Source organism: Kitasatospora sp. NPDC048722 (assembly GCF_040650235.1).
Lineage (GTDB): Bacteria > Actinomycetota > Actinomycetes > Streptomycetales > Streptomycetaceae > Kitasatospora.
The window spans coordinates 1-55,690 of the sequence record NZ_JBEZGX010000050.1; the positions used below are offsets into that span (position 1 = coordinate 1).

Here is a 55,690-nt window from a genome sequence, read left to right on the forward strand (position 1 = left end):
CGACAAGCTCAAGTACCTGGCCGGCGTCGAATCCGGCATGGACGCCTTCGTCAACGACGTCAGCCCCGAACACGCGGCCCACCGGCTGCGGGAGGCGGCCCTGTGACGGATGTCATCGACAGTCCGTGATCGAACGCTCTGCCGCCCCCGTCCGCCCCGGCACGATGCTGGTGCTCATGACGGAACGTGAGGAGCGCAGCATGAAGGTGATCGTGGCCGGGGCCGGAATCGGCGGGCTGTGCCTGGCGCAGGGGCTGGTCCGCGCCGGGATCGACGTGCGGGTGTACGAGCGCGAGCCCGCCGCGGACAGCCGCTACCAGGGCTTCCGGATCGCCCTGAACGAACACGGGCTCGGCGCGCTGCGCGCCTGCCTGCCTCCCCGGCTGTACCGGCTGCTCGACGCCGTGACCGGGCCGCTCGCCGGCCGGCCGCGCGTGGTCGACCAGCACCTCACCGAGCTCCGCCGGCTCGACCCGACCGACGGCGGCGCCGCGGCCGACCGGCGCGTCCTGCGGGAGATCCTCCTCGCCGGGCTGGGCGACCGCGTCGAGTTCGCCAGGGCCGTGACCGGTTACGCCGAGCTGCCGGACGGCACCGTCGAGGTCCACCTCTCCGACGGCGCCGGCACGGTGGCCGACCTGCTCGTCGGCGCCGACGGCGTCGGATCGGCCGTGCGCCGCCGACTGCTCCCCGACGCCCGGGTGGTCGACGTCCCGGGCAACTCGCTCCTCGGGCGCACCCCGCTCACCGAGCGCTTCGCCGCCCTCGTCCCGGACTTCGGCACCCTCGTGCAGGGCCCCGGGCTGACGATGCTGCTCGGCCGGATGGAGTTCCGCCGCCCGCCGAGGCTCGCGGCGGCCGAGCTCGCCCCCGAGGTCGAACTCCCCGACACCGACAGCTACCTGCGCTGGGTGGTCACCCTCCCCGGGCAACCGACCGGCCCCGGCGCCGACTGGGCGACCGTCCGCGACCGGCTGCTGCCTCTCCTCGACGGCTGGCACCCCGACCTCGTCGAGCTCGTCCGCCGGTCCGACGTCGTCAACAGCGCGCCGCTGACGCTCCGGTACACCGAGCCCGTCCCGCACTGGGGCACCGGCCCGGTCACCCTCCTCGGCGACGCGATCCACACCATGCCCCCGAGCGCGGGCCAGGGCGCCAACACCGCCCTCCGTGACGCCGCCCTCCTCTGCCGCACCCTCACGGCCGCCCACCGGAGCGGGACCGGGCTGCGCGAGGCCGTCGAGGCGTACGAGCGCGAGATGCTCGCGTACGGCTTCGCCGCCGTCGCCGAGAGCCTCGAACGCCTCCCGGACTTCACCCCGTCCCGCTGAGACCTGCGGCGATCAGCGGCCGGCATCCCTTAGGGTCGCCCAATGGCCAAGTACTTCGACGTCCACCCAGAGTCCCCCCAGCCGCGCACCATCAGCAGCGTGGCCGACAGCCTCCGCTCCGGAGCCCTCATCGCGTACCCGACCGACTCCTGCTTCGCCCTGGGCTGCCGGCTGGACAACCGCGACGGCCTCGAACGCATCCGGACGATCCGGCGCCTCGACGAGCGGCACCACTTCACCCTGATGTGCGAGGACTTCGCGCAGCTGGGGCAGTTCGTGCAGCTCGACAACAACGTCTTCCGCGCCGTCAAGGCCGCGACGCCGGGCGGCTACACCTTCATCCTCCCGGCCACCAAGGAGGTGCCCCGACGCCTCCTGCACCCGAAGAAGAAGACGGTGGGCGTCCGGATCCCCGACCACGCCGTCACCCGGGCGCTGCTCGCCGAACTCGGCGAGCCCCTGGTCTCCAGCACGCTGGTCCTGCCCGGCGAGGACGAGCCGATGACGCAGGGGTGGGAGATCAAGGAGCGCCTCGACCACGTGCTGGACGCCGTGGTCGACTCGGGCGACTGCGGCACGGAGCCGACGACGGTCGTCGACTTCTCGGGCGGCGAGCCGGAGATCGTCCGCCGGGGGGCCGGGGACCCGAGCCGCTTCGAGTGACGGCCGCCCGCGGCGTCAGGAGGCGAACTCCACGTACTCGATGACGACGCCGCCGGGGTGCCGGACGGTGGCGTTGCGGCCGGTCGGGACCTCGTTCGGGCCGGAGAGCACCTCGCCGCCGTGGGCGGCGAGGAACTCGGCCAGGTCGTCCAGGGTGTCGACGAGCACGGTGGTCTGGGTGTCCCGGAAGGGCGCGAGCGCCTCGTCGGTGCCCGCGACGAGCAGGAAGCCCGCGATTCGGGCCACCTCCACCCCGGCGTACGGGAAGCGGAGGCCCACCTCCTCACCGGTCAGAGCGTGCAGGGCCGGCAGGGCCCGGTCCACGTCGTCGACGTACAGGCGGGCGAGCGTGGTCAGTGCCTTCACGGCGGTCCCCCAGTGGGTCATTTCGACATTCTCGAACTATCGAATCGAGCCGTCATACTAGACCGCCACCGCCGCCGAGAGGAACCCCCATGCGGACCCTGCCCCAGCCCCACCCCGAGGACCTCGACCTCGCCGCCGTGCTGCACGCCCTCGGCGACCCGGTCCGGCTGGAGCTGATCGGGCGACTGGCCGCCGAGGGCGAGACCACGTGCGGTCCCGAGGGACTCGACGTCCCGCGCTCGACGCTGTCGAACCACTGGCGCATCCTCCGCGAGGCCGGGGTCATCAGCGTCCGCACCAGCGGCAAGACCCGGCTCGTGACGCTCCGGAAGGACGAGGTCGACGCGCGCTTCCCGCGCCTCCTGGACGCGGTGCTCGACGGCCGCGGCTGACGCGGCGCGGCGCGGGCGACGGCCGCAGCCGCCGCCCGCGTGACGCCCCGGCCGTCAGGCCGTGACGTGGTACCAGAAGCCGCCGGTGCGCAGGCCGACGTAGTGGACGTCCGTACCCGTCTCCTTGGCCTCGTACATCATGTCCGCGCCGGTGGCGGGGTCGGTGCCCGCGTAGAGCACGACGTGCGTGGTGGTGTGCGCGTCCGTGCCGAAGTACTCCAGGTCGCCCGGCCGGCGCTGGGACTCGGTGATCGGCGTGAGGTGGCGGTCCAGCGTCTGCTGGTCCGTGTCGCCGCCGTTGGCCAGGTCGAAGCCCGCGCCGAACCAGTAGGTCGCGCGGACCAGGCCAGAACAGTCCAGGCCCGCCGTCGTGTCGGCCGGGCAGGGCTGGATCGAGCCGGTGTAGCCGTCGCACGTGCCCAGCGACGGGCCGGGGCCCTCGCCGCGCAGCGAGTGGCCGCCGCCCCACACGTACGGGACGCCCAGGAACGCCTTGGCCGCGGCGAGGACCCTGGCCGGGTCTACGGGGGTGCCGGGCGGCGGCGGGGTGCCGGTGGAGCCGGCGTCGCCGCTGTAGAGGGCGGCCTTCGTGCCCTGGCCGACGACTCCGTCGATGGCCAGGCCGTGGAAGGCCTGGAAGTCGCGCACCGCCGTGTCGGTGGCCGGCCCGAACTGCCCGTCCACGGTGAGCCGGGCGCCGAGCTTGTTCAGCATCGTCTGCAGGGTGCTGACGCACGGCCCGCTCGCGCCGGTCCGCAGGTCGCCGCACTGGGTGCGCAGGTCGACGGTGCCGGAGGCCGCCGCGGCCGCGGCGTCGAGCGCCGCCTTGGTGGCGGGGCCGACGATGCCGTCGGCCGCCAGCGCGTGCGCGGCCTGGAAGGCGCGGACGGCGTTCAGGGTGGCCGCCCCGAACCGGCCGTCCGCGGCGATCGTGGCGCCGGTGAGGTCGAGCTCCAGTTGGAGCTGGGTGACGCAGCCGTCGGACTCGCCCTGCTGGATGTCCGCCGGGCAGGCGGAGGAGGTCAGGGCTATCGGGCTCGGCGCGGCGGCCGCGGGCGCGGCGGAGGCGGTGGACGCACCGAGACCGGTCAGCGCGGCGGCCAGGGCGAGGCCCAGCGATAACCGGCGGCGGGTGGGGAGGAGGGTACGCACAGGTGGGTGCTCCTGGTGTCTGAGGATCTCGTGGATCTCCGGTGCGAGTCTCTGATGATTCGTCAACCGGGAACCGGTGGCGGGGATCGACCCGCTGCCGCCGGTCCCGTCAGTCTGCCGGGCGACCGCGGCGGCGCAAGGCCCGGTCGTGTCCGTCCCACCCGTCCCACACCTTTGACCGGGACTTTGGTGCTCCGGCCGGCCGCCGATTGGAGACACCGCGGCCCGTCCGGACCATCCGGACCCCCGGGGGCCCCGGCCGGCGCCCGGCTGGGATGATCGTGGCCCGGGCCGGTCCGACGGCCCGCCGCCGCAGCGCGGGTCCGGCACCATCGCCGGTCCCGGACCCTGCGGCGGACCGCGTGCACGGGAACGGGGAGACGGTGTCGGAGAGCGGGAACGGCGTCGGCGGTGGCGACCGGACGACGCGGGAGGGGCGGCTGGTCGGCGGGCGCTACCGGCTCGTGCGGCGCCTCGGGGCGGGCGGGTTCGGCAGCGTGTGGCAGGCCCACGACGAGGTGCTGGGCGTGGACGTCGCCGTCAAGGAGGTCCAGCTGCCGCCCGCCGCCTCGGCCGGGGAGCACGACGAGCGCCTGGTCCGCGCCCAGCGGGAGGCGCGGCACGCGGCCCGGCTGCGCGACCACCCGAACGTCGTCGGGGTCCACGACGTCGTGGTGGACGGCGGTCTCCCGTGGACGGTCATGCAGCTGATCGTCGGCCGGTCCCTGGAGGACCGGATCGTCCGGGACGGACCGCTCCCGGCGACGGAGGCGGCCCGGGTCGCGCAGGCCGTCCTCGCCGCGCTCGCCGCCGCGCACGAGGCGGGCATCGTCCACCGCGACGTGAAGCCCGCGAACATCATGCTGGCCGACGACGGCGGCGTCCTGCTGGCCGACTTCGGGATCGCCGTACAGCAGGACCAGACCGCGCTCACCGCCTCGGGCATGTTCATCGGCTCGGTCGACTACCTCGCGCCCGAACGCGCCCACGGCAGCCCGGCCGCCGCGGCCGGCGACCTGTTCTCCCTCGGCGCGACGCTCTACCAGGCCGTCGAGGGGCGGATGCCGTTCCGCCGCGACACCCCGGCCGCCACACTCGCGGCGCTCCTGTTCGAGACGGCGCCGCCGATGGCACTGGCCGGTCCGCTGGCCCCGCTGATCAACGGCCTGCTCGCGAAGGCCCCGGACGACCGCCTCACCGGCGCGCAGGCCGCCGCCATGGTCACGGCGTTCCTGCAGCAGCCGCCCGCTCCGCCCACGGCGCCGCCGACCGCTCCCTTCACCACACCGGCCACGACGTCCGTGCCGCCCGTACCGCCGCTGTCTCCGGCCCCGGCACGGCGAAGGAGCCCGACGTTCCTGCTCGCGCCCCTCGGCGTCCTGGCCCTGTACGTCGGCGCGCTGCCCTTGATCGGCGCCACCATCGTCGGCAGGACCGCCGCCGGCCATGACCTGACGGTCGACGAATCACTCGGCAAGGCGCTCGGGTTCCTGTTCCTCCCCGGATTCCCCGACACCCGCTACGGCATCCTCATGGCCTGGCCCTGGCTGCTGCTCGGCGTCATCGCCCTCGTCTGCACCGCCCTCGTGCCCCGCCGTCGGCACCTCGCCGTCCGGATCATCGGCTACGGCAGCCTCGCGGCGTTCGTCATACGCCTCCTCACCACCGATCTGACGCTGCGGGCCACCGACTTCGTCCCCGTGGCGCCCTCGCTGGTGCCGTACATCACGCTCTCCTTCGGCCCCGGCTGGTGGCTGCTCCACGCGGCGGCGGTGCTCAACCTCGCCTACTTCGCCTGGCAGGACGTCCGCGGGGCTCGCCGGACCACCCTCGCGGCCGTCTGACGCCTGCTCCTCCCCACCCGTCAAGTGGCCTGGAAGCCCTGGAAGTCCGCCACTATCATCGGCGTCCGGGCAGTCCCGTCGGGTGGGGAGAGCGGGCAGGGGGACGATGTCCACGGCGGCAAGCGGCACGGGCTTCGACACCGTCTTCGGTCTCGCACCACCTCCCCATCCCGACGATCCCGACCGGACGGCACCGTGAGCAGCACCGTCGACTACCTGGTCTGCGCCCTGGCCCTGCTGGCGGCCGTCGCACGGCTGGTCCTGACCCGCGGCCTGTGCCGTCGCCCCGGCGAGCGCCGGCTGCTGGCGTTCGTCCTCGGCATCGGCACGGCCATCGCCGTACTCGCCCCGGCCACCCGGGCCGCCGTGCCGTGGGAGGCCGTCGCGCGGTACGTGCCGCTGCTCGGCAACGAGCTGAAGCTCGGCGCGGAGTGCGCGATCGCCCTGCTCGGGTACGCGGTGCGGCCGGCCGCGTCGGGTCCGGCCGCCGTACGGCGCCAGGCGGTGGGCTCGGCGGTCGTCATGGCGGTGAGCGCGGTCGCGTACGTGGCGGGCGGGGCCCGGCCGGAGGGCGCCCTGCTGGTCGCCGGTCCGGGCGGGCGGCTGCCGCTGACGCTGGTCAACACGCTGTTCACGGTGCACGGCTGCTGGTGCGTCGCGGTGTTCGGGCTGGCGGTCCTGCGGTCCGCCGGGGAGGTCTCCCCCGGGCTGCCGAGGACCGGGCTTCGGCTGATCGTCGCCGGGACCGCGTGCGGGTTCGTCTGGTCGGCGCTGAGCGCGGTGCCGCTGTGGCAGACGCTGACGACCGGCCGCCAGGACATCGAGGAGGACGCCTTCTCGGCCCCGGTCGCGCTGGGCACGCTGCTCTTCGGCATCGGTGGCATGACGCTCGCGGTGTGGGCGGCCTTCCTGACCCGCTCGGCGCGGCGGGTGCGGGCCTGGCGGGACCACCGGCGGCTCGAACCGCTGTGGTCGGCGCTGCACTCGGCGGTGCCGGAGATCTCGCTCACCGCCGAGGCCGGGGTGCTGGGCCTCGGCGGGCCGCTGCGGAACCCGGAGTTCGCGCTCTACCGGCGCGTCATCGAGATCCGCGACGGCCAGCTCACGCTGCGGTCGCACGCCGATCCGCGGGTGCCCGGGTGGGCGGCCGCGGCGAGCGCGGGGGACGCGGCCGTCGTGGAGGCGGCCGTCCTCGCGTCCGCGCTGCAGTCGGCGGCCGCCGGACACCGTCCGTCCGTGGACGGGACGGGCTACGCGCCGCGCGAGGTCGCGGCCGACCTCGCCGCCGAGACGGCCTGGCTGGTCACGGTGTCGCGGGCGTTCGCGCGCTCGGCGGTGGTGGCACAGGTGCGCCGGGGGCTCCCCGGCGGCGAACCGGCGCATCATCAACTGCCCTAAATTTGCGCGCCCTTGGCATTCATCTCAGTTGACACCCTTCCGGTGCCCCGCCATCCTGGACGGGCCCCCGCCGGGCCGGGGGTCGCCCCTCGGTGCGGGCGCCGGTCCCCTGATCCTCTCCACGGAGCTCGTGGTCATCCGCAAGGGCTCCACCGCGGTGGAACCGCGGCACGACGTCGCGTCGCTCTCCACGAGCGCCGACATCCCGAACCCCGTACTCGCCGGGAAGGCCCTCGCCCACCTCGGCTGATCGTCGACATCCCATCGGCCTGGAGGAGTTCGTCTTGCTCGACATCATCTTCATCGCACTGTGGGTCACCAATCGCAACCGCGCCAGGACCGCCGTCGACCCGTACCAGCGCGAGAAGTACGCCAGGCGCGCCAAGATCTTCGGCTGGCTGGAGATCGCGAACCTCGCCTTCGGGATCCTGCTCGGGATAGTGATCATCAACAGCAGCCCGCGGTAGGGCTCGCGCGAAGAACGACCGTCGGCCCGGTGTCCTCACAGGGGAGGACACCGGGCCGACGGCTCACGGATTACGGCTGGGCCGTCAGGCCTTCACCAGCACCCAGGCACCGAGACCGTTGCAACCGGAGGCCTGGTAGCTCGCCGACCGGAAACCGGCCGGGACCGGCGACCCCGGGCAGGTCCACAGCCCGACGCGCGCGGTGTTGTGCCGCCAGGCGCCGATGCCGCCGCAGCCGGCCTGCTGGTGGTCGGTGATGACGTAACCCTGGACCACCGGGGAACCGGAACACGTCCAGATCCCGTCGCGCGCCACGTTGTGCCGCCACGCACCGATCCCGCCGCAACCGCTCTGCTGGTGGTCCGTGATGACGTACCCCTGGACCACCGGGGAACCGGAACACGTCCAGATCCCGTCGTGGACGAGGCCGTGCCGCCAGGAGCCGATCCCGTTGCAGCCGCGCTGGTCGTGCGCGATGATCACGTAGCCGGGGACGACCGGGGAGCCGGAACACGTCCAGATCCCGTCCGAGACCGGCTGCTGGTACCAGGAGCCCGCGAAGTTGCAGCCCTTGCTGTCGTAGCCCGTGATGACCCAGCCGGCCGGCACCGGTGCACCGGAACAGGCCCAGCGGCCGTTGCCCCAGCCCCACGCAGGCTTGGCCTCGGCACTCGTCGCGCCGCTCATCGTGCTGCCCACGATGACCGCCGCGACGAGCGCGAACGCCGACAGCACGCGCGTCCATAACCGACGGTTCTTCATATCCACACCACTCCGTTCGGGTTCTGCTTCCGGTCGTCCGCACCGATCGCGCGGAACGGAGGCTCACCCTACGGGCAGGAACCGACAGCCGACAGACGGGAACGCGTCAGCCGGCCGCCGGGGCCCGCGGCGGCAACAACCCGCGGGCCCCGAGGCCTTGAGGACCGCTCAGAGCCAGGGAATCTCCTCCGGGGCGTACCGGTAGGCACGGAACACCGCGTTCTGGGCCCCGCGCGAGGACTCCAGGCCGACGCCCGCCCCGAAGGAGCCGAATTCGGGGCCCTGACCGGCTCCCTCGACACCCTGGGCGGTTCGGCGACCCCGGCCCCGGCGACTCCTCCGTCCTGCTCGGCCTCGCCTCCTCCGACACGCCGTTCATCCGCACCGCCACTCCCCCGGGCGCCGACGACGACCGCCCGTTCTCCGTGACGATCTCCTGCTGATCGGCCTCGCGCGCACGGTGGTCGGAGCGTGGCGGCGTTCCGACCACCCTGCGCCTCACCGGATCAGGGGCACGTCTTCCAGGCGAGGTGGTAGACGGTGTTGATGCTGCCGTCGGTCGAGTCCATCGTCATGAAGCTCGTGGTGGTGCTCGGGTCCGACGTGCCCGCCGCCACCCGGAGTTCGGTGTTGATGTTGAAGTTGCGCTCCTCCCCGCAGGGGGCCCAGACCAGGGCGGCGACGTCGACGGTGTCGGTCGCCTGCCAGTTGTCGTCACGCGGGCCGTTGAAGCGGTGGGTCCCGTAGGCGGTCTGCGGGTCGCCCTGGAAGTAGTAGCCGGCCCGCTGGATGCCGGTCGCCCCGTTCTCCAGGTGGGCGTAGCCGCGGTAGTCGGTGGAGGCGATCGCGTAGGTGAAGCCCTGCGGGACGTGCACGCGGAGGTCGAGCTGACAGTTCTTCCGGAAGTCGGTGGGCTTCGATCCGACGCCGACCTGGGCAAGGTACTGGCTGTAGGTGACGGTGAAGGCGGTGTTGTCCGGCGAGACCGCGACGGCGGCCGTCCCGACCGGACAGCCGGAGCCGTTGACCGTCGCGACGTCGATGACGATCCGGTCGGGCGGTGTCGGGAGCGAGTCGCCACCGGACGCCGGTGAGCCGAAGAGCGTTGCCACGACACCCGTCGCGGCCAGCACGCGGAGCAGCATGGGCTTTCCCCTTTCGTTCGTCCACGGGTCCGGGGCGGGTGCGGTCGACCCGGGCCCCACCCCGGCTTTGACGCGAACATGTCACCACAGGGTGCCCGCCCGCGTACAGGGGGTGAACATGACGGAGTGGCGCCGCAGGCCGGCTCCGGACGAGTGGATCACGCCAGCGGAGGCGACCGATTCGAGCCAAGTCGAAGAACCGGACGGGCGCCGGCCGGACACCCCCACGGGGAGCACCGGGTGCGTCCTGACCGGCGGCGCCGCCGACCGGGCGGCCGTCGGGCGGCGCACAGCTCCCCCCAGCCGCGCGGCCGGGACGTCGACGTGCCGCCCTACGATGCGCCCCAAGCGAAGACGATCACCTGACCGCTCGCTCCGGGGGAAGTCATGCCGTTCACCAGCGGATTGACGAGGCGTCAGCGGGCTGGCCGGTCGCCGCGGCCGCCGCCGCGCTCGCCGCGACCACGATGTTCGGCGCCGCCGGTGGCGCCGCCGAGGCCGCCGCCACCCCGTCCGGCGGCCTGCCGGGCTTCAAGGACGGCTACGCGGTCAGCGACGGCCTGCGGATCCACGACGCGATCGCCGGGCACGGCCCCGCGCTCGTGCTGCTGCACGGGTGGCCGGAAACCCTCCAGGCCTGGGACCGCACGTGACCACCGCCGTGGCGCCGAACGCCGACCACCGGGTGCTGGAGGAGGAGCCGCAGTTCGTCGTCGACCAACTGCGGCAGCTGCTGGCGCGCTGAGCACTGGCCGCTGGGCTCCTCACCCGCTGAGCGCGGGGCTCAGGGAGGCGCCGGCGGCACGGCATCGAGTCCATGCCCGTCGGCATGCCGATTGGCCCACTACTTCGCCGCTGGATTGGTCTGGGGATCCGGTCCATTCAGCTCTTAGCTTGATCGTACGAGCGATCGGTGATCGAGGGTCCGCACGGAACGGCCCGGCACCGAACGGGAGGGAAAGGGTGGACCCCATGCACGTCTTCCTCGCCGGTGCGACCGGTACCGTCGGGCGGCAGCTCCTGCCGCTCCTGCACCGGGCGGGGCATCGCGTCACGGCCGCCTCCCGGTCCGAGGGCGGCGTCACGTGGCTGCGCGAACAAGGGGCCGAGGCGGTCCGGCTGGACGTCCTCGACCACGGGGCCACGGCGGAGGCCGTCGCCGCGGCGGCGCCGGACGCGATCGTCCACCAGCTCACGGCCCTCGCGGGCGGCAGCCCGGCCGAGAACGCCCGGATCCGCCGCGAGGGCACCCGCAGCCTGGTGGACGCCGCCCGCCGGGCCCGGGTGCCGCGGATCGTCGCCCAGTCGATCTGCTGGGCGTACGGCCCGGGCGATGAGCCGGCCGACGAGACGGAGGCCCTGGACACCGGCGCGCCCGAACCGCGCGCCACGACCGTCGACGGCGTCCTCGCGCTGGAGCTCGCGGCGGCCGAGCTGTCGGAGGCCGTCATCCTGCGGTACGGCATGCTGCACGGGCCCGGCACCTGGTACGAGCCGGGCGGCCTGATGGAGCAGCGGCTGCGCCGCGGCGAGCTCGCCGCCGACGGCGCCGTCACGTCGTTCCTGCACGTCACGGACGCCGCCCGGGCGGCGGTCGCGGCGCTGTACTGGCCGAGCGGCACGGTCAACGTCGTGGACGACGAGCCGGCCCCGGCGCACACGTGGGTCCCTGTCCTCGCCCACGCGCTCGGCGTGACCGCACCCGAGCCGACCGCCGAGCGTCCCCGCTGGGCGCGCGGCGCGGACGGCGGGCTCGCGCGGACCGGGTACGGCTGGCGGCCGGCGGAGGGGTCGTGGCGGACGTCCTTCGAGCGGCTGGGCGGCCCGCGGGCGGGCTCCTAGCGGCCCGGGACGCCGACCTCGCTCGTTTTCCGGCCCGCCCGGAATCGCGGCGGCACGCGTTTCACGCGGCGCCGGGCGGTCGGCCACGGTGTGGAGGCACTCACCCACCGACCGCCCGGATCCGAGAGGCCTCCCATGATCTTCATCACCGTGAAGTTCCCCGTCCGCCCCGAGCACAGCGCGCAGTGGCTGGACATCGTCCACGACTTCACCGAGGCCACCCGCGCCGAGCCGGGCAACCTCTTCTACGAGTGGTCCCGCAGCGTGGCGGACCCCGACGAGTACGTCCTCGTGGAGGGCTTCCGCGACGGCGAGGCGAGCCGGGCCCACGTCGAGTCCGCGCACTTCCGGGCGGCCATGGAGAAGCTGTCCCACGCGATCGCCGCCCGGCCGAAGATCATCAGCGTCGACCTCCCCGACCGCGAGGGCTGGGACCTCATGGGCGAACTCTCGCCCAGCGAGGCCTGAGGTCCGGGGTCCGAGGCCCGAGGCCTGGAGACCGGGGAGCCGGAAGGCTCCGACCGAGGGGGCCGGTGATCGGACCGATCCGATCACCGGCACACTGGAGTGATCACGGAGGACGAGCACGAGGAGCAGCACCCCATGGCCGGTCAGACCGGACCGCGCGCCGCGGACCGCACCCTGGAGGTACTGGAACTCGTCGCCGGGGCGACCGCGCCGGTCTCCGCCAAGGCCCTCGCCCGCAGCCTCGGCTGCGCCCTCTCGACGGTCTACACCCTCCTCGCCCCGCTCACCGACCGCGGCTACCTGGTACGCACCGGCGGCGGCTACACCCTCGGCTACCAGGTCTCCGCGCTGCACCGCGCGTTCCAGCGGCAGATGGGCCTGACCGACGGGATCGACGGGATCGACGGCGTCCTCGCCCGGATGCGGCACGCCACCCGCGCCTGCGCCAACTACGTGGCCTACCAGGGCGACGGCCTGGTCATCGCGGACGTCCGCACCGTCGCGGCCGTCGGCGACGAGCAGGCCGACCTCGCCGTCGGCGTCGACCCGCGCTCGCACGCCTACGCGCACGGCAAGATCGCGCTGGCCGCCGCCGGCGCCGCCGCGCGCCGCCGCTACGTCGAACAGCCCGGCCTGCGCCGGTTCACCCCCAACACCATCGCCTCCGCCGAGCGCCTCGGCGAGGAGCTCCGGCGGATCCGCCGCACCGGCGTCGCCCTGGACGTCGAGGAGGCCCGTTCGGGCCTCGCCTGCCTGGCGGCCCCCGTCCTCGGCACGGACGGCGCCGTGATCGGGAGCGTCTCCCTCGCCGTCCGTCCCGCGGACCTGCGCACCCGCCGCCACCAGCTGATCGCCGCCGTCAAGCAGGCCGCCCGCGAGGCGTCGCCGGCCCGGCCGATCTGACGGGTCCCGTCGGCCGGGCGAACCGACCCAAAGAGCCGCGCGCCCGGGCGCGCGACTCAGGGCCCCGGGCACGCGGGCGCTCCGAAGCGCCCCCGACACGCACGAGTTGCGACGTCGACGCACCGCTCCTTCCGCATAATGCAGGGGCCGCACACGCCCCAACGGCCCTTGACGCCAGGTCCCGCACCAGGACAGGAAAGGCGCTCGACCTTGGAAGGATCCTCCCCGTCCGCGACCGTGCTGGCCGACATCGCGGCCGTCCTGTTGATCGGGCTCCTCCTCACTCCGCTGCGCACCCGGCTGCGCCAGCCCGTCGTCGTCGGCGAGATCGCGGTCGGCGTCATCCTCGGGCCCAGCGTGCTCGGGCTCCTCCCCGGCCACCTGACCGACGCGCTCGTCCCGCCGGACGTGCGCACGCACCTGTCGGTCGTCGCCCAACTCGGCATCGTCCTCTTCATGTTCGCCGCCGGCTGGGAGCTCGACCTGCAGCTGCTGAGCGGTCGGGTCAGGGCGGTGCTCACCATCACCGCCGCGTCCGTCCTCCTCCCGTTCGCGCTCGCCCTCGCGCTGGCGGCCGTTGTCGCCGCCCACTTCCCGTGGCTGCTCGGCGCCGCCGCCTCACCGTGGCTGTTCGCCGCGTTCCTCGGCATCGCCCTCTCCGCGAGCGCCCTGTCGGTCATGGCCCGCATCGTGGGCGAGAACCGGCTCCAGGCCACCGGCACGGGCGCCATGGCCACCGCGTGCGGGGCGCTCACCGAGATCACGGCGTGGTGCGCCGTCGTCTGCCTGACAGCAGCCGCCCGTGGTCCCGGATCGTCCGGCTCCGGGAACGTCCTGCTCACGCTCGGCCAAGTCGCCTGCTACGCCCTCGCGATGGCGTTCGTCGTCCGCCCGCTGCTTCGCCGGCTGCTCCGCCTGCCCGTCGGCGCCGGCGGTCACCCGTTCCTCGCGCCGCTGATCGCCGGCAGCGGGCTCCTGCTCTCCGCCTGGGTCACGTCCCGCCTCGGCGTCCACGCCGTCATCGGCGCCTTCGCCTTCGGCCTCGCCATGCCGCGCGACGCCGCCGAGGAGCTGCGCCACGCCGTCGAGCTCCCGATGCGGCACGCGGGCGCACTCCTCGTGCCGGTCTTCTTCGCACTGACCGGTCTGTCCGTCGACCTCACCGGCCTCGGCCCGCGCGGCCTGCTCGCCGTCGCCGTCCTCCTCGCCGTCTCGTGGGGCGGCAAGTACGCCGGCGCGCGGCTCGGCGCACGGCTCACCGGGGTCCCGCGCGGCGAGGCCACGACGCTGGCCGTCCTCGTGAACACCAAGGGACTCAGCGAGGTCCTCATCCTGACGCTCGGCCGCGACCTCGGCATCATCGGCGACCGGCTCTTCACCGTCCTCCTGATGACCGCCCTGGCGGCGACGCTCCCCGTCAACCCGCTGGTCCGCCGCTTGAACCGGCCACCGGGCACGGCCGACAGCCTGTCCCGGCCGCTCGTGGGCACGACCGCCGAGGAGGCCCGGGGCGCGTGACGCGAGGTGGCTCCTACCGGGCGCCCGCCCGGCGGGTCCGCTCGTGGATCGGCCCACCCGGCACGTACCAGCCCGCCTTCTTCCGCACGGCCGGGCTCGGGTCCCGTTCGTGCGACGCCCGCAGCGCCTCGGCGGCGCGGGCGTCGTCATGGACGAACCTGCCGACCAGCTCGGCCGCCATGGCCCGCGCCCGCGGATCCGGATCGGACGCCAGGTGCCGCAGCCCGGGCTCCAGAACCCGGTCCGCGCCCGGCGCGCAGACGTCCCCCTTGCAGCGGTCGCACGCGAGCGCGTGGAACGCGGCGATCCTGACCGAGGCGTCCGGATCGTCGGCCATCGCGATGAGCTGCCCCATCGACTCGACGTCGACCATGTGGTCCAGGAGGCGGCAACACCCCTCCCGCACCGCCGCGTCGGCGTGCGAGAGCCCCGCCCGTATCGCGTCGCGCGACCCGGCGCCGCGCCGCAGCAGCTCCCGGTAGGCGGGCACCGCGCGCTGCGGATCGCCCAGGCTGGCGACCAGGGCGTCGTCGTCGGTCCGGACGAATCCCAGCATGGCACCAGCTTCCGTCCGCACCGCCCGTACGGGCAAAGGGTTTTCGGGGCCGCTCGGGGCGGGCCTGTCCGGTCGGCAGGCACTCGACGTCACACCCGTGCCCGCCCTCCGAAGAGACGGCAGCGAGGATCCCACGGGTGACGACCGTCTGGGGGTGATCCGGGCCCAGGACGCTTTCCTCGTCGGCGAGAAGCTCTTCCAACAGGGTGACGGCATCGACGATGCGGCCCACTTCGAGATACGCGGCCGCGAGGTCGCTGCGCGTGAAGAAGGTGATGGGGTGGTCACCACCCAGTACGCGTGCCTGGTCGATGAGGACTTCCCGGCAGAGGGCCATGCCACCGGCGACTCGCCCGTCGTTCGTCGACCTCCCCCTCCCCCTGGCCTGCTCCAGTCCGCGGTGAGGGGGCTTCACCGGTTCTTAGGAAGTGCTCCGGCAGACTGCTGCCCGTTGTCGGTCCGCCAGCGGACGGTGGCGGACGGTGAATCGGGCGAAGGGGCGGGCGGGTGTCCGGAACAGGTGGCAAGGACACGTCGGACGGGATCGCGGTCACGGACTCGGGGCCGGAGGGGAACAGGCGGCTCACCGCCCTCGTCGGGGCGCTGCTCCTGCTGCTCTTCGCCGCCCAGGGCGTGACGATCCTCTTCCTCGACCAACTGCTCACCTGGCACTTCGTCATCGGGCTCGCGCTGATCGGGCCGGTCGCGGTCAAGGTGGCCGTCACCGGGTACCGCTTCGTGCGCTACTACGCCGGCTCGCCCGCCTACCGGCGCCAGGGGCCACCGGCCACACCGCTGCGGCTGCTGGCCCCGCTGGTCGTGCTCCTCACCGCCGCCGTCCTGGCCACCGGCTGCACGCTGGCGCTGGGCGGGCGGGACGCCTTCGGGCTGCCGGTGCTCTTCCTGCACAAGGCGTGCTTCTGGTGCTGGGCGGCCGTCACGGGCGTGCACGTCCTCGCGTACGTCTGGCGGCTGCCCCGGCTGATCGGCGCGGACCTGCCGCAGCGGCGGGCCGCCCGGCGCGCGGCCGCCCCGGTGCGCGGGGCCGCCCGGCGGTGGTCGGTGGTGGCGCTCGGGCTGGCCGCCGGTACGGCGCTGGCCCTGTACGGCCCGGCGCTGGCCGGTCAGTGGAACGGTGAGCAGCCGCAGCACGTCGCCCGCCCGCACGGCGGACACCACCGCGTGCCGGGCGCCGACGGGACCGGCACGCCCCGGCCGGGGTTCTGAGCGTCCGCCGCGCACCAGGCAGTATGGCGGTGGGCGGCGGAACGGGCCGCCGCGGGCCACGGAGACGATCGGAACGAGATGAGTGCGGCGGAAACCGGCTCCCTGCGGGTGCTGGTGGTGGAGGACGACCCGGTGATCGCGGATTCCCTCGTACGGGGCCTGCGGCAGGCCGGCTACCGCGCGGAGAGCGTCGACACGGGCCGCGCGGCCCTGACGGCCCCCACCCCCGACGTCTTCCTGCTCGACCTCGGCCTGCCTGACCTGGACGGCGTCGAGGTGTGCCGGCGGATCCGGCAGCGATCGGACGCGGCGGTCATCGCGGTCACGGCGCGCGGCGAGGAGGCGGACCGCGTCCTCGCCCTGGACGAGGGCGCCGACGACTACCTGGTGAAGCCCTTCGGCCTCGCCGAGCTGCTGGCCCGACTGCGCGCCGTGCTGCGCCGCACCCGACCGTCCGAGCAGGAGCCCGTCCGCCACGGGCCGCTCGCCGTCGACCGGCGCACCCGCCGGGTGACGGTGCACGGGCAGGAGGTCGCCCTGACGCCCAAGGAGTTCGACATCCTCGCGTGCCTGGCCACCGACCCGGGCCGGGTGGTGACCCGCCAGGAGATCCTGGAGAGCGCCTGGGACGCCCACTGGTACGGCCCGACCAAGGTCGTCGACGTCCACGTGGCCGCGCTGCGCCGCAAGCTCGCCGTGCCGGGCCTGATCGAGACCGCGTACGGGCGGGGCTTCCGTCTCGGTGAGGTCGCGGAGACGCCGTGACCCGCCGGATCGTACTCGCGCTGCTGGTGCTCTCCGTCGTGCTGGTGGCCGCGGCGGCGGTACCGCTCGGCCTGTCCATCACCGAACGCGAACGCCTCGCCTTCCGGGACGAGACGCAGGCCGCCGCCCGGGTGATCGCCGCCTCGGCGGAGGAGCACCTGTCGGACCACGAGTCGGCGGCCGGGATGGTCACGGACCTCGCCGAGGCGGCGAAGGCCGGGGACTGCGCGGCCGTCCTCGACGCGCACGGGCAGCCGATCGGCGCGACCCCGTGCCCGGTGCAGGCCGGTCCGGCCGCGCAGCTGGCGGGCCTGGCGCTGAAGGGGCAGGAGCCCGCGCCGCGCGAGGCGCACGGGCGGCTGCTCGCCGCCGAGCCCGTCGGCTCCTTCCGGCAGCCGACCGGCGCCGTCGTCCTCTCCCGCTCCACCGACCCGCTGGACGACCGGATCACCGTCGCCTGGGCCTGGATCGGCCTGGTCGCCGCCGCCGGCGTCGCAGCCTCCGCCCTCCTGTCGGTGCGCCTCGCCCGGTGGGTCGGACGCCCGCTGACCACCCTCGACACCGCCGCCCGGCACCTCGGCGAGGGCCGGCTGGGCGAGCGTGCCGACGTCACCGGCGGCCCGCCGGAGGTCCGCCGCCTCGCCGCCACGTTCAACACCATGGCCGCCCGGACGGAGGCGCTGATCCACGGCCACCAGGCCGTCGTCGCCGACGTCTCGCACCAGTTGCGCACCCCGCTCGCCGCCCTGCGGCTGCGGCTCGACCTCCTGGCCACCGCCGGTCCGGACAGCGCGCCGGAGCTGCTGGTCTCCGCCCAGGACGAGGTGGGCCGGCTCTCGCGGCTCGTCGACGGACTGCTCGCGGTCGCGCGCGCGGAACAGACCGTGCCGAAGCCGGTGGCGGTGCGGGTCGACGAGGTCGCGGCGGACCGGGTGGCGGCCTGGGAGCCGGTCGCGCAGGAGAAGGGGATCCGGCTGACGTTCCGGGGCGCGGGTGGCGGGCCGGTCGTGTCGCTGGGGCCCGACCACCTGGAGCAGGTCCTGGACAACCTGCTGGCCAACGCCCTCGACGCCATCCCCGAGGGCGGCACGGTCACCGTCGACCGCACCCGGGGTCCGGACGGCGTCCGGCTGCGGGTCGTCGACGACGGCCCCGGCATGACCCCCGAGGCGCGGGACCAGGCCTTCCGCCGCTTCGGCAACGCCAAGGCCCGCGGCACCGGGCTGGGCCTCGCCATCGTCCACCGGCTGATCACCGCCAACGGCGGGGGCATCCGGCTGGAGGACACGGCGGGCGGCGGGCTCACCGTCGTCCTCGACCTCCCGCTTCGGCGGGACGCCGACCGGACGTCATCGTGATCTTCGCCGGAGGTGATCTTTACCGGTCCTGAACGGGTTGTGAGGAGGTCCCACGCACCTGCGGACGGATCGTGGTTCGCCTGACCAGCCCATCGGACCAGCCCGCCGAACCAGCCCGCCGGACCACGAGGAGCGCCCGCATGGCCGAACGTCGCGCCCACCCCGCACCCGACCCGGCGATCCGGCGCCGCGACCACGGGATCCGCCGGGTCTCGACGGCGACCCGCTGGACGGTCGTGGCCGCCGCCACCGGCTCCACCGCGCTGGGCCTGGCCTACGCCGCCCTCGCGCCCGGCACCTCCGCTGCGCCTCCGCCGGCGCAGGGGGCGGCACCGGCCCCCGCGTCCCCCTCCGCCGAGGCGCCGTCGTCCCCCGCGCCCGTTCCCGATGCGCCGTCCCCTTCGGACACCCCGGCGGACGCCCCGGTGCCGAGCGCCACCACGCCCCGCGCCGACGTCACGTCCGGACCACCGGCGCCTGCACCGGCACCCGTGTCCACGCCGACGCCCGCGCCGAAGCCGAAGCACACCGCCCCCGCCGCCCCCGCGCTCACCCCGCCGGCGCAGCCCCCGGCCGCCACCCCGAAGCCGCCGCAGACCACGACCGGCGCCTCGTGACCCGCCGCCACGCCACCCACGGCGGTACGACGAGCTTCCCCGCCCTGGGCACCACCGCGACCGTGCTCACCGTCGACCACCGCGCGCTGCCCGAGGCCGAGCGGATCCTGCGGCACGAGCTCGCCGCCGTCGACCGCGCCTGCAGCCGCTTCCGCCCGGACTCCGAGCTCAGCCGCGTCAACGCCGCCGCCGGACGGCCGGTGGCGGTCGGCGAACTCTTCGCCCTCGCCCTCCAGGCCGCGCTCCGCGCCGCCGAGCTCACGGACGGGGCCGTGGACCCCACCGTCGGCCGGGCCGTGATCGGGCTCGGGTACGACCGCACGTTCGCCGTCCTGCGGCCCCAGGACGCCGTGCCGCTGCCGGTGGCCCGGCCCGCGAGCGGCCGGCGGAGGATCGCGTGGGACCCGCGGGCCCGGCGCGTCCTCGTGCCGCGCGGCACCTCGCTCGACCTCGGCGCGACGGCCAAGGCCCTCGCCGCCGACCTGGCCGCCGAACGGATCGCGGCCGCCACCGGCAGCGGCGTGCTCGTCAACCTCGGCGGCGACCTCGCCACCGCCGGCCCGGCACCCGCCGGTGGCTGGGCCGTCGGCCTCGCCGACGACCAGGCCGCCACGGCACCCGGTCCGGTGGTGGCCATCGCCTCCGGCGCACTCGCCACCTCGGGCACCACCGTCCGCGCGTGGCGACGCGGCGGGCGGACCGTCCACCACGTCGTCGACCCGGCCACCGGCCACCCCGCCGCCCCGCACTGGCACACCGTCACCGTGGCCGCCGCCACCTGTGTGGACGCCAACACCGCGAGCACGGCGGCGATCGTCCTCGGCCCGGCCGCCCCCGACTGGCTCGCCGCCACCGGCCTCCCGGCCCGCCTGGTCCACCACGACGGCGCCGTCTCCCGCATCGGCGCGTGGCCCGACGAGCCCACGGGAGCCTGCGGGAGCCCGGCGACGAGCACCCGGCCGGACTGCCTCGTCGGACCGCCCGACCAGCACGCCGGAGCCCGCCGATGAACCCCGTCACCACGCTCGCCTCCAACCCCCTCTGGTACGCGGCCCGCGCGGGCGGCACCGTCGCGCTCGTCCTGCTCACCGCGACCGCCGCCCTCGGCGTCGCCGTCGGCGGGCGGGCCGTGCCCCGGCGGCTCGGGCGGTTCGAGGTGGGTCTGCTCCACCGCAACGTCGCCGTCCTCGCCGTCGTCTTCCTCGCCCTGCACATCGTCACCGCGATCGTCGACCCGTACGTCCACCTCGGCTGGGCCGCCGCCGTCCTGCCGTTCGGCAGCGGTTACCGGCCGCTGTGGCTCGGGCTCGGCGCCGTCGCGTTCGACCTGCTGCTCGCCGTCCTGGTCACCAGCGCCCTGCGCCTGCGCATCGGACGGGCCCGGTGGAAGGTGGTGCACTGGCTCGCGTACGCGGCCTGGCCGGTCGCGCTGTTCCACGCCGCGGGCACCGGCTCGGACACCCGCCTGCCACTGCAACTCGGGCTGTACACCGCGTGCCTGGTGGCCGTCGTGACCGCCGTGTGGTGGCGGCTGTACCGGGCCGGGCCCGGCCGGCTCCTCGTCCGCGCCGGCGGGGCGCTCGCCGCCGTGGCCGTACCCGCGCTGGCCGCCGTGTTCCTCACCACCGGTCCGCTGCAGCCCGGTTGGGCCCACCGCGCCGCCGTGTTCTCCCTGTCCGCCCTCGGAGGAGCCCGGTGACCACGTCCCCGCTCGACACGGTCCCGAGGCTGCTCGGTGCCACCGGCGAACCACTGGACCTGGCCGCGCACCTGGCCCACCACGGCCCCGCGCCCCGGGCGGGCGCAGCGCTGATCCCCGCGGTCGAGGAGGCCGGGCTGACCGGCCGCGGCGGCGCCGGCTTCCCCACCGGCCGCAAGCTGCGGGCCGTCGCTGCGCAGCGCCGCCGCTGGCGCGGCCGGGCGGTGGTCGTCGCCAACAGGATGGAGAGCGAGCCGCTCAGCAGCAAGGACAGCACCCTCCTGGACGTCTCCCCGCACCTCGTCCTGGACGGTGCCGTGCTCGCGGCCGGCGCCGTCGGAGCCGACCGGGTCCACCTGTGCGTGCCCCGCACCCGCCCCGAGCAACTCCGCGCCCTGGCCGCCGCCGTCGACGAGCGGCGGGCCGCCGGGCTCGACCCCGTTCCCGTCCGGGTGGAGGCCGCCCCGCACGGCTACGTGACCAGCGCGTCCAGCGCCCTCGTGCAGTGGCTCGACGGCGGCCCGGCCCGTCCGACGACCGCACCGCCGCACACCCACGAGAAGGGCGTGCGCGGGCGGCCCACGCTCGTCCAGAACGTCGAGACGCTCGCCCACCTCGCCCTGATCGCCCGGCACGGACCCGAGTGGTTCCGCCGGGCCGGCACCGCCGCCTCCCCCGGCACCGTCCTGGTCACGGTGACCGGGGCCGTCCGCCGCCCGGCCGTCCTCGAAACCGACCCGGGTACACCCCTCGGCACGCTGCTCCGCCAGGCGGGCGGTGCCGAACGGCCGCTCCAGGCGGTCCTCGTGGGCGGCTTCGCCGGGACGTGGCTGCCGCTGCCGCACGCCCTCCGCCGGCCGTTCGACCGCGAGGGCCTCGCCCCGCACGCCGCACCCGGCGCCGGCGTCATCGCCGCCCTCCCGCAGGACGCCTGCCCGCTCGCCGAGACCGCGCGCATCCTCGCCTACCTGGCCGCCAACGGGGCCCGGCAATGCGGACCGTGCCGCTTCGGCCTGCCCGCCGTCGCGCAGGACGTCACCGCGCTCGCCGACGGCCGCGCGACGCCCGAGCTCCTGGACCGGCTCCGCCACCGGGTCGGCCTGCTGCCCGGCCGCGGCGCGTGCGGGCACCCGGACGGCGCCGCCCGGCTCGCCGCCAGTGCCCTCGCCGTCTTCCGCGCCGACGTCGACCACCACCTGAGCCACGGCTCCTGCCACCGCACCGCGGCCCTGGCCGTTCCGCCCGCGACCCCGACGGAGGACTGGAGATGACCAGCCCCGACCGCCAGGCACTCCGCATCGACCGGATCGCCTGCACCGGCCACGGCCAGTGCGCCGAGCTCCTCCCCGAGCTGATCGCCCTCGACGAGTGGGGCTACCCCGTCCAGCTCGACGCCGCCGTCCCGCGCCGCCTGCGCGCCCACGTCCGTCGTGCCGTGCGCGCGTGCCCGCGCCTGGCGCTGAGCACCTCCCGGGGCTGAGGCCGGCTCAACCCCCGTCCGGCGGGATCGCACGGTCGCCTACTCCTGGTCTGCGGCCTCCGGGAGCAGCGCCAGCAAGCTGCGCCGCGCCACGTCCACGTGCTCCGCGGCGAGCCGGTCGAGCACGTCCTCCGCGCCGCCGGCCCGGAGCAGCCGGGCGATTTCGCGGTGCTCGTCGACGACCAGTGCGCGGTACTGGCCGCGGGCCAGGGTCACCCGTTGCAGCTGGAACAGGAACACCTGCGACCGCACCGCCTGCCAGGCCTCGGTGAGGCGGCGGTTGCCGGCGGCCTCGTAGATCCGGTCGTGGAAGGCCATGTCGAGGGCGAGCAGGCGCGGCACGCCGGCTCCGGCGGCGAGTTCGGCGGCCATCTCGTCGACGAGCCGGTCGAGCGCGTCGAGCTGCTGCGGCGTCGCGCGCCGCATCGCGGTGACGGCGGCCAGGCGGTCGAGGGCGGCGCGGACCCGGTAGACCTCCTCCACGTCGACGGCCGTGGCCTCGACGACGGTGGTCGGGCGGTGCCAGCCCGTGCGGATCAGCCCCTCGCGCTGGAGCTGCGCGAGGCCTTCGCGGACGGCGCCGCGGCTCACGCCCAGCGAATCGGCGAGTTCGACCTCCCGCAGCGGGGCGCCGGGCGGGAAGCGCCCTTCGAAGATCGCGTCGCGCACCGCGTCCGCGCACTCGTCGGCGAGCCCGCGCCGGGCCGCCTTCCGCAGGAGTTCATCCGTCATGTTCGAATGTTGACATCCGGACATGCCACGGATCAAGGTGGGGTCATGACCCGTCCTGCGTTTCATCTCGCCGTCCCGGTCGACGACCTGGCCCGGGCCCGCGCGTTCTACGGCGGTGTGCTCGGCCTCCCGGAGGGCCGCTCCACCGGCCACTGGGTCGACTGGGACTTCCACGGCCACCAGCTGGTGACGCACCTCGCGGCCGGTCCCCGCCCGGACGCCCCCGGGCACGGCACCGTGGACGGCCACGCCGTCCCCGTGCCGCACTTCGGGCTGGTGCTGGGCGCCGAGGCGTTCCACGCGCTCGCCCGTCGGCTGACGGAGGCCGGCACCGCGTTCGTCATCGAGCCGACGCTGCGCTTCGCCGGGCAGCCGGCCGAGCAGTGGACGATGTTCCTGCACGACCCGGCCGGGAACGCCCTGGAGTTCAAGGCGTTCCGCGACGAGTCTCGGATGTTCGCCCGATGAGCCCGATGAACCCCGCGGGCCCGGCGAGGGGCGTGCTGGTCACCGGTGCCTCCCGGGGCATCGGCCGGGCCGTCGCCCACGCCTTCGCCGCCCGGGGCGACCGCGTCGCCGTCCACTACGGCTCGGACGCCGCCCAGGCCGAGGCCACTCTGGCGGCCCTGCCCGGTGAGGGGCACATCGTGGTCGGCGGCGACCTCGCCGACCCGGACGCGGCCGAGCGGATCGCCGCGACCGCGGAGAACGCGCTCGGCGGGGTGGACGTCCTGGTCAACAACGCCGCCGTCGCCACCTCGGCGGCCAACGCCCACCCGGTGGCGGAGGTGTCGTACGAGGACTGGCAGCGGGTCTGGCGCCGGATGGTCGACGTCAACCTGCTGGGCGCGGCCAATCTCGGCTACTGCGTCGCCCGCCACCTGATCGCCCGGGGCGCGCCCGGCCGGATCGTCCACGTGGGCTCGCGCGGCGCCTTCCGCGGCGAGCCGGACCACCCCGCGTACGGCGCGAGCAAGGCCGCCCTGCACGCCCTCGGCCAGTCCCTCGCGGTCGCCCTGGCCCCGCACGGCATCGCGGTCACGTCGGTCGCCCCCGGGTTCACCGCCACCGACCGCGTCGCCGACCGCCTGACCGGGCCGTCCGGCCGGGCCCTGCGCGAGCAGAGCCCGTTCGGCCGGGTCGGCACCCCGGAGGAGGTCGCCGCCGCCGTCCTCTACCTCGCCTCCCCGGAGGCCACGTGGGCCTCCGGCACGGTCCTCGACCTCAACGGCGCTTCGCACCTCCGGCTCTGAGCCGGGCCGAGGCAGGATCGCTACAACTCCGGCAGCCGTTCGCCGGGCACGGGGGACCTGCCCTCCTCCAGCCAGTGGAGGTAGATCCGCAGGTCCCCCGCGAGGCCCCCGTCGATGTACGACGCGTACTCCCGGACGGCGGCCGCAACGCCCTGCTGCGCCCAGTCGACCTCGTCCCAGTCCTGGTCGGCCAGGTACCGCGTGATCCGGCCGCGGTCACGCCACCACTCGCGAACCGCGTCCGGCGTCCAGTGCGCGTCCCCGTCACAGCCGTACCCGAGGAACGGATCGCACTCGGCCGCCTCGGCCAGCCGCACCGCCTCCGCCGCCGTCCGGGGCTGGCGGTAGACGTACTCGGCGAGGTACGTGCCCCCGTAGAGGACGTGTTCGGGCGCGGAGACGCGTCCCGTCCAGCAGTTGTCGGTCCCGCCGCCGTAGAAGGGCCCGGGGACGTTGAGCCAGAGCCGGTCCTCCCAGCGGCCCCGGAACGCCTCGCGGTCCTTGCCGAGGGCCGCCGTGGGATCGAAGTACAGGGTCACGGCGCGAGCATAGGGCCGCCCTCCCGGCCTGCTCGCGGGGAGGTCGACCCGGCGGACCTCGCGGCCGTCCGCCGCAGTGCCGAGGCGACCTGCCGTCGGGTCAGGTCGTCGGGGTCCCTGCCGTCGGGAGGGCGGCGAACAGCCCGGTGAGCGGGGCGGGCACGCGCTCCGGCGCGAGGGCCTCGGCGAGGACGTGCCCGTAGTGGATCTTGCGCCCCTTCTTCGTGCCGAAGAACCGCCGCAACTGCTGCTGTGCGGTGCGGCTGCGCTGCGCGGGCTGGCGCAGGAACACCTCCAGCGTGCGCGAGTCGCCCTGCTCCCGCACGACCTCGCGCACCGCGTCCACACCCAGCGCGCGGATCAGCTCGTCCTCCAGATCCGCCGCGCACACGAAGACGTCCTGCGGATCGGCACCGGCCCGCGCCCAGCCGCGGTCGTAGTATCCGCGCTCCTGCTCGTCGCACAACCCCGTCAGCCGGAGCCCCAGCCCGGTCGGCCCGAGCAGCCCGGCGAACCGCCCGACGCTCATCGCCCCGCCCATCGCCAGGAGGCAGACCCCCTCCCCCGCGAGATCCCGCCCCCGGCCGGCCGCCAGCGCGTCGACGGCGGCGACATCGCTCGGCCCTTCGAGCAGCACGACCGTCCGGACGGACAACCGCCCGGCCAGCTCACGAGCCCGTTCCGCCCCGGGCCCACCGGCCGCCCACCCGATGACCGCGTCACGGAACGCCGTCATGCCGGCCGCCGCGTCCCCTGCCGAACTCCCGTGGCCCGCTGTGCTCATGGCCGCATCCAAGCAGACGAAACAGCGGACGACCCCGGATTTTCGCCCGACGGGGCACCGGCGGATCGGACGGGGTCTTCCCTTTGCCCGGCCGACGCCGCACTGTGGGTGACGCGGATCCGTCGGACGGGGTGGGTCATTTGGACGGTCAGCGTGACACGCGGAACGAGATCAGCGGGAGCACCGTTCACGGCGACGTCTTCATGGGCGGCACCGTGTCGGTGCCGCTGGGCCCGAGACGGCGGCGGCTGCGCGGACGGCTGCTGGTGGCCGTGGTGTGCGTGCTGCTCCTGGCGGGGGCGGGGACGACGTACTGGGTGCTGCACGCGCCGGGCGGAGGCGGCGGGCCGGAGTTGAGCGCCCGTTACGACCCCGAACACGACGACGGCAGCACGACCGCGGTGGTCCCGAGGGCCGTCAGGCCGACCGACCTTCCGCCCGTCACGGGCTGCGGTGCCGCCCGGGCCTGGTCGCACGCGCAGGGCGGTACGGACGTCGGAGCGTCACCGCTCTCGATCTCGCTGGTCGGCAACGGCCACACCGTGGCGATCGAGCAGGTGCGAGCGACCGTCGTCGGCGCGCCCCGCGACCCGCTGCCCGGCACGATCGTGAACTGTTCCGGGCAGGGCGAGGGCAAGAAGATCGACATGGGGGTCGACCTGGACTCCCCCAACCCGGTCGCACTGATCGCGGCGGCCGGACCGGTGTCGTTCGCCCCGTACTTCACCGACAAGTACCTCTACCTGGAACAGGGGAAGCCCGAGATCGTCAGCCTCGCCGTGCTCGCGGCCCTGCACAGCTACGACTACGTCGTCACGGTCGAGGGCTCGGTCGACGGCAAGCACCGCACCTGGACGCTGAAGGACGGCGACCGCCCGTTCCACGTCTCCGGGGTGCGGCAGGAACGCGGCACCGTGGTGACGACCCTCGGGAGGGGCTGGGAGACCGACTACGGCAAGGGGTTCGGCGAGCGCGTCCGGTGCAACCCCTGTGAGGATCAGGACTACCAGCCGATCCCGGGCACGGCGGTCGCCGTCGCCCCGACCGGCTACAGCTTCGTCTCACGTCCGGGGGCCGATTCGACGAAGCCGGAACCCCCGTCCACGGAGCGGCCGGCCGCGCAGACGCCGCCGCTGACGGTCGACCCGCGCGACGCGGAGTCCGTCGCCATCGCCTGGGCGGTCACCTCGGGCACCTTCGACGCGTCCCGCGGCGACACCGGGCCGACGGCCGTCCTGGGCCGGGTCCGCAGCTACCTGACGCGCGAACTGGCCGACGCTGGTGGCGGGTTGAACGCCTGCTCACTGGAGGGCGTGGTGTGGCCGGACGAGGTGACCGCACACCGTGGCTGGTCGGTGGTCATGCGGGCGACCGCCTCGCCCACGGAGGGCCACACCCGGGCGAGCGACCTCACCGGCGATGTCGTCGAGCTGGAGGTCCCGATCACCTGTGCCTTCGCCGCGGAGGACGGCTGGTCCAGGATGCCCATGGGGATCACCGCGGACGTGCGGCTCCAGCGCCAGCCCGACGGCACGTACCTGATCTCCGCCCTCGACAAGGAGCAGTCCAGCGTCCCGGCGCTCGTCGCCCCGACGCTCCAGCCCTGAAAGGGACGTGGCGCGACGGCGCTCAGGCGCGTCTGAAGAACTCCACCTCCGCCAGGGCGATGGGACGGCCGGGGGCGGTTCCGGCGGCCTCCTGGACGGTGAGCCTCACCTGGGTGACGTCGCTGATCCCGGTCGCCACGGTCTGCGGGCCGGGCTGGTCGTTGAGCGTGACCTGCCGGCGGTGCACGGTGCCGTCCGACGAGGTGACGTCCAGGGCCAGGACGAGGGGGCGGGCCTGCTCCTGGAAGTGCTGCGGGTCCGCGGTGCCGCCGGTGTGGACGATCAGGTCGACGAGCCGGTACGGGGTGCGGAAGTCGAAGGTGATGGAGTCCCCGATCGCGGGTGCTCCCCAGTAGGTGTTGGTGAGGCCGTCGTCGGCGGCCGCCGCCGGGTGGCCCTCGACCACGGCGCTCGCCGTGGTGCGGGAGGGGGCGATCGGGGCGGTGCTGCCGAGCTTGTCCCGCACGTCCTCGAAGGCCCGCCGGCCGGCCGGGTACAGCAGGATCGCCGCGGTCACGAGCGCGGCCAGGGCGAGCAGCGCGATGGTACGGCGCAGCGCGTTGCCCGATCCGCCGATCCGCGCCCGTCGGCGGAACGGCCAGCGGGTGCGCCACCAGGGCAGCTTCGGTGCGGCCGCGATCGGGGTCAGCGGTGCGGCGCAGCGGCGGCAGAAGCGCCGGTCGGGCAGGTTGGGCGTGCCGCAGCGGGGGCAGGGCGGGCCGTCGGAGGGCTCGTCGGCCGCGGAGGGGCGGACGACGGGGCGGGCCGGGAGGGGTTTGGCGGGCTCGACGGCGACCGGGTCGGCTTGCGGGGCAGGGATAGGGGCAGGGGCAGCGAGGGCGGGATCCGGCGTCGGCGTGCGCTCCGGTTCGACGGTCGGCGGCGGTTCGGGGGCGGGGACCGGTTCGGGGACCGGTAGCGGCGGCGCCTCCGCCTGCGGGGCGGGCGGCTGCTCCTTCCTCGCACGCGTCACCCTTCGCGACACCGCTCGCCAGGTGGACTCGGTGCGGGCGGTCTCGGGCTCGGCAGGCGCGGGACCGGGCCCAGGCGTGGTCTCGGGCGCGGGCCCAGGCGTGGTCCCGGGCGCGCGCTCGGGCGCGGGCGCGGGCTTCGCCGCGGCGCTGCGCGACCAGCCCAGGTACGCACCGCAGTTGCCGCAGAAGTCGTCCCCTTCTCCGTTGGCCGTCCCGCACTCGGGGCACACCGGCATCCGTCAGCCCTCCGCTCGTCCGGGCAGCCCCGGTGGGCCGGGCAGGATCTCCACCCGGCAGTTCAGGTGGACCGGGCAGCCGGCCCTGACCACGGCCAGCACCTGCTCCGCGTCCGGTTCCGCACCACTCAGGGGCCAGACCTGGACGAGCACCTCGCCATCCCCGCCGGGCGGCAGGGCGACGCCGGGAACGGTCGACCAGGAGACGCCGCCGCCGTCCGTGATCTCGGCCCCGGCTCCCAGCACCAGCCGCAGCCGCTCGACGAGCCCGCGCCGGGTGCCGCGCCAGCGGTGGAGCTCCATCGCGCGCCCGACCACCGCGCGGCGCACCTCGTCCGGCCAGGACGGGTCGACGTCCACCGCGACCCAGGTCGCCAGCCAGTCGAGGAAGTCGGCCGGCGCGAGGCGGGGCCGGAAGTAGGCGGGCAGGTTGTCCAGCGTCGCGAACACCGGGGCGAGGACGGTGTCCAGGCCGGCCGTGAAGCGCTGGGCGAGGTCGTCGTCGGCGAAGAGGGCGGGCAGCAGCTCACCGATGGGGTGCGGGCTCGGCAGACCGGGGACGGCGGCACGCGTCACGACGCGCCCTCCCCGGCGGGCGCCACCGCGGTGACCACCACCTGGTGCTGGTGGGAGAAGACCAGCGCGTCCGCCGGCACCTCGACCCGCTCGGCGGGCGCGCCCCGGCGTCCCGTGATCGGGTCGGCCGGGAAGAGCCGCAGCTCTTCGACCCCCGTGACGGCGGCCACCCGCTGGAGCACGGCGAACACCTCCCCGTACTGGACCGCCCGCCCGAACGGCCAGCCCGTGCCGTCGGCGCCGCCGCGCAGCGGGTTGAGGTACCGGTACAGCGTGGCGAGCACCGCGTCGCGAACGCGGTCGGGGTCCGCGGAGCGGGTCGTGAGCCGGGCGACCACCGTGACGCCCTGGTAGACGGGCGGCTGCACGGCGATCCTGGTGCCGATCAGCCGCCGTTCGTCGAGGGCCGTCGCGACGGCGGCCAGGACCTGTTCGTCGGGGATCAGCTGCTCGAAGCGCAGCCGGTCGCCGTCGTCGGCGACCGCGTCGGGCACCACCAGCACACGGACCGCGCCCGCACCGCCACCGCCGGGCACGCAGCTGATCCGGGCGGCGGACGGCGCGGCCTGGCGGGCGATCAGCTCGAAGTCCCCCGCGGTGACCGCGCGTTCCTGGAGCCGCAGCTGGTGCGGGGCGCGCAGTTTGGCGTTCTCGACGGTCTCGCCGTCCACGCCGCCTCTGGCCGCCTCCCGGTTGTCCACCCGGGCGATGTACGGGACGGAGCTGCGCAGCACGGTGATCGTGCCGCGGGCGACGTTGCCGGCCGTCCCGCCGCCGGTGCGGTAGTGCGGGACCCGGAGGTGGGCACCCTTGGGCGGCACCGCGCCGAAGGAGCGGAGGGTGCCGTCGGGTTCCCGGACGGCCGGCGGGAAGAGGAACTCGCCGGTGGTCGCGTCGAGCATCACGTGCCGGTCGGCCGGGGAGGACTCGCCGAAGTGCTCGACGACCGTCCAGCGCTGCCAGCCGTCGCCGGCCGAGGCCTCGACGACGGGCGGTTCGCCGTCGAGCAGGACCGGCGGCCGGGCGAGCCGGAAGTGCTGCCCGGCGACGCCCTCCGAGGTACCGAGCGACGCGCCGGTGACGGTCTGGGCGTGGACGGCGGTCGCGGTGCCGCCGACGGTGAACACCTCGGCCCGGCGGACGGTCGGCGACTCCGAGTAGAACGGCTGGCCGGCCCGGGGCTCGGTGACGCGGCAGCGCAGCCACGCGGCGCGGCGCCCGGCGACGACCGACGCGGTGTGACCGGCGGGCACGAACACCACGACCTCGCCGGGCCGGTTGAGGCCGCCGGTGGTGTCGGTGCCGGTCTCGCAGGCGGTCCAGCGCGCGCCGTCCCACACCTCCCAGGCCAGCGGCGGCTGGCGCGGGTCGACGCCGACGCCCTCCACCCGGCTGTCGAGCCGGACGATCAGGATGCAGCGGGGCACGACGGCGGGCAGCGCGAAGAGCATCGCGTCGCCGACCTCCGGGCGCGGCTGGAAGCACGGCACGTCCGTCCCGTCGGCCAGCCGGTCCGTGGCGTCGGACTGTTCCCCGGAGGCGGAGAGGGTGACCAGGCGCTCCAGCGAGCTGGGGACGATCGGGAGGTCCTCGGCGGTGGAGAAGACCACCGCCTCGTCGGTCTCGGTGCGCAGCGTGGAGACCTCGGTGCCGGCCCGCAGCAGGACGGTCTCGGGCTGCGCGGCGGAGAGCCAGAAGTCGACGTCGGCGCGGGCGGCCGCGGGCGGGAAGAGCCGGATGCCGAGCAGGTCGAGGAAGGCGGAGTAGTTCTTCTCCGGCACCCGGTTGAGCCGGTAGAGCAGGTGGTCGACGAGGTAGGCGAAGGTCTCGATGAGGGTGACGCCGGGGTCGGAGACGTTGTGGTCGGTCCACTCGGGCGCGCGCTGCTGGACGTACCGCTTGGCCTCGTCGACGAGTTGCTGGAAGCGGCGGTCGTCCAGGTTCGGGGAGGGCAGGGCCATCAGCGCACGCTCCCGTCGAGGGCGTCCGATGACTCCGGGATGGTGTAGAAGGGGAAGACGAGGTTGCGCCGGTCGTTGGTGGCGCGCACGGTGTAGTGGACGTCGATGTAGAGCGTGCCCTCGTCGACGCTGTCGAAGGCGATCGCGACGTCGTCGACCTCGATCCGCGGTTCCCAGCGTTCGAGGGCGATGCGCACCTCGCGGGCGATCCGTCCGGCGGTGGTGCTGTCGCCGGGGGCGAACACGTACTCGTGGATGCCGCAGCCGAATTCCGGGCGCATCGGCCGCTCGCCGGGGGCGGTGCCGAGGATGAGGCGGATCGCCTCGGCGAGCTCCCGGTCACGGTCGACCATGCCGATGCCACCGGTGGCGTTCACGCGCAGCGGGAAGGCCCAGCCCCGGCCGATGAAGTTGCCGGTCATGCGACGCCTCCGATCAGGACGTCGAACGCCCCGGAGGTGACGGCGGCACCGCAGGTCGTCTTGTCGCCCATGCGGGCCGCGGGCAGGCCGCCGATGAGGACCACTCCCCGGGTCACCGTGCCGAGTTGGGGCTCGACGACGTTGGCCGGGCCCATCTCCACGTGCGGGACGCAGGCGTGCAGGCTGCCGACCACCGCGGCGGGCCGGCCGCCGATCAGCACGGTCTCCACGGCGATGGCGCCCGGCGGCGGGGTGGCGAGGACGCCGCCGTGATCGGTGGGGTCGCCGGTCCGGGCTGCGGGGGGCATGTGCGGTCTCCAATCCGAGGGTGCCCGACGGGATCCGGCGGGCCTTTTTCCTTGACACGACGCTCCGTCAGTTGATGTGCACGAAAGCCCCCTTGAGGACCGCTTCGGCCCCGCCGTCCACCGTGACGGCCGTCGTCCCACGAACGGTCACCGATCCGCCGCGCACGTTCACCTCTCCGGTGCCCGCGTCGAGGGTGATGCCGGAGGAGGAGAGGCGAACCGTGCTTCCCCCCGCGCCGCCGGCGCCGTGGACGGTGAGCACGATCTCGCCGTTCTGCTGGTCCAGCTTGACCTCCAACTTCCCGTCCCCGCTTGCCAGTCGGACGCCGGACCGGCCGCCCGGCACGTCCAGCAGCTCCAGGCGGTGGCCCGAACGGGACACGACGGAGCGGCGGTTGACCGTCCCGGCGGCCGCGTCGACGAGCGGCACGTCGTGCGGCGAGGGCCGGTCCACGCCGTTGTAGAGCCCGCCGAGCACGTAGGGGCTGTCCAGATCGCCCTGTTCGAAGCCGACCAGCACCTCGTCGTTGACCTCGGGGCTCACCACGCCGCCGCCCCCGTGGCCGCCCCACTGCACGGTGCGCACCCAGTCGGAGACGTAACTGTCGTCCAGCCAGGGGAACTTCAGTTTCACCCAGCCGCGCCGCCCGTCGCCCGGCTCCCGGACGTCGGTGACGACGGCGACGGCCAGGCCCGGCATCCGCGGCCCGCGCGGCGGCGCGTTGCCGCCGGTGGCCAGCCCGGCCAGGGAACGGTCGGGCGACGCGCTGACGACGACGGTGGTCCGGTAACCGCGGAACGGTTCGACGAGGTGGCGCACCCCGGTGGCGGTGTAGCGGCCGGAGAAGGCGGCGCCGACGTTCCCCAGGGCGACCGCGGTGCCCGCCCGCAGCCGCGGGTTGCCCTCGACGACCGCCTCCAGCTCGCCGAAGCCGGCGGCCACCGAGGCGGCCAGCGAACGCGCCGCGGCCGTCGTCTCGGCCTGGGTGCGGTACGGGGTGTCGGCGACGGTCAGCCGGGCCGGGCCCGCGAAGGCGGAGGCCGCCGCCGAGGGGCTCATGCCCGGCTGCACCGTCAGGGAGGTCACCGACGGCTCGGCGGCGACCAGCGCGCTCTTGGTCGTCACGTTCCAGCCGCGCGCCTCGACGGTGTCCGCGCCCGCGCCGCCCGTCAGCACGCCGCGCAGCTCCAGCAGGTTGCGGCCGTACTCCAGGACCAGCGGGCTCTGCGGCGCCGGCGTGGAGGGGGCCGGCGCCCCGGACGCGGGCTCGGGCCTGACGAACTCCAGCCGCCCGTCGTCGTCGGCCCGCACCTGCGCGCCGCTCTCCAGTGCCAGGAACTGGAGGAAGTCCCAGTCCGGGACGTTCGCCTGGGAGAGCTGCTGGTGGACGACCGGGAAGGAATCGACCCGCCCGCAGGTCAGGCCCGCGCCCGCCGCGACCTCGCGGACGATGTCGGAGGTCGTCATGTTCCGGAACGCCTTCACCCGTCGCCCGCGCATCAGCCGGTGCGTGACCGCCGACGCCCGCACCACGGTGTACGAGCCGGTGGTGTCCACCTCCAGCTCCAGCGCCGTCACCTCGCCGGTGAACAGCCGCACCTGGGTGTGCCCCTGCACGGTGACCACGGACACCCGCAGCTTCGTGCCGATGGTGATCCCGGTCGCGGTGAGGAAGGCGTGGTCGGCGTCCCGGAAGGTCAGGACGGCGGTGTCGGGCAGGCCGACGCTCTCCTCGATGTCGCAGGACACCAGCTGCGCCGCCCAGGCCGGCGGCAGCGGCCCCGGCGCCTCGACGACGGGATCCGCGGCGAACGGGCGGCCGCCCCGGGCCTCGGGGGTCGTCACGCGTGCCCTCCCCGGGTGAGTTCGTCGGTCCCCGGCACGATCAGCTCCGCGCCGGGAACGAGGACCAGCGGATCGTCGATGTCGTTGGCCTCCGCGATCGTGCGCCAGGCCGTCGCGTCCCCGTAGGCGCGCCAGGCGAGCAGCGGCAGCGTGTCGCCCGCGATCACCCGGTGGGTGCTGCGCGCCTCCGGCGATCCCGAGGTCGGGTTCTGGCCGGCCGGGTCGACGCTGGCCTCGTCGATCGTGAGCGAGCAGACCGCGCGCAGCGGATTGCCGTCGACGTCGAAGAGCGTGTAGGTGACGGAGAGGCCGGTCAGCACCCCGTTGAACGAGGTCGTCTTCAACGTGCCCCAGTCCAGCCGGATCCACGGGCTGGCCGGCGTCTTGCGCGCCAGGCTCGTCGGGGTGGGCACGCACGCCGTCATCAGCTGCTCCACCGCCCGCTCCACCGAGTTGTCGTGCGTCGCCGTCGAGTCGAGGAACACGTCGAGCGAGAGCGACCGCGGCCCGCTGCCGACGAACTCGGGCAGCGCCGACTGCCCCGCCATCCGCGACGGTGTGCGCCGCCACTCCGTCGTCTTGCGCAGCACCAGGGTCGCCGGGTTGAACTGCAGCGGAAGCCGCGCGATCACCCCGCTGGGCTGGGCACCGACCGTGGACGGGGGCTCCATGATGGTCAGTTGGGCCCGGGTGACGCTCGCGGGGACCGCGGGGGACATCCTTGCTGCTCCTCTGGTGGACGGGACGGGTTCGGGCCACGTGTCAGGACGGGCGCAGGCCCGCGTGGGCGATCTCCAGGGTCTCCATCGCGGCCTGGGAGTCGGAAGGGTCGAAGGACGGGCCCTCCCATCGCACCGGGACGATCCCGAGCACCTGCCAGCCCACGATCCGGCTCAGGTCCGGCCGCAGCGCCACGATCTCGCCGTCCTTCGGCTCGACCCTCCGGACGATCTCCCCCAGCCAGCGCGCGATCTTGGCGGTGTCCGCGGTGACCGCGCGGGTCAGCGTGATGTTCGACCAGGTGATGCGGCCCGGCAGCTGCCACGCGAACCCGTTGTTGCCGCCCTCCGCGTACTGCTCGATCTCCACCTGGGCGCCGAGCCCAGAGCAGGTGGCGAAGTCGCCCAGGTCGTTGCCGCCGATGGTCAGGCTGAAGAACACGCTGCTCGCGAAGATGTTGTCGGTCATCGGTCCGTTCCCGTCCCCTGGTGCTTCCGGCGGTCTGCTTCCTGCGTCCGGCCTGCTGCCGTCCCCGGTCAGCGGCGCATGTCGTACGGCCTCCCGGCGCGCTCCCTGCCCCTGCGCAGCTCGGTGCGCAGCAGGCGGCCCAGCGGTTCGACGAGGCGTCGGGCCAGGTCGTCGAGGTCGGCAGGACCGGGGGTGGCCGTCTCGGGTGGGGCCGCCTCGGGTGGGGCCGCCTGGGACGGCGACGGCGCAGAGGCCTGGACGGTGGCCGGTTTCCGCGCCGGTACGGCGGTCAGCGGCACCCCGGACAGACCCGCCTGCGCGGCCACCCGTTGGAGCGCTTGCGCCGAGACGGGCGGCGGGGGCGCGGCCGGCAGGGTCCGCTGCGCCACGGGCTGAGGCGGCGCAGCGGGCGGCTGCGCCGGGGAGGGCTGCGGGATCCGGGCAATGGCGGGCAGCCGCTGGAGCACCGGGGCCGCGACGGGCACGGGCCGGACCAGCGGAAGGCGCCGGGCGGTCACCGCAGCGGACGACGGACCGGATCCGGTGGGCGTCGGGTGCGGTGCGGGGGCGGGTTCGCGGGTGCTCATGACGGTGCTCAGCGGCAGCGCGGCAGGTGTGGCTACGACCGGTGCCCCGAGGGGAAGCGTCGAGCTCCCCGGGAGCGCCGGCCGATCGTCGCCGTGCTCCGACGAGCGCACGGAGCCCGGTCGTTGCACAGCCGTCCTGCCGCCGGGTCCCGACGACCGTCGGGAACGCCACCGTTGAACCGCCGCAGCGATCCCGCGCCTGCCTGACGACCGTCCCGGATCGGCCGCGTCATTCGCAGCTGTCCGGCCGACCGTCGGCGCCGTTCGGCCGGGGGCCCCGGACGAGGCCGAACTCTCCCATGGCAAGGGGCGATCGACTGCCACGCGTTCCTCTCTGTCCTCCGACGAGCCTCGCGACCGCGAACGTTGCACGGCCACCGCGTCGCCCCGCCGCACCGAACTCGCCTGCGAGGAGGGTCGATCGGTCCGGCCGTTCGCGGAATCCGCCGCCTGGGCCCCGGTCCGCGCCCCGAGCGCACGGGGCCAGGCCGCCGGAACCACCGGCGGGGCGGGTGCTGCGACGGGAGTGGCGGGAGCGGTGCCGCCGGTCGTCGCCGACGGCCCGACGAGGGCGACGGTCATGCGGTGAGCACTGAGCAACCCTCGTCTGGGGCCTGCGGGTTCGGCGTCTCTCTGCACAGCGCGACCGCCACCGACCGGACGAACCGGAACCACAGCGGGAGCCGCCGGGCCGGCGGCGTCTCCGAGCGGAACGGGATACCGGTCACGGGGCCGGGACGCGGGGGCCGTCGACGGCCGGACGGTCGAGCCACCCGTCACGTCCGCGTCACCGGCGCGTCGGCCGTCGGCGACCCGGCCGTCCCGGCCCACCGGCCGTTCGTCGTCAGGTAGGCCTGCTGCCATCCCGGTCGTGCCGTCGACGGCACGCTGTACGGGCAGTCCTTCGCCGGATGCCGCCGTGCCCCGCTCCAGCGCCTTCCCCGCAGCCGGGCCCACGACCCGCCGGACCGGCCGTCGCCCACCGAGCAGTGGAGCAGTGCCGCCCGGCGCGGCCGCAGCGGCGGGCGCGCCCTCTTCCGCCGCCCTCCCGCCAACTCGCCCGACAGGCCCTCGCCCACCGGGCGGCGAGGCAGCGTCACCCGGCGCAGCGGCCGTCGGCGGCAAGGCGTCGAGGGGCGCGCCCAAGCCCCCTCGCATGCGAGCGGGAACCGGGTCGGGCCGGGACCGTCCCGACGGCGCCCCGGACGGCGCACGCTGCACAGACACCTCACGGACCGCCCCACCCCGCGAACGCGACGGCACCTCGGACGGCACACCCGGCACAGACACCTCACGGACCGCCCCACCCCGCGAACGCGACGGCACCGGGCCGCCCCGGTCGGGGGCCTCCGCGGGTGCGCCCGCCACCGGGCCGGTGCGTCCCGTATCAGCGGAGATCACGGGCATGGCCGGCGCGCCCGACACGGCCTGCGGAGCGGCAGTGGCCGAAGGGGCGGCGCTCGCGGGCAGCGACGCCATGGGCTCGCCGAGGACCGGGCGGGCAGCTCCGCCCTCGCCCGGCACGGCGGCACGCTGGACCGGCCCTTCGGCCTGCCTCTCCGGCGCCGGCACGGAACGAGCAGCAGCCTCGCTGCCCGCAGCAGCCGCAGGTCGCGGCCCGCCCCCGCCCCGGCTCGACGGCTCGCCGACGGCCTCCGGTGTCCCGCCCGAACCGCGTACGACCGCGACGGGCCGCACGGACAGGCCGCGGGGACGCCGCGCGACAGTCAGCGCTTCACCGACGGGACGCAGCCGCACCGCACCGCCGACCGAGCGCACCTCGTCGTTCCCGCGCTCGGGCACGGTGCCGGCACCCGGCGCGGGCGTGCCGGCCGTCGGCACAGCCGACTCCCGCACACCCGGCACCAGGCCGGACGTCGACACGCCACCGGCGTCGGCACCCTCCGGAACGGCCCGCCGCTCCGGCGCACCCGCCCGCACCGCACGCTGCACCGCCCGTGCGGGAAGCCGCCGCACCGGGACAGCACGCTGAAGCAGCCGCTGAGCCGGCCGGGCATCCCTCGGCTGCCCCGGCTCCTCCGCCGCGCCCGCGCCCCACACGTCCGGCAGCACGAGCTCGTCCGCGCCCCCGACCGTCGACGGGGAGCCCGGTACCGCCACCGCCCGCAGGATCCCCACGGGAGCGCCCGGGAGGACGGCGTGCCCGAGCGGCCCGCACAGCGAGGGATCCTGCCAAGAGGCGAGCCTGGCACGGAAGTTCAGACCGTCACTGACGCCACGCGCCGCCCCGCCCAGGGTCGGGACCAACGGCGCCACCTCGCGCCATCCCCCGTCCCCCGACGCCGGGCGCCGCCGCTCGACACCGCCGGCAGCAGCGGCGGCGACCCCCGCGCCCCCTTCAGGACCATCTCCCCGTCGCCGCCCGAACCGGTCCCGCAGACCCATCAGCCCCTCACCCACCCTCGCTGATCCGGGTGTTGAGCCGCGCGATCTCGCGCACCCACTGCCGGCGCTCGTGGTGGGTCAGGTCGAGGATGTCCTCGCGCTGCCAGTGGAAGTGGTAGGCGATGTACGCGATCTCCTCGTGCAGCCGAGCAGGCGCGTACGTCACGATTCCCCCAGGCGCCCACCGGCGAGGTCGACTTCGAAGGCGCCGTCGCAGTGCGGGCAGGTCACGGCGGCGCGGGTGTGGCCCTCGCTGTTGACGCGGTGGTAGAGGTCCTGGAGGAACGCCACGTCGGTGGCGTACATCCGCTCGACGACGCCGGCGTGCACGTCGGTGATGTCGCCCAGCCGCGTGATGACGTGGCTGAGCAGCACGACGCTCAGGTAGGCCGGGTTCTCCTTGACCCGCAGGTCGATCTGCGGCATCAGTTCGTCGCGGGCGGTGGCCCGGCGCATCGTGCCGTACCGGTGGACGGTGCCCTCGTCGTCCACGTACCCGAGCGGCAGCTCGAACTCGAACTCGCTGTGCGGCGCCCGCTCCCGGGCGCCGACGGGTCCCGGGACCTGCTGCTGCGGCGCGCCGCCCTGCTGGGCGGCGGGCGCCCGTTCCAGCAGTTCGTCCAGACCGATCTTCCGCCTCACTCGACCGAGATCTCCTCGAACACGATGGTCACGGTCTCGGTCGCCGGGCTCGATTCGCCCGCGCTGAGCGTGGGGCCCTCCCAGCGGCTCGCCCAGGCGTTGGTGAGCTGGATGCGGCGCAGGGTGGCACCGGTGGTGTCCTTGACCTCGATGGTCAGGTTCTGGCGCGCGGTGTTGATCGCCCCGTTGTTGAGGGTCTCCTTGATCCAGTTCGTGAACGCGCTGCTCTTGTCGAGGCCGCGGGTGATCGTCACCTCGCCGGGCAGCCGGGCACCGGGCTGCTTGCGGACGATGAGTTTGCCCTCCTGGGTCACCTGCTTGTACTCGACGACGTCCTGCTCGACCGTGAGGTTGCTGACCTCCTTGACCGACTCGACGTTGTAACCGCCGAGTTGGACGCCGAATATGTGTGTGGAGAGCGGATCGCCTTCAGCCATGGCGTGCTGTCACCTTCCCATTCCCGTAGGTGCCGACGGTGCCGGTCACTCGTTGACGAGGCTCGTGCTGTCGGAGAACTGGGCGAGCCGGAACACCACGAACTCCGCGGGCTTCACCGGCGAGACCCCGATCTCGCAGATCACCTGTCCGAGGTCGATCGACTCCGGCGGGTTGTTGTCGCGGTCGCACTTGACGTAGAAGGCCTCGGCCGCGGTCTGGCCGAACAGTGCGCCGCGCCGCCACTCCTCGGTGAGGAACGCGGTGATGTTCCGGCGGATGCTGGACCACAGCCGGTCGTCGTTGGGTTCGAACACCACCCACTGGGTGCCGACCAGGATCGACTCCTCCAGGTAGTTGAAGAGCCGACGCACGTTCAGGTACCGCCACGCGGGGTCGGAGGAGAGGGTCCGCGCGCCCCAGATCCGGATGCCGCGCCCGGGGAACGCCCGGACGCAGTTGACGCCGATCGGGTTGAGCAGGTCCTGCTCGCCCTTGCTGAGGCGGATCTCCAGGTCGACCGCGCCCCGGATGACCTCGTTGGCCGGCGCCTTGTGCACACCGCGCTCGGCGTCGCTGCGCGCCCACACCCCGGCGACGTGCCCGCTCGGCGGGACCAGCGCGTTCCGGCCGGTGGCCGGGTCGAAGACCTTGATCCACGGGTAGTAGAGCGCGGCGTAGCGGGAGTCGAAGCCGGCTTCGTCGTTGCGCCAGGTGCGCATCTGCTGGGCGTTGAGGCCGGGCGGCGGGTCGAGGACGGCGATCCGGTCGCCCATCTGCTCGCAGTGCGACATCACCGCCAGCTGCACCGTCCGCAGGCCCTCGTCGTCGAGGTCGCCGCGCTGGTGGGCGCTCATGAGGTCGGGCACGGCGACCATCGTGATCTCGTCGATCGCCTCCAGGCCCGAGAAGCCGGTCCTGGCCGCGGCGTCGCCGACGTACTCGGCCGGGTCGAGCCGGGCCGGCGGGGCCGGGGCCGGTGCGGGTGCCGGAGCGGCGGCCAGGGCGTGGGTCAGGCGCTCGGGGCGGCTCGGCGCGGCGCCGGGCTGCTCGGCGACCGCGACCAGCTTCGACTCGCGCAGCTGGGTGACGACGTAGCCCTTGGTGTTCCGGCGGGTCGAGACGTCGTACGTCTCGACGACCTCGGCGCCCTTGCGCACGAGCACGCGGAACCGGTCCTCGGGGACGTTCTCGCCCTCCGCGTCGGCGATCTCGACCGACACGTCGCCGCCCGCGCCGGGCAGGGCCGAGAAGAGGAGGCCCGAGACGGCGACGGGCGGCGGCGCCACCGGGCCGGGCACGACACCGGGGGCCCGCCGCGCCGGGTCGCCGACCCGGACGACGTAGGCCGAGCCGCCGCCGTTGGCGAAGTAGCCGTACACGGCGTGCGCGAGGTAGGTGCCCTCGGTGAAGCCGCCGAACCGCTGGACGTACTGGTCCCAGTTGGTCACCAGCGTGGGCTCGTGGAACGGGCCGGCCTCGGCGAAGCCGACGAACGCGGCGACGGCCGTGCCGACGCCCTCGATCGGGCGGGCACCGGACTGGACCTCCTCCACGTACACGCCCGGTGTGAGGTACGACGGCATTCGCGCTCCTTCGGGTGGCGGTCGGTCGCCCCCGAGTCTGCTGCCCGCGCGGCGCCCGGGGACATGTCCGGCGGTCCCGGACCGGGGGCAGGGAGGACTGTCCCCGGCGGGCAGCCACAAGCGCCGCAGACGGCACAGCCGGCCCGGACGCCCCGGGCGGGCTCAGCCGTGCCCGGCGTCCCCGAGGACGCCCAGCCACGGCCCGAACTCGCTCTCCAGCACCAGCCGGCCCAGCTTGCGGTACTCGCCGACCACCGCCGCGACCAGTTGCGCCATGCCCAGCGGGGCACCCGTCCCGGCGGCCAGGTAGGCCGCGGAGACCGCGCAGGCCCGGATGGAGCCGCCGGTGAGCTCGAAGTTCCGGGCGCAGAAGTCCAGGTCGAGGTCGTCGCCGCGCGGCAGCCACGGTCCGAGGCAGCGGTCCCACAGCAGGCGCCGCTGCGCCTCGTCCGGCAGCGGGAACTCCGCGATGACGTCCAGCCGCCGGGTGAACGCGTCGTCGAGGTTGGCTCGCAGGTTGGACGTCAGGACGGCGATGCCGTCGAAGGACTCCATTCGCTGGAGCAGGTAGGCCGTCTCCAGGTTGGCGTGGCGGTCGTGGGCGTCCTCGACCTTGGAGCGCTTGCCGAACAGCGCGTCCGCCTCGTCGAACAGCAGGACGCCGTTGACCTGGGCGGCCTCGGTGAAGACGCGTTCCAGGTTCTTCTCGGTCTCGCCGATGTACTTGTCCACCACGGTGGAGAGCTCCACGACGTACAGTTCCATGCCGAGTTCGGCGGCGACCACCTCCGCCGACATGGTCTTCCCGGTGCCCGACTCCCCCGCGAACAGGGCGATCACGCCGTTCCCCCGGCCGCCGCCGGGGCGCATCCGCCACTGCCCGAGCACCTGGTCGCGGTGGCGGGCCCGCAGCACGAGCTCCCGCAGCCGACCCTCGGTGGGCGGCGGCAGCACCAGATCGGACCAGCCGACCGCGGGCTCGATCCGGCGGGCGAGGCGGGCCAGACCGGCCGCGTTCTGGGCCCGGACCGCGGCCCGCACGTCGTCGGCGCGCACCGGCCGTTGCTCGGCCGCCGCCGTCCTGGCGGCCACGGCGGCGGCCCGCCGCAGCTTGTCGCGGTCGAGCCGGTAGGCTGCCACGGCCTCCGCCAACTCCTCGCTCAGCGGCTTCGGTTCGTCCTCCTCCGGCACGCCTCCCAGTGCGCGGGCCCATTGCTCGGCAAGCCCGTGCGCGTCCGGCGGGGGGACGGTGACGGCCACCGGGCTCTCGTCGGCCCAGGCCGGGTCCCACACCTGCGGGCCGTGCACGATCAGCGGGACGCCGGCGAGCGCGGCGCACAGCTCGCGCAACAGGGCGGCACGCTCGGGCCGTTCGGGTTCGAGCCGGTCCAGCGGGCCGAGCACCACACCGCTCCCGCCGAGGCGCGCCTCGCGGGCGAGCACCCGCACGACGGCGCCCTGCGGACGGGCGGCCAGCACGGCCGCGTCCACGACCAGGGGCGGACGTCCGTCGGCTGCCAGGGCTGCCACCGCCAGGGGGCCGGCGTGGCCGCTCCGGTCCAGGAGGTGCACCAGCCCGCCGTCCGCCGCGAGCGAGCGCAGCCGGTCGACGGGCTCTCCGGTGCCGGGGGCGACCCGGCGGGCCAGCCCGGCGAGTGCGTCGTCCGGCTCGTCGTCGCCGAGCAGGTGGGCCGCCACGCGGTCCGGCACGCGCAGCGGGCGGGAGAGCAGCGGGCGCTCCGGCTCGGTGATCTCCAGGAGGCCTCCGGCGATCAGCGGGGCCCGCACGGAGAACCGGAGGCGGCCGGCGCCGGCGGCGGGCAGTCCGCACAGGTCGAGGGCCAGGCCGATGGTCGCCCGGCGTTGGGTCAGGTCGTCGTTGAGGTAGCCGTAGAGCTGCTCGAAGCGGGTGTCGAGGTCGGGCGCGAGGGCCACCAGGAGGAGGTCCAGGTCCACCGGGAGCAGCCCGAAGGCCGCGCAGAGCCGGGCGAGCCGCGAGCCGGGCGGCGGCGGGTCCGTACGGTCGCCGCCACGGCCCGTCGCGGCGGAGGCCGCCAGGATCCGCTCGACCGCCTCCGGGCCGAGGTACTGGCCGCGGTAGGGGTCGTCCGGGTCGGGGTCGGCGGCGCGGCGCTCGTGGACGGCGGTGCGGACGCGCTGCTCGACCCGGTGCAGCCGTTCCCACAGGTGGTCGGCCGGGGGCTGGGACGCGGCTCGCGACGGGACGTGAGCCGGAGCCACCCCGGCGCGGGGGTTCACCGCGTCCCGCCACGCGGCCGGCGGCCCGGCGGCAGCCCGCGTTCCCGCGGCGCGGCGAAGCCGTCCGGGCCCGGGTCCGTGCCGCCGCGGTAGCGCAGTCGGCGGCCCGGGTGCCCGGCGGGTGCCGGGTGGTCCCGGGTGGTGTCCTCGGCGCGCACGACGAGCCCCTCGGTGACGGGCGGTCCGGCCGGGCTCAGCGCGCCGGCCAGCGGGGCGAGCACTCTCAGGTCGATCGAGGGCCGCAGCTCCCCGCCGAGCGCGGACCACACGTCGGACACCGACGGAAGGCCCGAGTCGCGCCCGGCGATGTCGAGGCCGACGGTCAGCCCGAGCCGGGCGAGCGTGCCGGTCAGCACCCGGGCGGGCAGCGCGTCCACGGCCGTCAGGCACTGCAGCACCTCGGCCAGCAGCCGGTGTTCGTCCTGCGGCCGGTTGGTCCAGACGGTGACCAGGTAGGCCAGCTCGAACCAGCGGGGCGCGGCCCGGTGGCCGACCACCACCCCCTCCTCGTCGTACTCGGCAGCGGCGCCGGCCTGCCGACGGGCCGTGTCCTCGCGCATCCCGTAGAGGAACACGTCGACCGTCGGCGCGACCCGCCGGGCCGCCAGGTCCCGCGTGGGCGCGTCGAACACCACCTCGACACCGCGCTCCGGCAGACCGGCCTCGGCGAGCAACAGGCGCAACGCCTCGTCGACCTCGTGGATCACCGCCGCACCGCCTCCCCCGCGAACGGGGCGATCACGCCGATCACCGCCGCTCCACCTCCCCCGGCGGGCCGATACTGCCCTCCACGACGAGGAACGGGCAGGTCACCGGCGAGAACCCGGGACCGTCGGCGGTGATGGTGCGCGGGCCCGTCTCGTCCTTGGGGAGGATCAGCAGCTGCCCGGCGAACGTCCCGTCGGCCCGCGGGTAGGTGGGCGCCGCCGAGGCGGTGATGCCGGGCTGCCAGGTGAACCGCACCGGCGCGCCGGGCGGGAAGTCCACGCCGCGGACGGAGGTGACGAAGCCGGGCTTGCCGATCGGCGGCACCGCGACGATGCGGGGCTGGAGGATGCGCAGCGGCGTGCTCGCCCGGTGCGGTCCCGGTGCGGCGTCGGTGCCGGTGGTGGTGAGTTCGGCGGTGACGGTGGTGTCGAGCGGCGCCACGGGGGACAGCACCACGCGGACCACCTGGCTGCGGCCGGGCCGCAGGTCGGCGAGCGCACAGGTCCCCGCCCGGCAGCCCGGGGGCAGCGCCTCGGTGGGCACGCCCGGGGGCAGCCCGAGGGACAGGCGCAGCCCGGTGGCGAGGGCCTGACCGCTGTTGCGCACGGTGTAGGTCACGGTGACGTGGCCGCCGACGTAGCCGGGGTCCGGCTGGGCGGCGACGGCCACGCCGGGGCCGGCCGCCGGCTGCGGGCCCGGCTGCCCGTGGGGCTCGGTCGAGCCGGGCGGCGGTGCGGGAGCCGGCGACGTCGGCGTCGGGGTTTGCGTGGGCGAAGGCGTCGGCGTTGCCGTGGGCGAAGGCGTCGGCGTCGGCGTCGGGCTCGGCGCCTGCAGCACCGGCAGGACCGTCTCGGCGAAGTCGTCCTCCGGATTCGGGTCGACGACCGTCCCGGTGACGCTCCAGCCGAACGGCTGCGGCCCGCTGCGGGCGCCGATCAGCGTGGCGGTCACCCGGACCTCCGCGCCCGGCGCCAGGGTGCCGAGCTCGCAGCGCAGCGCGGCGGCGTCACACGTCCCGACCGGGGTCTTCAGGCCGCCGAGCCGGGCGCCGGTCGGCACCGAGACGGTGAGCGCCGTTCCGGGCGAGGGGGCGGGGCCCTTGTTGGTGACGGTGACCGGCACGTCCGTGGCGGTGTCGACGGGGACGTCGGGGGTCCGGGCGGGCGCCTTCAGCCCGAGGTCGACGGACTGCTGGACGGACGGTTCCTTCTGGCGTCCCGGCAGACGCCGGTCGAGCGGGGTGAGCGTGCCGTCGGCGACGTCGTAGATGCCCAGCCCCTCGGGCGAGTTGGGCGGCAGCGCCCGGCGCGAGGTGAGCACCAACTGAGCGCCGTTCGCCGTCCAGGCCACGTCGCGGGGCTGGTACGGGCCGGTGGCGGAGGTGTCGGGCAGCGTGCGGGTGCAGGCGCCCTTGTCGTCGCGGAGCCCGGCGGGCAGGACGACCGTGCAGTCGGCGCCGGTGGGCGAGGTGACCAGCACGCCGTCCTGCCGGTTGTTCCCGCCGTCGCCCGCCTTGCGGTTGAAGGCGATGCGGCGGCCGTCGGGCGAGAACACGGGGCTGTCGTCGATGACGTTGCAGTTGCCCGGGCAGATCGCCTTGCTGAGGTCCCTCTGCCGGGTGAGGTCGTCGGCGGGCACGGTCCAGACGTGCAGGTTGCCCGCGTTGCCGTCGACCACGGCCGTCCGGGAGAAGGCGATCAGCTTGCCGTCGGGGGACCAGAAGGGCTCGCCGTCCGAGGCTCCCTGCTGTCCGGCCGGCGGGTCGACGGCGCCCACGACGGCGCCCGTGGACACGTCCGCGATCAGGATCCGGCCCGGCCGCGCGGGCGTCTGGCCACTGCCCGGGGAACTGCGGCTGAAGACGATCAGCTTGCCGTCCGGCGAGAGGGAGGGGTCGGTGTCGCGGTCGCCCGGGCGGCGCCCGGCCAGGTTCACCGGGTGCGGGTTCGAGCCGTCGGCGTCGACGATCCAGATCCGTTCGATCCGGCCGGCCGGGGAGTCCTCGTAGCGGGTCACCACGATCTGGCGGCCGTCGGGCGTGTAGGCCTGCCGCTCGTACCAGGGGTCGTAGCCGGGGCGGGGGTGGAAGAGCGGGTCGGCCGCCGGGTCGGTGCTGGTGTTGGTGTCGGCGGCAGGGTCCTCCCTCAGCACGCTGATGCCGAGGTCGCGCGGATCGGCGCCGTCGGGGCGGACGTCCTGGAGGTCGGCGACGTTGGCGGCGGACGCGCTGGTCTGCTCCACCACGGGGCCACCCTCGGCCTGGGTGCCGAGCCACGTCGGCGTCGCGATCAACCGATCGGTGCTGTAGAGCAGTTGGGGCGCGGTGCAGTCGCAGGTCGGCGCGCGGTAGAGGTGCACGACCGGCGGCTGCGACGGATCCGCCGGGGGGTTGGGGGTGGCCGGGTCGGGGCTGAGGAAGAGGACGCCGGTGCCGTCGGCCAGCCAGGAGGCCGAGCCGGTCCTCCATGTCGAGCCGGTGCCGGGGAAGAAGGCCTTCTCCCCGCCGGTGGGCGAGGTGAGGATGAGCGTCCGGCCCTTGTCGCCCTGGTCCCAGGTGTAGACGATCTGGTTGCGGTGCTCGTTGTCGTCGAGCGGGTTCCAGGTCGGGTCGACGGCGTTCCCGCTGGTCACGTTGGTGATCCTGGTCGGGGGGCCGCCGGCGAACGGCCGCAGGTAGACCTGGGTGTGCGCAGGGTCGCCCGTGCACGCGTACGCGACCCACCTGCCGTCCGGCGAGACCGTCGGGTGCGTCTCGTCGGCCGCACCGTCGGTCAGCCGTCGCAGGCCGCCGCCGTCCCGGTTCACCACCCACAGGACGTGCTGGGACGTGCCGCCCGTCCCGGTGGGCTCCAGCGCCTCGAAGACGACGGCCTTGCCGTCCGGCGCGAGCGCGGGGTGGGCGGTGTCCATGCCGGTGGTCAGCCGGTGGACCGCACCGGCCGCGTCGCGCAGGTACACCTGCGGCAGCGGGCCGTCGCGCAGGCTCGTGAAGACCAGCTCGCCGCCCCGGGCCGAGGGGTCCTGGTCGAAGTGGATCGGCCCCGGACCGAACAGCGGCGTGCTGTCCGCCGCGCCGGTCACCCGGCCGAGGCCGCGGTGGTTCGTGCCGGCGAAGACGATCCGTCCACCGGGCGCGTCGGCGGTCACGGCCGGGGCGGCGCGGCCGCCCGACCCTCCGGGGGCGGAGCCCAGGGTCAGCACGGCCGCCGCCAGCGCGAGCAGGACGGCGACGGCGGCCCGGGCCGGCCGCCGGTTGGAGCGGGGAGTGCCGGTGGCGCCGGTCACGCTCGACCTCACAGGTTGCAGGGGCGGTCTCCCCGGCAGTCTCACCGGCCCGGGCGCCCGGGAACAGGGCCCGGGCACCCGATCCGGGGGTAGCGGCCGCTGTCCCCGGAGGGCAGGACGCCGCGGCCCCGGGGCCCGCCTGCCGACGGGGGTTCGAAGGCGGGCCCCGGCGCACCGCCCCTCAGATGAGTCCGCGTCGCATCGCGAATCCCACCGCGTGCGCCCGGTTGCGCAGGCCCAGCCGCGTGATGATCTCGTGCAGCACGTTCTTGACGGTGCGTTCGGAATAGGAGGTCTTGGCGGCGATCTCGCTCGTGTCGAAGCCCTCCGCCACCAGCCGCAGCATCTCCACCTCCCGGGCGGTCAGCGTCGACAGGGTCAGCCCGCGCCCGTCGAGCATCGTGCGCTGGAGCACCCCGATCCGGTCGAGCAGTTCGCCGAGCAGGTCCCCGGGCATCACGCCCTCACCGTTGGCGAGTGCGGTGATGAGGTGCACCAGCCGGTCCTGATCCGCCTCCGAGCGCCGCAGCACCGCCGCGACCCCGTGCTCGACGATCGTCTGCAGCCCGCCGGCCTCGAAATGGCCCACCACCAGGCCTATTCGGCCCGAGGTGGCGAGCCGCAGCCGGCGCAGCCGCTCGGCCACCACGTCGGTCAGGGCGTCCACCACCAGCAGGGAGACGTCCGCCTTCCCCGCGTCCGACTCGTTCAGCAGCTCCACCTCGGGCCGCTGGCGCAGTTGCTGGACCACGCCGGTCTGCAGGATGAGGTCCTCCGCGTACACGGCCACGCGCACCTGGCCCGGCCTGCCCGGTACCTGGCCCGCCGCGCCGGACGGTCGGCCCGCCGCACCGCGCACCGGCTGGACGGGGACGCGCGCCGCACCGGACGGACGGGCGCTGCCGGACCGTGGCGCCACCGGGGTCCGCCGGGTGGTGGCGGCTTCCTCGCGGGACGCATCGGTCGACGTCGACGTCATCGAACACTCCATTCTGCAGTGGACCTGCGGTGTGACGGCCGTCCGCCGCGGGGCGGGACCGGCCGTGGGCCTGAGTGGGGGCGCCCGGCTCGCGCGCTGCTGCGCGGCGGCACCGGACGGGGGTGCGTCGTCCGCCCGTGACGAGGGCGGCCTGTCCGCGCGGGGCAAGGGGTGCGGCCCACGGCTTGCCCGCACGGCCCTCTCCGCGGACGGGTCGGCGGTCCTACCGTCACGCTATGACCACATCCGCCGAACTCGGCCTGCCCACGCTGACGGTGGCGCCCGGTGGCGTGGCCACCACGACGCTGACCGTGCGCAACGGTCTCGACATCGTCGAGGCGTACTCGCTGGAGGTCGTCGGCGACTGCGCCGCGTGGACGACGGTCGAGCCGGCCCGCGTCTCCCTCTACCCCGGAACGTCCACGACGGTGACGGTGCGCCTCGCCCCGCCCCGGTCGCCCACCGCGCGCGCCGGTGAATTCCCGCTCGGGATCCGGGTGCTGCCCACGGAGCGCCCCGAGCTGGTGACGGTCCCGGAGACCACCGTCACCGTGACCCCGTTCCAGGAGCTCCAGGCCGCGATCGCCCCGCGCCGCCGCCGTGGCTGGCTGCGCGGGCGCTACCGGACGTCGGTGCGCAACCTCGGGAACGCCCCCGGCGGAGTGGTGTTCACGCCCGGACAGGCCGGTGAGGACCTGCGGTTCAAGGTCACTCCGGAGAAGCTGCGCCTGGAACCCGGCGAGTCCGGCGAGGTGCGCCTGCAGGCACGCGCCCGCAAGCTCATCTGGTTCGGCAAGCAGGCGTCCTGGCCGTTCGAGGTCACGGTGGTCCCGGAGGAGGTGAAGCCCGCGAAGGAACCGGCCGGGAGCACCGGCACCCCCGCCGACGTTCCGACGGTGACTCAGCGACCGCTCCTCAGCGGAGAGTTCCTTCAGCTCCCGATCTTCCCCAAGTGGCTGCTCGCCCTCCTGGCGGCACTGATCGCTCTGCTGCTGGCCTGGTTCGCCCTCGTCCGCCCGGCGGTGCGCAGCTCCGCGAAGCAGGCCGCCGAACAGGCCGTCGCCCAGCAGAGCGCCACCCCCGGCCCGGCCGCCGGCGCGCCCCCGGGAGCCCCGGCCCCCGGGGGCGCCCCCAGCCAGGGGAAGCCCGGCGCCGGCCAGCCGAGCGCGGCGCAGCCGGGAGCCGGGCAGCCGACCACCGGCGGCCGCGGCGGCCCCGGCCCGGGCCTGGCGGTGCCGGGCACCGGACAGCAGAGCTCCGCCACGATCGACGTGCAGACCGCGAACGCCGCTTCGTCGTCCGGCAGTTACCAGGTGCCGCACGGCAAGGTCTTCGACATCACCGACATCGTGGCCGCCAACTTCCAGGGGGACCAGGGGCTGTTGACCATCACCGCCGGCAAGCAGACGATCACCACCATCGCGCTGGAGACCTTCCGCAACCAGGACTACCACTGGGTGACTCCCATCCAGGTCCCGGAGGACCAGGCCGTGACGGTGAACGTGACCTGTGAGACGCCCGGCACCCCGGCCTCCGGAAAGCAGGCGTCGGCGTGCCACGAACTCCTCAACATCAGCGGAGCGTTGAGCGACATCAGGCAGGGAAACTGACTCGGCGCGCGTCCTGACGTCCGTTCCCCCGGGAACCGGACCGGAAAGGTGCACCCGGCGCCCCACCCGTGTCAACGGGACCCTTCCGCCGGAACGGGCCCGCCCACCTCCGCGATCTCCCCCTCCCCGATTCCCCTCCCGCACCCCGTGACCATGTCAACACTCGGTGGACACCCTCGCTCGTTCGGGCACCGACCGCCAACTCCGGTCGACCGGCCCCCGCACGCCCACCCTGCCCTCCCGGGGAACCCTGTCGGGCCCCGGCGGGCAGCCGGCCCGTCCCCGCGCGGACGGCTCGATGTGCCCCCGACGCGCTGCTGACGTTCCGTCGATCCGGACTCAGCGTTGCGCTGATCCCGCACCGAAGACGGCACCAGGGCCGTACGTACACCGAATCACCACAAGACCGGACCGCCACACCGAGGAAGCCCCACTCGACGCTCGCGTTCCCCGAACCGCCCCCGAACGCGCGACGGGGCCGGGGCCAGGGCCAACCCCACCCGCGCCCCGGCGGCCCCGGACGTCACCCCGACCGTCGGCCACTCACTCCATGTGCTCACCGAGAACGAACGCCGCGGGCCGGCGGTCCTTCAGCACCTCGGCCGGCACGGACCGGGATGACTCGACCACCTCGCACAGCGGGACCCTCCCCTCCCTCTCCACCGGCCGCCCCTCCAGCACGACCAGCGCGTGCAGCACCTCCTCGCCCCACGGACCCGACGGCGTTGCCCGACAGGCCCTCGAAGCGGTGCCCGGGCAGCGCCGCGTCGTGCACCCCGCGTGACGACCTCCTCGATCACCTCGGCGTCAAGGAGGGCCCGGACCTGGTCGACCACCGTGCGGCCGTCCTCCAGCGGAACCGGCGGACGCACCGTGAGGGAGTCGCCGACCTCGTCCGCCGCCATGACCGCCCCGGTGCCGACTCGCACGCGCGCCGGCTCCTCACACACCCTGGACGTGTGCACAGTTGTGCCCCTTCGTGCCGCCTGTGCCATGATCGTCTGCCGTCATGCCGTCAGGTCGACCTCGGGGGGACACATGAGCCGGATCAACTGCCCGCAATGCGGGACGCTCGACCAGGTGCGGAGCGTCCCCAGCATCTACGAGTCGCAGACCAGCACGTACTCCGGAACCAGCACCGGCTACTCCTCGGGCGTCGCGTACGCGCGCGGGGTCGGGGTCATCCCGAGCTTCGGCAGCTCGACCGTCCACAGCTCCGGCTCCACCAGCAGTCTGCTGGCGTCCCACATCGCGCCGCCGCCCCCGCCGCGGCTCGCGCAGCCGGGCGGCGGGTGCGGGCTCGCGGTCATCCTGGCCGTCGCGGCGGCCTGGGGGGTCGTCCTGCTGCCGTACCTGTTGACGTCCGGCGACAAGAACGCCGGACAGAACACGGCGATCGCGTTCACCGTCCTGGGCGGCCCGTTCGTCTGCGCGGCGGTGATGATGCTGATCAATCGCGCGAAGTCCCGCCGCCGCGCCCAGGAGGCTTTCCAGGCGCACTCGGTGGTGTACCCCTCCTTCGCGACCGCCTGGAGCGCCGCCTACCTGTGCCTGCGCTGCCACGTCGCGTACGTGCCGGACGGCGCCCTCGGAATCGGCGCCTCGCCGGCCGTCCCGGTGCACCGCTTCCCGGACCTGGTCGCCACCACGGCAGCCCGCCTGCGCGGCGAGTTGTGACCGACACGCGCGACCCTCTCCGGCACGCCGGCCGGCGCCGTCGTCGGTGATCCGGCGGCCGGGCCGAGCTGACGGCCGTGGCCTCCCCTGCGACGACAGCCACTGCGGCGGCCTGGGAGCCTGGCTCCTCGTCCGCCTGCAGGAGCAGTCTTCAGTGACCGACCGGCCCGGCCCCGCCCGTCCGCGCCCTGACCCGTACGGCCGACACCCCATGGCCGTCGAGCTCCGCGTCCGTGGCCCCCAGGCCTTGGTGTGCTCCCCCCCGGTACCGGCCGATGGCCGGCGGCATCGGCTCGTCCATGAACGGCAGCGGCCGGCCGGCGCGAAGCCGCCGGCGGCGCCTCACCCGTCCGACGACGGGGAGTACTGCGCCAGTCCGTTGCCGAGCGACCAGTCGATCGGCGCGTTCTCGGTCAGGGTGACGAACACGTTCCGCGGCTCGGTGCCCGCGTACTGCTCGGCGAGTTCGGCGATCCGCCGGTACAGGGCGCGCTTCCTGTCGGGAGTCCGACCGGCGCGCAGGGTGATCGCGATGTAGACGATGCCCTCGTCACGCTGCACGCCGAGGTAATCCCCGTACCGCAGCGTGCTGTTGACGCCGTCGTGACCGACCAGGACCTGGAACAGGTCGTCCGGCGGAATGCCGATCGTCTCCATCAGGGCCTCGTGCACCGCGCGGCCGAGTGCGTCCAGGCGGGCGCCGTCGGCCCGCAGGGCATCGATCCGGACGAACGGCATGGCGGGTCCCTCCCCATCGACCGACCACGCGCCGTGGAGCCACGGCCGTGGGACTGTTCCATCCGCCCATGATTGTACATACCAGTAGGTACAGATGCGTCTGCCAGGTGGGCTCCCGGTCCCCCGGCGGGCCTCGCCGATCTACGCTCGCTCACATGCCGCAGGCCATACGCCTCCACATCACCACCCTCCCGGGCCGCGGCCAGGAGCAGATCGACGCCTACGGACGCCTCGCGCCGCTCGTGCGGGCCGAACGGGGATGCCTGCAGTACGACCTGCACCGGTTCGTCGGCGGTCCGGACCGGTTCGTCCTCACCGAACTCCGCTCGTCAAGCGAGGCGTTGGCCGCGAACGCCGCCGGCCCGACGTTCCGCGCGGGTCCGGCGCGGGTGATCGAGGTCGAGGCCGAGCCGGTGGCCTGGGCGGACGAAGGTGGGCGCCGGCCACCGGCGCGACGGCTGATCAGCCCGGGATGAGGCCCTCGCCTCCGAGCATCTCGCGGACCTCCTCAAGGGAGGCCTCGGGAGGAGGAAGGATCAGCTCGGACGGCTCCAGAGCGTCGTCCGGCAACGGAGTGCCGAGACGTCGCACCGCCTCCAGGAGCTCCCCCAGGGTCCGCCGGAAGCCCTCCTCGTCCCCGCTCTCCATCTCCGCGAGCAACTCGTCGTCGAGCGCGTTCAGCTCGGCGAAGTGGGAGTCGGCCAGCCGCACCTGCCCCTCGCCCATGATGCGCACGATCACCGTGGTCTCCTGTCCCGAAAGCGACGTCCGGCACCACGCCGGAACTGCCCGGCAACCCCACCAGACCGCGCGTCCCACCCACCCAGACATGCCGCCGCGTTCACGCTCAGCGGACGGTCAACCACTCCTTCGGCCGCCGTCCGCCTCGCCGCACGGTCCTCACCGCCCCCGGCGATCCGTCAGGAACCCCAGGCGGGTGCACCAGCCCCGGGGGTCGGGCTCGGGTCGACGTTTCCGACCGTCATCACGACGTCCCCGCCGGACCACCAGTGACGATCGTCCGACCGCCGGGTCCGAACGCCCGGTCCGGAACCGCAAGCCCATCACCGGACGGACGGGCCGTTACGCTGAGCCGGTCCACAGGATCTGTACGAACGCTCGGCGGGCCGCTGTCCGAGCCCTCCGAGAGGCGCTGCCGATGCACCCGAGCGTTGCCCGGCTGACCGGGATACTGCCGCCGCACCCGGGAGCCGGCGATCCCGTCGACTGGGACGAGGCGGCCGCGAGGTGGGGCACTCGGTTCCCGTTGGACTACCGGGACTTCGTGTCCACGTACGGTGGCGGGTCGATCAACGCCTCGTTCGCCATCGGGCTGCCGCTGAAGGTCGCCGCACCCCCTGGCGGTCCCCTGGGCTTCGAGGAGCTGACGGAGGACGGGCACGCCCTGCTCGACCCGGACGCCGACGGGAACCTCCCTCCTCTGCACGGACGGATCTCGTGGGCCACGGACTGCAGCGCCGGCCACGCCTTCTGGGACACCGCCGACCCGGACCCCGACAAATGGACCACGCTGGTGCTCGACCGCTACGGCGACTGGACCGCGTACGACTGCGGCATGGCCGACTTCCTCGTCGGGTTCCTGACCGGGGGGATCAGCCCTCAACCGATGGGCATGTTCTCCCGTGACCGGCCGGTCTTCCTGAACTGGCGCGAGGAGCGGCGGCTCAGGGGAGCGGGCATCACCCCCTGGCCCGGCCTCTGACCCTGCGCGTTCGCCGCAGGCCGAACGGGTTCCCGAGCCTGACGGCGGTTCGCGCCTGAACGTTCCGGTGGTCAGCAGGTGGTATTCAGCCGGAGTACACGGCGTCTCAACGTTGTGTCAGCAGAGTTCGGCAGCATGCCTACCTCACACTCGCGTGGAGGCGTCGCCTCCGTCTGCGCCGCGGTCCTGACGCTCTCAGGACTGGTCGTCACCGGGGTGGTGGCCGCGCAGCCCGCGGCCGCCGCGGACCCGGCCGGCTACCAGAACGTTCGGATCAACGAGGTCACGTCGGCGAACAACGACACGGTGGAGTTGTACAACACCGGTACGACGGCGGTGAGCATCAGCGGCTGGAAGATGTCGGACGACGGCTTCGCGCCGCAGCCGTTCAGCCCGTCCGCCGGCACGATCCCGGCCGGCGGCTTCGTCACCTTCAACTCGCCCAAAGGCCTGGGTGATTCGGACAAGGTGGTGATCTACACCTCCGGCGGCACGGTGGTCGACCGGGTCGAGTGGGCCGGCGGCGGGGCGAAACCGGCGATGGCGCGCTGCGGCGGCGACGGCACCGGGGCGTGGGTGACGACGACCGTGGCGACCACGTTCGGCGCCGCGAACGCCCCGGGCTGCCCGTCCTCCGCCCCGGCGGCGAGCCGGGTGCGGATCAACGAGGTCACGTCGGACGGCGCGGACACCGTGGAGCTGTACAACGGCGGGACGAGCGCCGTCGGCATCGGGTCGTGGAAGTACGTCGACAACGACACCGCCCACTCCCCCGTCTCGATCGCGTCGTCCTCGCCGAGCGCGACCACCATCCCCGCAGGCGGCTACGCCACGTTCAACTCGGCCCTCGGGCTGGGGGACAACGACTCGGTCTTCCTCCTCGACGGCAACGGCAACACCGTCGACTCGGTGACCTGGGCCACCGGCGGCGCCAAGCCGTCGACCGAGCGCTGCGCGAACGGCACCGGCTGGTTCCGGACCTCCACGACCGCGACGCCCGGCGGCGCGAACTCCTGCACGGGCGGCGGCGGCAACGGCGGCGGCGGCGGTCAGACCGGCCACCTGCTGGGCGGCGGCGGCTCGCTCACCAGCGGCTGCACCCCCGAGGCGCCCAGCGGCACCGGCTCCACCCCGGCGGGCACCCTGGCCTGGCCGGGGGGCCTGGACGTCACGATCGCCGACGACGTCTGCGCGTTCACCACGTCCACCGGCCCCGAGGGCCGTGACCTGAGCGGCCTCGCGTTCGATCCGGCGAACCCGTCGGTCCTGTGGGCGGCCAAGAACAAGAACCGGCTGTACAAGCTGGTCAAGAACAACGGCAAGTGGATCCCGGACCCGTCCTGGAGCGCCACCGGCAAGCAGATCCGCTTCGCGGGCGGCACCGGCGAGCCGGACTCCGAGGGACTGACGGTCGGCGGCAACGGTCACCTCTACGTCACGTCCGAGCGCGACAACACCGACAACACCGTCCCCAAGGACACCATCATGGAGTTCGACCCGGCCGCGCCCGGCTCGACGCTCATGCCCGTCCGGCAGTGGGACATGACCGCGCAGTTCCCCCAGCTCGACACCGGTAGCAAGAGCGACGCCAACCTCGGCTTCGAGGGCGTCGGCTACGTCCCGGACACCTGGCTGACCGCCAACGGCTGGACCGACCCGCTCACCGGCGCCGCCTACGACCCGGCCGACTACCCGCTGCACGGCGCCGGCCTGTACTTCGCCGGCCTGGAGTGGGACGGCACGCTGCACGTGTACGGCCTCAACTCCGACGGCACGTTCACCACCTTCGGCACGATCGCGACCGGCCAGGTCTCCGTGATGGACGTGACGTTCGACGCCGGCACCCAGCGGGTCGTCGCGACCTGCGACAACACCTGCGGCGAGACCCACACCTTCCTGAAGGTCAACGCCGCCGGCGCGATCGTCCCGGACGTGACCTACACCAACCCGGCCGTCATGCCGGTCGACAACCTGGAGGGCTTCGCCCTCGCCCCGGCCTCCACCTGCGTCAACGGCTTCCGCGAGGCGGTCTGGGCCGACGACGGCATCTACGGCTTCGGCAGCGGCAGTTCCTCCTACGGGCACGCGCTCTACAGCGGCACGTTCCCCTGCTGACCCCCGGCACCACACGGTGACGAAGCTCCTGGCCGCCCCGGGTCACACCCGCCGACAGCCAGGAGCTTCGTCGTCCCCGGCGCCGATCTCCGCGCTGATGCTCACCTTCGGGATCGCCGTCAGCCCACCAGCCGCCGGAACTCGGCGCGGTCCTCCGGCAGTCCGACCTTGCGGAGCCAGCTGATGACGGACGGCACTGACACCTCGTGCCGGGTCCACCATGTGAGGCTCATGCTCGGCGGGACAGCCTGCGATAGGTTGCCCGCCATGACCGATCTTGCACCCGTGGTCTGGCCACCCGCCCCGATCAGGACCGAGCGGCTCCTGCTCCGCGGGTCCGAGGCCCGCGACCGCGGGGCGGTCATCGAGCTGTTCGCCTCACCGGAGGTGGGCACCTACGTCGGTGGCTCCCGGCCGCGTGACGAGTTGGAGCGTGCGGTGCCCGAGGTGCCGGGGCGGCGCTTCGGCTTCTTCGTGGTCGAGCTCGCCGGAGCGATGATCGGCATGATCACGCTCGACCCGCGCGACGCGGAGCGCCCGGGACACGTCCGTCCGGAAGGC

Annotated in this window: 56 protein-coding genes and 1 pseudogene (1 of these 57 cut by a window edge); 28 read left to right on the top strand and 29 right to left on the bottom strand. The window is 74.7% G+C overall.

Going from position 1 to position 55,690, the window contains the following annotated elements; genetic code table 11:
* The first annotated feature begins 125 nt into the window (after window positions 1–125).
* Window positions 126–1,331: an NAD(P)/FAD-dependent oxidoreductase gene (locus AB0C76_RS30395; RefSeq protein ID WP_359971726.1), complete on the top strand. Its 1,206-nt coding sequence runs from the start codon at window positions 126–128 to the stop codon at window positions 1,329–1,331.
* A gap of 42 nt (window positions 1,332–1,373) precedes the next feature.
* Window positions 1,374–1,994: an L-threonylcarbamoyladenylate synthase gene (locus tag AB0C76_RS30400; RefSeq protein WP_359971728.1), complete on the top strand. Its 621-nt coding sequence runs from the start codon at window positions 1,374–1,376 to the stop codon at window positions 1,992–1,994.
* A gap of 15 nt (window positions 1,995–2,009) precedes the next feature.
* On the opposite strand, the gene AB0C76_RS30405 is transcribed toward AB0C76_RS30400, so the two are convergent.
* The gene (locus tag AB0C76_RS30405) at window positions 2,010–2,381 is read right to left on the bottom strand and encodes a VOC family protein (protein WP_359971730.1); all 372 of its coding nucleotides are present in this window, start codon (window positions 2,379–2,381) and stop codon (window positions 2,010–2,012) included.
* 68 nt (window positions 2,382–2,449) lie between these two features.
* Between AB0C76_RS30405 and AB0C76_RS30410 the strand changes: the two genes are divergently transcribed.
* Complete coding sequence (locus AB0C76_RS30410; protein ID WP_359971731.1) at window positions 2,450–2,752, top strand: helix-turn-helix domain-containing protein; 303 nt, start codon at window positions 2,450–2,452, stop codon at window positions 2,750–2,752.
* Between the two features lie 54 nt (window positions 2,753–2,806).
* Here AB0C76_RS30410 and AB0C76_RS30415 read toward each other — a convergent pair whose 3' ends face one another.
* On the bottom strand, window positions 2,807–3,904 hold the full coding sequence (locus tag AB0C76_RS30415) for a peptidoglycan-binding protein (RefSeq protein ID WP_359971733.1): 1,098 nt from the start codon (window positions 3,902–3,904) through the stop codon (window positions 2,807–2,809).
* Window positions 3,905–4,287: 383 nt separating this feature from the next.
* On the opposite strand from AB0C76_RS30415, the gene AB0C76_RS30420 reads away from it, so the two are divergent.
* The 3 genes from AB0C76_RS30420 (at window position 4,288) to AB0C76_RS30430 (ending at window position 7,613) form a co-directional block, all read left to right on the top strand.
* Window positions 4,288–5,748 carry a serine/threonine-protein kinase gene (locus tag AB0C76_RS30420; RefSeq protein ID WP_359971735.1) on the top strand — a complete coding sequence of 487 codons (1,461 nt, stop codon included), beginning with the start codon at window positions 4,288–4,290 and terminating at the stop codon, window positions 5,746–5,748.
* A 195-nt stretch (window positions 5,749–5,943) separates the two neighbouring features.
* Window positions 5,944–7,146 (top strand): MAB_1171c family putative transporter, encoded by a 1,203-nt coding sequence (locus AB0C76_RS30425; RefSeq protein WP_359971737.1) that lies wholly within the window; start codon window positions 5,944–5,946, stop codon window positions 7,144–7,146.
* A gap of 284 nt (window positions 7,147–7,430) precedes the next feature.
* Entirely contained in the window at window positions 7,431–7,613 is a 183-nt protein-coding gene (locus tag AB0C76_RS30430) for a hypothetical protein (protein WP_359971739.1), read from the top strand.
* Between the two features lie 84 nt (window positions 7,614–7,697).
* Here AB0C76_RS30430 and AB0C76_RS30435 read toward each other — a convergent pair whose 3' ends face one another.
* Both AB0C76_RS30435 and AB0C76_RS30440 read right to left on the bottom strand, forming a co-directional pair.
* Entirely contained in the window at window positions 7,698–8,348 is a 651-nt protein-coding gene (locus AB0C76_RS30435; protein ID WP_359971741.1) for a hypothetical protein, read from the bottom strand.
* Between the two features lie 533 nt (window positions 8,349–8,881).
* Entirely contained in the window at window positions 8,882–9,520 is a 639-nt protein-coding gene (locus AB0C76_RS30440; protein ID WP_359971743.1) for a DUF4360 domain-containing protein, read from the bottom strand.
* Window positions 9,521–9,987: 467 nt separating this feature from the next.
* Here AB0C76_RS30440 and AB0C76_RS30445 point away from each other — a divergent pair, with 467 nt between their 5' ends.
* The 5 genes from AB0C76_RS30445 to AB0C76_RS30465 all read left to right on the top strand — a co-directional run bounded on the left by AB0C76_RS30445 (window position 9,988) and on the right by AB0C76_RS30465 (window position 14,251).
* On the top strand, window positions 9,988–10,173 hold the full coding sequence (locus tag AB0C76_RS30445) for a hypothetical protein (protein WP_359971745.1): 186 nt from the start codon (window positions 9,988–9,990) through the stop codon (window positions 10,171–10,173).
* A gap of 319 nt (window positions 10,174–10,492) precedes the next feature.
* Entirely contained in the window at window positions 10,493–11,362 is an 870-nt protein-coding gene (locus AB0C76_RS30450; RefSeq protein WP_359971841.1) for an NAD(P)-dependent oxidoreductase, read from the top strand.
* A 135-nt stretch (window positions 11,363–11,497) separates the two neighbouring features.
* The gene (locus tag AB0C76_RS30455) at window positions 11,498–11,830 is read left to right on the top strand and encodes a putative quinol monooxygenase (RefSeq protein WP_359971747.1); all 333 of its coding nucleotides are present in this window, start codon (window positions 11,498–11,500) and stop codon (window positions 11,828–11,830) included.
* A 135-nt stretch (window positions 11,831–11,965) separates the two neighbouring features.
* Complete coding sequence (locus AB0C76_RS30460) at window positions 11,966–12,733, top strand: IclR family transcriptional regulator C-terminal domain-containing protein (RefSeq protein ID WP_359971748.1); 768 nt, start codon at window positions 11,966–11,968, stop codon at window positions 12,731–12,733.
* Window positions 12,734–12,943: 210 nt separating this feature from the next.
* A complete protein-coding gene (locus tag AB0C76_RS30465; RefSeq protein WP_359971750.1) occupies window positions 12,944–14,251 on the top strand; it encodes a cation:proton antiporter in 1,308 nt (435 codons plus the stop codon).
* A 13-nt stretch (window positions 14,252–14,264) separates the two neighbouring features.
* Here the strand turns inward: AB0C76_RS30465 and AB0C76_RS30470 are convergent, their stop codons facing one another.
* Together AB0C76_RS30470 and AB0C76_RS30475 are read right to left on the bottom strand one after the other, a co-directional pair.
* Window positions 14,265–14,807, bottom strand: a complete 543-nt coding sequence (locus AB0C76_RS30470; protein WP_359971752.1) for a HEAT repeat domain-containing protein — start codon at window positions 14,805–14,807, stop codon at window positions 14,265–14,267.
* A gap of 160 nt (window positions 14,808–14,967) precedes the next feature.
* Window positions 14,968–15,144 (bottom strand): annotated as a pseudogene (locus tag AB0C76_RS30475) (tetratricopeptide repeat protein); the annotation flags it as partial.
* Between the two features lie 170 nt (window positions 15,145–15,314).
* On the opposite strand from AB0C76_RS30475, the gene AB0C76_RS30480 reads away from it, so the two are divergent.
* The 8 genes from AB0C76_RS30480 to AB0C76_RS30515 all read left to right on the top strand — a co-directional run bounded on the left by AB0C76_RS30480 (window position 15,315) and on the right by AB0C76_RS30515 (window position 21,953).
* A complete protein-coding gene (locus tag AB0C76_RS30480) occupies window positions 15,315–16,034 on the top strand; it encodes a hypothetical protein (RefSeq protein ID WP_359971754.1) in 720 nt (239 codons plus the stop codon).
* A 78-nt stretch (window positions 16,035–16,112) separates the two neighbouring features.
* A complete protein-coding gene (locus AB0C76_RS30485; RefSeq protein ID WP_359971755.1) occupies window positions 16,113–16,799 on the top strand; it encodes a response regulator transcription factor in 687 nt (228 codons plus the stop codon).
* Complete coding sequence (locus tag AB0C76_RS30490; RefSeq protein ID WP_359971757.1) at window positions 16,796–18,157, top strand: HAMP domain-containing sensor histidine kinase; 1,362 nt, start codon at window positions 16,796–16,798, stop codon at window positions 18,155–18,157. Before AB0C76_RS30485 ends, AB0C76_RS30490 begins: the two co-directional genes overlap by 4 nt.
* Before the next feature lie 140 nt (window positions 18,158–18,297).
* Window positions 18,298–18,774, top strand: a complete 477-nt coding sequence (locus tag AB0C76_RS30495; RefSeq protein ID WP_359971759.1) for a hypothetical protein — start codon at window positions 18,298–18,300, stop codon at window positions 18,772–18,774.
* Complete coding sequence (locus AB0C76_RS30500; RefSeq protein ID WP_359971760.1) at window positions 18,771–19,784, top strand: FAD:protein FMN transferase; 1,014 nt, start codon at window positions 18,771–18,773, stop codon at window positions 19,782–19,784. The genes AB0C76_RS30495 and AB0C76_RS30500 overlap by 4 nt, the downstream gene beginning before the upstream one ends.
* Window positions 19,781–20,473: a ferric reductase-like transmembrane domain-containing protein gene (locus AB0C76_RS30505; protein ID WP_359971762.1), complete on the top strand. Its 693-nt coding sequence runs from the start codon at window positions 19,781–19,783 to the stop codon at window positions 20,471–20,473. Before AB0C76_RS30500 ends, AB0C76_RS30505 begins: the two co-directional genes overlap by 4 nt.
* Window positions 20,470–21,744 (top strand): NADH-ubiquinone oxidoreductase-F iron-sulfur binding region domain-containing protein, encoded by a 1,275-nt coding sequence (locus AB0C76_RS30510; protein ID WP_359971764.1) that lies wholly within the window; start codon window positions 20,470–20,472, stop codon window positions 21,742–21,744. The genes AB0C76_RS30505 and AB0C76_RS30510 overlap by 4 nt, the downstream gene beginning before the upstream one ends.
* Entirely contained in the window at window positions 21,741–21,953 is a 213-nt protein-coding gene (locus AB0C76_RS30515; RefSeq protein WP_359971766.1) for a ferredoxin, read from the top strand. Before AB0C76_RS30510 ends, AB0C76_RS30515 begins: the two co-directional genes overlap by 4 nt.
* 39 nt (window positions 21,954–21,992) lie before the next feature.
* On the opposite strand, the gene AB0C76_RS30520 is transcribed toward AB0C76_RS30515, so the two are convergent.
* The gene (locus AB0C76_RS30520) at window positions 21,993–22,685 is read right to left on the bottom strand and encodes a GntR family transcriptional regulator (RefSeq protein ID WP_359971768.1); all 693 of its coding nucleotides are present in this window, start codon (window positions 22,683–22,685) and stop codon (window positions 21,993–21,995) included.
* A gap of 45 nt (window positions 22,686–22,730) precedes the next feature.
* Here AB0C76_RS30520 and AB0C76_RS30525 point away from each other — a divergent pair, with 45 nt between their 5' ends.
* Entirely contained in the window at window positions 22,731–23,153 is a 423-nt protein-coding gene (locus AB0C76_RS30525) for a VOC family protein (protein WP_359971770.1), read from the top strand.
* Complete coding sequence (locus tag AB0C76_RS30530) at window positions 23,150–23,938, top strand: SDR family oxidoreductase (protein WP_359971772.1); 789 nt, start codon at window positions 23,150–23,152, stop codon at window positions 23,936–23,938. Before AB0C76_RS30525 ends, AB0C76_RS30530 begins: the two co-directional genes overlap by 4 nt.
* Before the next feature lie 20 nt (window positions 23,939–23,958).
* Here AB0C76_RS30530 and AB0C76_RS30535 read toward each other — a convergent pair whose 3' ends face one another.
* Window positions 23,959–24,477 (bottom strand): ferredoxin, encoded by a 519-nt coding sequence (locus tag AB0C76_RS30535; RefSeq protein ID WP_359971774.1) that lies wholly within the window; start codon window positions 24,475–24,477, stop codon window positions 23,959–23,961.
* Window positions 24,478–24,577: 100 nt separating this feature from the next.
* Complete coding sequence (locus AB0C76_RS30540) at window positions 24,578–25,261, bottom strand: TOPRIM nucleotidyl transferase/hydrolase domain-containing protein (protein WP_359971776.1); 684 nt, start codon at window positions 25,259–25,261, stop codon at window positions 24,578–24,580.
* Between the two features lie 140 nt (window positions 25,262–25,401).
* Between AB0C76_RS30540 and AB0C76_RS30545 the strand changes: the two genes are divergently transcribed.
* The gene (locus AB0C76_RS30545) at window positions 25,402–26,868 is read left to right on the top strand and encodes a hypothetical protein (RefSeq protein ID WP_359971778.1); all 1,467 of its coding nucleotides are present in this window, start codon (window positions 25,402–25,404) and stop codon (window positions 26,866–26,868) included.
* A 22-nt stretch (window positions 26,869–26,890) separates the two neighbouring features.
* Here the strand turns inward: AB0C76_RS30545 and AB0C76_RS30550 are convergent, their stop codons facing one another.
* The 17 genes from AB0C76_RS30550 to AB0C76_RS30630 all read right to left on the bottom strand — a co-directional run bounded on the left by AB0C76_RS30550 (window position 26,891) and on the right by AB0C76_RS30630 (window position 47,266).
* Window positions 26,891–27,841, bottom strand: a complete 951-nt coding sequence (locus AB0C76_RS30550) for a zinc-ribbon domain-containing protein (protein ID WP_359971780.1) — start codon at window positions 27,839–27,841, stop codon at window positions 26,891–26,893.
* 240 nt (window positions 27,842–28,081) lie between these two features.
* Entirely contained in the window at window positions 28,082–28,654 is a 573-nt protein-coding gene (locus AB0C76_RS30555) for a phage tail protein I (protein ID WP_359971781.1), read from the bottom strand.
* Window positions 28,651–30,615, bottom strand: a complete 1,965-nt coding sequence (locus AB0C76_RS30560; protein WP_359971783.1) for a putative baseplate assembly protein — start codon at window positions 30,613–30,615, stop codon at window positions 28,651–28,653. Before AB0C76_RS30560 ends, AB0C76_RS30555 begins: the two co-directional genes overlap by 4 nt.
* Complete coding sequence (locus tag AB0C76_RS30565; protein WP_359971785.1) at window positions 30,615–31,037, bottom strand: GPW/gp25 family protein; 423 nt, start codon at window positions 31,035–31,037, stop codon at window positions 30,615–30,617. Before AB0C76_RS30565 ends, AB0C76_RS30560 begins: the two co-directional genes overlap by 1 nt.
* Complete coding sequence (locus AB0C76_RS30570) at window positions 31,034–31,345, bottom strand: PAAR domain-containing protein (RefSeq protein WP_359971787.1); 312 nt, start codon at window positions 31,343–31,345, stop codon at window positions 31,034–31,036. Before AB0C76_RS30570 ends, AB0C76_RS30565 begins: the two co-directional genes overlap by 4 nt.
* A gap of 67 nt (window positions 31,346–31,412) precedes the next feature.
* Complete coding sequence (locus tag AB0C76_RS30575) at window positions 31,413–33,191, bottom strand: VgrG-related protein (protein ID WP_359971789.1); 1,779 nt, start codon at window positions 33,189–33,191, stop codon at window positions 31,413–31,415.
* Window positions 33,188–33,910, bottom strand: coding sequence for a LysM peptidoglycan-binding domain-containing protein (locus tag AB0C76_RS30580; protein WP_359971791.1), 723 nt, complete (start codon window positions 33,908–33,910; stop codon window positions 33,188–33,190). Before AB0C76_RS30580 ends, AB0C76_RS30575 begins: the two co-directional genes overlap by 4 nt.
* A gap of 43 nt (window positions 33,911–33,953) precedes the next feature.
* Complete coding sequence (locus AB0C76_RS30585) at window positions 33,954–34,379, bottom strand: phage tail protein (RefSeq protein ID WP_359971792.1); 426 nt, start codon at window positions 34,377–34,379, stop codon at window positions 33,954–33,956.
* Between the two features lie 68 nt (window positions 34,380–34,447).
* A complete protein-coding gene (locus AB0C76_RS30590; RefSeq protein WP_359971794.1) occupies window positions 34,448–34,966 on the bottom strand; it encodes a hypothetical protein in 519 nt (172 codons plus the stop codon).
* A 2,413-nt stretch (window positions 34,967–37,379) separates the two neighbouring features.
* On the bottom strand, window positions 37,380–37,538 hold the full coding sequence (locus tag AB0C76_RS30595; RefSeq protein ID WP_359971796.1) for a DUF6760 family protein: 159 nt from the start codon (window positions 37,536–37,538) through the stop codon (window positions 37,380–37,382).
* A complete protein-coding gene (locus AB0C76_RS30600) occupies window positions 37,535–38,014 on the bottom strand; it encodes a hypothetical protein (RefSeq protein ID WP_359971798.1) in 480 nt (159 codons plus the stop codon). The genes AB0C76_RS30595 and AB0C76_RS30600 overlap by 4 nt, the downstream gene beginning before the upstream one ends.
* Window positions 38,011–38,451 (bottom strand): phage tail protein, encoded by a 441-nt coding sequence (locus AB0C76_RS30605; protein WP_359971800.1) that lies wholly within the window; start codon window positions 38,449–38,451, stop codon window positions 38,011–38,013. The genes AB0C76_RS30600 and AB0C76_RS30605 overlap by 4 nt, the downstream gene beginning before the upstream one ends.
* Window positions 38,452–38,496: 45 nt before the next feature.
* Complete coding sequence (locus tag AB0C76_RS30610; protein WP_359971802.1) at window positions 38,497–40,035, bottom strand: phage tail sheath family protein; 1,539 nt, start codon at window positions 40,033–40,035, stop codon at window positions 38,497–38,499.
* A 162-nt stretch (window positions 40,036–40,197) separates the two neighbouring features.
* On the bottom strand, window positions 40,198–42,276 hold the full coding sequence (locus tag AB0C76_RS30615; RefSeq protein WP_359971843.1) for an ATP-binding protein: 2,079 nt from the start codon (window positions 42,274–42,276) through the stop codon (window positions 40,198–40,200).
* Window positions 42,277–42,290: 14 nt separating this feature from the next.
* Window positions 42,291–43,001, bottom strand: a complete 711-nt coding sequence (locus AB0C76_RS30620) for a DUF4255 domain-containing protein (protein ID WP_359971804.1) — start codon at window positions 42,999–43,001, stop codon at window positions 42,291–42,293.
* A 40-nt stretch (window positions 43,002–43,041) separates the two neighbouring features.
* Window positions 43,042–46,287 carry a hypothetical protein gene (locus AB0C76_RS30625; protein ID WP_359971806.1) on the bottom strand — a complete coding sequence of 1,082 codons (3,246 nt, stop codon included), beginning with the start codon at window positions 46,285–46,287 and terminating at the stop codon, window positions 43,042–43,044.
* A 181-nt stretch (window positions 46,288–46,468) separates the two neighbouring features.
* Complete coding sequence (locus tag AB0C76_RS30630) at window positions 46,469–47,266, bottom strand: LuxR C-terminal-related transcriptional regulator (protein WP_359971808.1); 798 nt, start codon at window positions 47,264–47,266, stop codon at window positions 46,469–46,471.
* 236 nt (window positions 47,267–47,502) lie between these two features.
* On the opposite strand from AB0C76_RS30630, the gene AB0C76_RS30635 reads away from it, so the two are divergent.
* Window positions 47,503–48,876, top strand: coding sequence for a hydrolytic protein (locus AB0C76_RS30635; RefSeq protein ID WP_359971809.1), 1,374 nt, complete (start codon window positions 47,503–47,505; stop codon window positions 48,874–48,876).
* 543 nt (window positions 48,877–49,419) lie between these two features.
* Here AB0C76_RS30635 and AB0C76_RS30640 read toward each other — a convergent pair.
* On the bottom strand, window positions 49,420–49,575 hold the full coding sequence (locus AB0C76_RS30640; protein WP_359971811.1) for a hypothetical protein: 156 nt from the start codon (window positions 49,573–49,575) through the stop codon (window positions 49,420–49,422).
* 339 nt (window positions 49,576–49,914) lie between these two features.
* On the opposite strand from AB0C76_RS30640, the gene AB0C76_RS30645 reads away from it, so the two are divergent.
* Entirely contained in the window at window positions 49,915–50,553 is a 639-nt protein-coding gene (locus tag AB0C76_RS30645) for a hypothetical protein (protein WP_359971813.1), read from the top strand.
* Between the two features lie 342 nt (window positions 50,554–50,895).
* Here the strand turns inward: AB0C76_RS30645 and AB0C76_RS30650 are convergent, their stop codons facing one another.
* Window positions 50,896–51,291, bottom strand: coding sequence for a tautomerase family protein (locus AB0C76_RS30650; protein WP_359971815.1), 396 nt, complete (start codon window positions 51,289–51,291; stop codon window positions 50,896–50,898).
* Window positions 51,292–51,446: 155 nt separating this feature from the next.
* On the opposite strand from AB0C76_RS30650, the gene AB0C76_RS30655 reads away from it, so the two are divergent.
* The gene (locus tag AB0C76_RS30655) at window positions 51,447–51,767 is read left to right on the top strand and encodes an antibiotic biosynthesis monooxygenase family protein (RefSeq protein WP_359971817.1); all 321 of its coding nucleotides are present in this window, start codon (window positions 51,447–51,449) and stop codon (window positions 51,765–51,767) included.
* On the opposite strand, the gene AB0C76_RS30660 is transcribed toward AB0C76_RS30655, so the two are convergent.
* Window positions 51,754–52,032, bottom strand: coding sequence for a hypothetical protein (locus AB0C76_RS30660; RefSeq protein ID WP_359971818.1), 279 nt, complete (start codon window positions 52,030–52,032; stop codon window positions 51,754–51,756). The two genes, AB0C76_RS30655 and AB0C76_RS30660, sit on opposite strands and share 14 nt — an antisense overlap.
* Window positions 52,033–52,450: 418 nt before the next feature.
* On the opposite strand from AB0C76_RS30660, the gene AB0C76_RS30665 reads away from it, so the two are divergent.
* The 3 genes from AB0C76_RS30665 to AB0C76_RS30675 all read left to right on the top strand — a co-directional run.
* Entirely contained in the window at window positions 52,451–53,014 is a 564-nt protein-coding gene (locus tag AB0C76_RS30665) for an SMI1/KNR4 family protein (RefSeq protein ID WP_359971820.1), read from the top strand.
* A gap of 135 nt (window positions 53,015–53,149) precedes the next feature.
* Window positions 53,150–55,129 (top strand): lamin tail domain-containing protein, encoded by a 1,980-nt coding sequence (locus AB0C76_RS30670; protein ID WP_359971822.1) that lies wholly within the window; start codon window positions 53,150–53,152, stop codon window positions 55,127–55,129.
* Between the two features lie 267 nt (window positions 55,130–55,396).
* A protein-coding gene (locus AB0C76_RS30675) for a GNAT family N-acetyltransferase (protein WP_359971824.1) crosses the window boundary here: on the top strand, window positions 55,397–55,690 show its beginning. The gene runs 312 nt beyond the window's last position; 294 of the gene's 606 nt are visible here — the first part of the coding sequence; it begins with the start codon at window positions 55,397–55,399; its stop codon lies off the right edge, out of view.

Bases quoted from the DNA above. Each gene is read 5' to 3' on its own strand.
- AB0C76_RS30445 (WP_359971745.1), top strand. From the start codon at position 9,988: ATGTTCGGCGCCGCCGGTGGCGCCGCCGAGGCCGCCGCCACCCCGTCC.
- AB0C76_RS30540 (WP_359971776.1), bottom strand. From the start codon at position 25,261: ATGAGCACAGCGGGCCACGGGAGTTCGGCAGGGGACGCGGCGGCCGGC.
- AB0C76_RS30505 (WP_359971762.1), top strand. From the start codon at position 19,781: ATGAACCCCGTCACCACGCTCGCCTCCAACCCCCTCTGGTACGCGGCC.
- AB0C76_RS30650 (WP_359971815.1), bottom strand. From the start codon at position 51,291: ATGCCGTTCGTCCGGATCGATGCCCTGCGGGCCGACGGCGCCCGCCTG.
- AB0C76_RS30485 (WP_359971755.1), top strand. From the start codon at position 16,113: ATGAGTGCGGCGGAAACCGGCTCCCTGCGGGTGCTGGTGGTGGAGGAC.
- AB0C76_RS30580 (WP_359971791.1), bottom strand. From the start codon at position 33,910: ATGTCCCCCGCGGTCCCCGCGAGCGTCACCCGGGCCCAACTGACCATC.
- AB0C76_RS30455 (WP_359971747.1), top strand. From the start codon at position 11,498: ATGATCTTCATCACCGTGAAGTTCCCCGTCCGCCCCGAGCACAGCGCG.
- AB0C76_RS30530 (WP_359971772.1), top strand. From the start codon at position 23,150: ATGAGCCCGATGAACCCCGCGGGCCCGGCGAGGGGCGTGCTGGTCACC.
- AB0C76_RS30460 (WP_359971748.1), top strand. From the start codon at position 11,966: ATGGCCGGTCAGACCGGACCGCGCGCCGCGGACCGCACCCTGGAGGTA.
- AB0C76_RS30585 (WP_359971792.1), bottom strand. From the start codon at position 34,379: ATGACCGACAACATCTTCGCGAGCAGCGTGTTCTTCAGCCTGACCATC.
- AB0C76_RS30525 (WP_359971770.1), top strand. From the start codon at position 22,731: ATGACCCGTCCTGCGTTTCATCTCGCCGTCCCGGTCGACGACCTGGCC.
- AB0C76_RS30520 (WP_359971768.1), bottom strand. From the start codon at position 22,685: ATGACGGATGAACTCCTGCGGAAGGCGGCCCGGCGCGGGCTCGCCGAC.
- AB0C76_RS30590 (WP_359971794.1), bottom strand. From the start codon at position 34,966: ATGAGCACCCGCGAACCCGCCCCCGCACCGCACCCGACGCCCACCGGA.
- AB0C76_RS30470 (WP_359971752.1), bottom strand. From the start codon at position 14,807: ATGCTGGGATTCGTCCGGACCGACGACGACGCCCTGGTCGCCAGCCTG.
- AB0C76_RS30570 (WP_359971787.1), bottom strand. From the start codon at position 31,345: ATGCCCCCCGCAGCCCGGACCGGCGACCCCACCGATCACGGCGGCGTC.
- AB0C76_RS30665 (WP_359971820.1), top strand. From the start codon at position 52,451: ATGCACCCGAGCGTTGCCCGGCTGACCGGGATACTGCCGCCGCACCCG.
- AB0C76_RS30610 (WP_359971802.1), bottom strand. From the start codon at position 40,035: ATGCCGTCGTACCTCACACCGGGCGTGTACGTGGAGGAGGTCCAGTCC.
- AB0C76_RS30410 (WP_359971731.1), top strand. From the start codon at position 2,450: ATGCGGACCCTGCCCCAGCCCCACCCCGAGGACCTCGACCTCGCCGCC.
- AB0C76_RS30655 (WP_359971817.1), top strand. From the start codon at position 51,447: ATGCCGCAGGCCATACGCCTCCACATCACCACCCTCCCGGGCCGCGGC.
- AB0C76_RS30635 (WP_359971809.1), top strand. From the start codon at position 47,503: ATGACCACATCCGCCGAACTCGGCCTGCCCACGCTGACGGTGGCGCCC.
- AB0C76_RS30450 (WP_359971841.1), top strand. From the start codon at position 10,493: ATGCACGTCTTCCTCGCCGGTGCGACCGGTACCGTCGGGCGGCAGCTC.
- AB0C76_RS30515 (WP_359971766.1), top strand. From the start codon at position 21,741: ATGACCAGCCCCGACCGCCAGGCACTCCGCATCGACCGGATCGCCTGC.
- AB0C76_RS30560 (WP_359971783.1), bottom strand. From the start codon at position 30,615: ATGGCCCTGCCCTCCCCGAACCTGGACGACCGCCGCTTCCAGCAACTC.
- AB0C76_RS30630 (WP_359971808.1), bottom strand. From the start codon at position 47,266: ATGACGTCGACGTCGACCGATGCGTCCCGCGAGGAAGCCGCCACCACC.
- AB0C76_RS30670 (WP_359971822.1), top strand. From the start codon at position 53,150: ATGCCTACCTCACACTCGCGTGGAGGCGTCGCCTCCGTCTGCGCCGCG.
- AB0C76_RS30565 (WP_359971785.1), bottom strand. From the start codon at position 31,037: ATGACCGGCAACTTCATCGGCCGGGGCTGGGCCTTCCCGCTGCGCGTG.
- AB0C76_RS30495 (WP_359971759.1), top strand. From the start codon at position 18,298: ATGGCCGAACGTCGCGCCCACCCCGCACCCGACCCGGCGATCCGGCGC.
- AB0C76_RS30400 (WP_359971728.1), top strand. From the start codon at position 1,374: ATGGCCAAGTACTTCGACGTCCACCCAGAGTCCCCCCAGCCGCGCACC.
- AB0C76_RS30440 (WP_359971743.1), bottom strand. From the start codon at position 9,520: ATGCTGCTCCGCGTGCTGGCCGCGACGGGTGTCGTGGCAACGCTCTTC.
- AB0C76_RS30645 (WP_359971813.1), top strand. From the start codon at position 49,915: ATGAGCCGGATCAACTGCCCGCAATGCGGGACGCTCGACCAGGTGCGG.
- AB0C76_RS30605 (WP_359971800.1), bottom strand. From the start codon at position 38,451: ATGGCTGAAGGCGATCCGCTCTCCACACACATATTCGGCGTCCAACTC.
- AB0C76_RS30405 (WP_359971730.1), bottom strand. From the start codon at position 2,381: ATGACCCACTGGGGGACCGCCGTGAAGGCACTGACCACGCTCGCCCGC.